Annotated in this window: 64 protein-coding genes (1 of these 64 cut by a window edge); 40 read left to right on the forward strand and 24 right to left on the reverse strand. The window is 70.0% G+C overall.

Features of this window, described 5'->3' with window-relative positions; genetic code table 11:
- The first annotated feature begins 169 nt into the window (after positions 1 to 169).
- The 10 genes from ACF08W_RS28930 to ACF08W_RS28975 all read left to right on the forward strand — a co-directional run bounded on the left by ACF08W_RS28930 (position 170) and on the right by ACF08W_RS28975 (position 7,061).
- Complete coding sequence (locus tag ACF08W_RS28930; protein ID WP_392281037.1) at positions 170 to 1,471, forward strand: phage major capsid protein; 1,302 nt, start codon at positions 170 to 172, stop codon at positions 1,469 to 1,471.
- Between the two features lie 78 nt (positions 1,472 to 1,549).
- Complete coding sequence (locus ACF08W_RS28935) at positions 1,550 to 1,822, forward strand: hypothetical protein (RefSeq protein ID WP_392281038.1); 273 nt, start codon at positions 1,550 to 1,552, stop codon at positions 1,820 to 1,822.
- Positions 1,822 to 3,066 (forward strand): hypothetical protein, encoded by a 1,245-nt coding sequence (locus ACF08W_RS28940; protein ID WP_392281039.1) that lies wholly within the window; start codon positions 1,822 to 1,824, stop codon positions 3,064 to 3,066. The genes ACF08W_RS28935 and ACF08W_RS28940 overlap by 1 nt, the downstream gene beginning before the upstream one ends.
- Positions 3,067 to 3,104: 38 nt before the next feature.
- Entirely contained in the window at positions 3,105 to 3,848 is a 744-nt protein-coding gene (locus tag ACF08W_RS28945) for a hypothetical protein (RefSeq protein ID WP_392281040.1), read from the forward strand.
- 8 nt (positions 3,849 to 3,856) lie between these two features.
- On the forward strand, positions 3,857 to 4,090 hold the full coding sequence (locus ACF08W_RS28950; RefSeq protein WP_392281041.1) for a hypothetical protein: 234 nt from the start codon (positions 3,857 to 3,859) through the stop codon (positions 4,088 to 4,090).
- A gap of 119 nt (positions 4,091 to 4,209) precedes the next feature.
- The gene (locus ACF08W_RS28955) at positions 4,210 to 4,671 is read left to right on the forward strand and encodes an IPT/TIG domain-containing protein (RefSeq protein WP_392281042.1); all 462 of its coding nucleotides are present in this window, start codon (positions 4,210 to 4,212) and stop codon (positions 4,669 to 4,671) included.
- Between the two features lie 143 nt (positions 4,672 to 4,814).
- Positions 4,815 to 5,315 carry a hypothetical protein gene (locus tag ACF08W_RS28960; protein WP_392281043.1) on the forward strand — a complete coding sequence of 167 codons (501 nt, stop codon included), beginning with the start codon at positions 4,815 to 4,817 and terminating at the stop codon, positions 5,313 to 5,315.
- Positions 5,316 to 5,326: 11 nt separating this feature from the next.
- On the forward strand, positions 5,327 to 6,178 hold the full coding sequence (locus ACF08W_RS28965; protein ID WP_392281044.1) for a hypothetical protein: 852 nt from the start codon (positions 5,327 to 5,329) through the stop codon (positions 6,176 to 6,178).
- Between the two features lie 14 nt (positions 6,179 to 6,192).
- Positions 6,193 to 6,525, forward strand: coding sequence for a hypothetical protein (locus ACF08W_RS28970; protein ID WP_392281045.1), 333 nt, complete (start codon positions 6,193 to 6,195; stop codon positions 6,523 to 6,525).
- The gene (locus ACF08W_RS28975; protein ID WP_392281046.1) at positions 6,525 to 7,061 is read left to right on the forward strand and encodes a hypothetical protein; all 537 of its coding nucleotides are present in this window, start codon (positions 6,525 to 6,527) and stop codon (positions 7,059 to 7,061) included. Before ACF08W_RS28970 ends, ACF08W_RS28975 begins: the two co-directional genes overlap by 1 nt.
- Before the next feature lie 2 nt (positions 7,062 to 7,063).
- Here the strand turns inward: ACF08W_RS28975 and ACF08W_RS28980 are convergent, their stop codons facing one another.
- A complete protein-coding gene (locus ACF08W_RS28980; RefSeq protein ID WP_392281047.1) occupies positions 7,064 to 7,834 on the reverse strand; it encodes a hypothetical protein in 771 nt (256 codons plus the stop codon).
- 127 nt (positions 7,835 to 7,961) lie between these two features.
- Here ACF08W_RS28980 and ACF08W_RS28985 point away from each other — a divergent pair, with 127 nt between their 5' ends.
- From ACF08W_RS28985 to ACF08W_RS29045, 13 genes are all read left to right on the forward strand, one after another.
- Positions 7,962 to 8,237 carry a hypothetical protein gene (locus ACF08W_RS28985; RefSeq protein WP_392281048.1) on the forward strand — a complete coding sequence of 92 codons (276 nt, stop codon included), beginning with the start codon at positions 7,962 to 7,964 and terminating at the stop codon, positions 8,235 to 8,237.
- Entirely contained in the window at positions 8,237 to 8,662 is a 426-nt protein-coding gene (locus ACF08W_RS28990; protein ID WP_392281049.1) for a hypothetical protein, read from the forward strand. Before ACF08W_RS28985 ends, ACF08W_RS28990 begins: the two co-directional genes overlap by 1 nt.
- Before the next feature lie 73 nt (positions 8,663 to 8,735).
- Positions 8,736 to 9,569 (forward strand): IPT/TIG domain-containing protein, encoded by an 834-nt coding sequence (locus tag ACF08W_RS28995; RefSeq protein WP_392281050.1) that lies wholly within the window; start codon positions 8,736 to 8,738, stop codon positions 9,567 to 9,569.
- 137 nt (positions 9,570 to 9,706) lie between these two features.
- Positions 9,707 to 10,237 carry a hypothetical protein gene (locus ACF08W_RS29000; protein WP_392281051.1) on the forward strand — a complete coding sequence of 177 codons (531 nt, stop codon included), beginning with the start codon at positions 9,707 to 9,709 and terminating at the stop codon, positions 10,235 to 10,237.
- A gap of 297 nt (positions 10,238 to 10,534) precedes the next feature.
- Entirely contained in the window at positions 10,535 to 14,578 is a 4,044-nt protein-coding gene (locus tag ACF08W_RS29005; RefSeq protein WP_392281052.1) for a hypothetical protein, read from the forward strand.
- Complete coding sequence (locus tag ACF08W_RS29010; protein ID WP_392281053.1) at positions 14,575 to 15,627, forward strand: hypothetical protein; 1,053 nt, start codon at positions 14,575 to 14,577, stop codon at positions 15,625 to 15,627. Before ACF08W_RS29005 ends, ACF08W_RS29010 begins: the two co-directional genes overlap by 4 nt.
- Before the next feature lie 69 nt (positions 15,628 to 15,696).
- Positions 15,697 to 16,662, forward strand: a complete 966-nt coding sequence (locus ACF08W_RS29015) for a hypothetical protein (RefSeq protein WP_392281054.1) — start codon at positions 15,697 to 15,699, stop codon at positions 16,660 to 16,662.
- Positions 16,662 to 17,861 carry a hypothetical protein gene (locus ACF08W_RS29020; RefSeq protein WP_392281055.1) on the forward strand — a complete coding sequence of 400 codons (1,200 nt, stop codon included), beginning with the start codon at positions 16,662 to 16,664 and terminating at the stop codon, positions 17,859 to 17,861. Before ACF08W_RS29015 ends, ACF08W_RS29020 begins: the two co-directional genes overlap by 1 nt.
- 72 nt (positions 17,862 to 17,933) lie before the next feature.
- Positions 17,934 to 20,267, forward strand: a complete 2,334-nt coding sequence (locus tag ACF08W_RS29025; RefSeq protein WP_392281056.1) for a hypothetical protein — start codon at positions 17,934 to 17,936, stop codon at positions 20,265 to 20,267.
- Between the two features lie 3 nt (positions 20,268 to 20,270).
- The gene (locus tag ACF08W_RS29030; RefSeq protein WP_392281057.1) at positions 20,271 to 20,450 is read left to right on the forward strand and encodes a hypothetical protein; all 180 of its coding nucleotides are present in this window, start codon (positions 20,271 to 20,273) and stop codon (positions 20,448 to 20,450) included.
- Between the two features lie 89 nt (positions 20,451 to 20,539).
- Entirely contained in the window at positions 20,540 to 20,968 is a 429-nt protein-coding gene (locus tag ACF08W_RS29035; RefSeq protein ID WP_392281058.1) for a hypothetical protein, read from the forward strand.
- Positions 20,969 to 21,043: 75 nt separating this feature from the next.
- Positions 21,044 to 21,364 carry a hypothetical protein gene (locus tag ACF08W_RS29040; protein ID WP_392281059.1) on the forward strand — a complete coding sequence of 107 codons (321 nt, stop codon included), beginning with the start codon at positions 21,044 to 21,046 and terminating at the stop codon, positions 21,362 to 21,364.
- Positions 21,365 to 21,716: 352 nt separating this feature from the next.
- Positions 21,717 to 22,538 carry a hypothetical protein gene (locus ACF08W_RS29045; RefSeq protein WP_392281060.1) on the forward strand — a complete coding sequence of 274 codons (822 nt, stop codon included), beginning with the start codon at positions 21,717 to 21,719 and terminating at the stop codon, positions 22,536 to 22,538.
- 745 nt (positions 22,539 to 23,283) lie between these two features.
- On the opposite strand, the gene ACF08W_RS29050 is transcribed toward ACF08W_RS29045, so the two are convergent.
- From ACF08W_RS29050 to ACF08W_RS29080, 7 genes are all read right to left on the reverse strand, one after another.
- Positions 23,284 to 24,921, reverse strand: a complete 1,638-nt coding sequence (locus ACF08W_RS29050) for a hypothetical protein (protein WP_392281061.1) — start codon at positions 24,919 to 24,921, stop codon at positions 23,284 to 23,286.
- A 189-nt stretch (positions 24,922 to 25,110) separates the two neighbouring features.
- Positions 25,111 to 25,524 carry a hypothetical protein gene (locus tag ACF08W_RS29055; protein ID WP_392281062.1) on the reverse strand — a complete coding sequence of 138 codons (414 nt, stop codon included), beginning with the start codon at positions 25,522 to 25,524 and terminating at the stop codon, positions 25,111 to 25,113.
- A gap of 77 nt (positions 25,525 to 25,601) precedes the next feature.
- Positions 25,602 to 26,846 (reverse strand): DUF2637 domain-containing protein, encoded by a 1,245-nt coding sequence (locus tag ACF08W_RS29060; protein ID WP_392281063.1) that lies wholly within the window; start codon positions 26,844 to 26,846, stop codon positions 25,602 to 25,604.
- 153 nt (positions 26,847 to 26,999) lie between these two features.
- The gene (locus ACF08W_RS29065) at positions 27,000 to 27,806 is read right to left on the reverse strand and encodes a hypothetical protein (RefSeq protein ID WP_392281064.1); all 807 of its coding nucleotides are present in this window, start codon (positions 27,804 to 27,806) and stop codon (positions 27,000 to 27,002) included.
- Between the two features lie 12 nt (positions 27,807 to 27,818).
- The gene (locus ACF08W_RS29070) at positions 27,819 to 28,793 is read right to left on the reverse strand and encodes a hypothetical protein (RefSeq protein ID WP_392281065.1); all 975 of its coding nucleotides are present in this window, start codon (positions 28,791 to 28,793) and stop codon (positions 27,819 to 27,821) included.
- Positions 28,794 to 28,846: 53 nt separating this feature from the next.
- A complete protein-coding gene (locus ACF08W_RS29075; RefSeq protein ID WP_392281066.1) occupies positions 28,847 to 29,125 on the reverse strand; it encodes a hypothetical protein in 279 nt (92 codons plus the stop codon).
- A 59-nt stretch (positions 29,126 to 29,184) separates the two neighbouring features.
- Positions 29,185 to 29,790, reverse strand: a complete 606-nt coding sequence (locus tag ACF08W_RS29080; protein ID WP_392281067.1) for a hypothetical protein — start codon at positions 29,788 to 29,790, stop codon at positions 29,185 to 29,187.
- Positions 29,791 to 30,220: 430 nt separating this feature from the next.
- Here ACF08W_RS29080 and ACF08W_RS29085 point away from each other — a divergent pair, with 430 nt between their 5' ends.
- The 4 genes from ACF08W_RS29085 to ACF08W_RS29100 all read left to right on the forward strand — a co-directional run bounded on the left by ACF08W_RS29085 (position 30,221) and on the right by ACF08W_RS29100 (position 33,161).
- Positions 30,221 to 30,856 (forward strand): hypothetical protein, encoded by a 636-nt coding sequence (locus ACF08W_RS29085; RefSeq protein WP_392281068.1) that lies wholly within the window; start codon positions 30,221 to 30,223, stop codon positions 30,854 to 30,856.
- A 20-nt stretch (positions 30,857 to 30,876) separates the two neighbouring features.
- The gene (locus tag ACF08W_RS29090; protein ID WP_392281069.1) at positions 30,877 to 31,521 is read left to right on the forward strand and encodes a hypothetical protein; all 645 of its coding nucleotides are present in this window, start codon (positions 30,877 to 30,879) and stop codon (positions 31,519 to 31,521) included.
- 81 nt (positions 31,522 to 31,602) lie between these two features.
- Positions 31,603 to 32,655 carry a peptidoglycan-binding protein gene (locus tag ACF08W_RS29095; protein WP_392281070.1) on the forward strand — a complete coding sequence of 351 codons (1,053 nt, stop codon included), beginning with the start codon at positions 31,603 to 31,605 and terminating at the stop codon, positions 32,653 to 32,655.
- A gap of 56 nt (positions 32,656 to 32,711) precedes the next feature.
- A complete protein-coding gene (locus ACF08W_RS29100) occupies positions 32,712 to 33,161 on the forward strand; it encodes a single-stranded DNA-binding protein (protein WP_392281071.1) in 450 nt (149 codons plus the stop codon).
- Positions 33,162 to 33,213: 52 nt separating this feature from the next.
- Here the strand turns inward: ACF08W_RS29100 and ACF08W_RS29105 are convergent, their stop codons facing one another.
- Genes ACF08W_RS29105 through ACF08W_RS29115 form a run of 3 tightly spaced genes read right to left on the reverse strand, consistent with a single transcriptional unit; the run spans position 33,214 to position 35,856 of the window.
- Entirely contained in the window at positions 33,214 to 34,800 is a 1,587-nt protein-coding gene (locus tag ACF08W_RS29105) for a hypothetical protein (RefSeq protein WP_392281072.1), read from the reverse strand.
- On the reverse strand, positions 34,797 to 35,186 hold the full coding sequence (locus ACF08W_RS29110; RefSeq protein ID WP_392281073.1) for a hypothetical protein: 390 nt from the start codon (positions 35,184 to 35,186) through the stop codon (positions 34,797 to 34,799). Before ACF08W_RS29110 ends, ACF08W_RS29105 begins: the two co-directional genes overlap by 4 nt.
- A complete protein-coding gene (locus tag ACF08W_RS29115) occupies positions 35,170 to 35,856 on the reverse strand; it encodes an RNA polymerase sigma factor (RefSeq protein WP_392281074.1) in 687 nt (228 codons plus the stop codon). The genes ACF08W_RS29110 and ACF08W_RS29115 overlap by 17 nt, the downstream gene beginning before the upstream one ends.
- A 184-nt stretch (positions 35,857 to 36,040) precedes the next feature.
- On the opposite strand from ACF08W_RS29115, the gene ACF08W_RS29120 reads away from it, so the two are divergent.
- The 3 genes from ACF08W_RS29120 to ACF08W_RS29130 all read left to right on the forward strand — a co-directional run bounded on the left by ACF08W_RS29120 (position 36,041) and on the right by ACF08W_RS29130 (position 37,907).
- The gene (locus ACF08W_RS29120) at positions 36,041 to 36,652 is read left to right on the forward strand and encodes a hypothetical protein (RefSeq protein WP_392281075.1); all 612 of its coding nucleotides are present in this window, start codon (positions 36,041 to 36,043) and stop codon (positions 36,650 to 36,652) included.
- A gap of 275 nt (positions 36,653 to 36,927) precedes the next feature.
- The gene (locus tag ACF08W_RS29125) at positions 36,928 to 37,200 is read left to right on the forward strand and encodes a hypothetical protein (protein WP_392281076.1); all 273 of its coding nucleotides are present in this window, start codon (positions 36,928 to 36,930) and stop codon (positions 37,198 to 37,200) included.
- A gap of 182 nt (positions 37,201 to 37,382) precedes the next feature.
- Positions 37,383 to 37,907, forward strand: coding sequence for a hypothetical protein (locus tag ACF08W_RS29130; protein ID WP_392281077.1), 525 nt, complete (start codon positions 37,383 to 37,385; stop codon positions 37,905 to 37,907).
- A gap of 31 nt (positions 37,908 to 37,938) precedes the next feature.
- Here ACF08W_RS29130 and ACF08W_RS29135 read toward each other — a convergent pair whose 3' ends face one another.
- The 3 genes from ACF08W_RS29135 to ACF08W_RS29145 all read right to left on the reverse strand — a co-directional run bounded on the left by ACF08W_RS29135 (position 37,939) and on the right by ACF08W_RS29145 (position 40,268).
- Positions 37,939 to 38,733 (reverse strand): hypothetical protein, encoded by a 795-nt coding sequence (locus ACF08W_RS29135; protein WP_392281078.1) that lies wholly within the window; start codon positions 38,731 to 38,733, stop codon positions 37,939 to 37,941.
- Positions 38,734 to 38,859: 126 nt separating this feature from the next.
- Entirely contained in the window at positions 38,860 to 39,993 is a 1,134-nt protein-coding gene (locus tag ACF08W_RS29140; protein WP_392281079.1) for a helix-turn-helix domain-containing protein, read from the reverse strand.
- Complete coding sequence (locus tag ACF08W_RS29145) at positions 39,990 to 40,268, reverse strand: helix-turn-helix domain-containing protein (protein WP_392281080.1); 279 nt, start codon at positions 40,266 to 40,268, stop codon at positions 39,990 to 39,992. The genes ACF08W_RS29140 and ACF08W_RS29145 overlap by 4 nt, the downstream gene beginning before the upstream one ends.
- A gap of 258 nt (positions 40,269 to 40,526) precedes the next feature.
- On the opposite strand from ACF08W_RS29145, the gene ACF08W_RS29150 reads away from it, so the two are divergent.
- The 3 genes from ACF08W_RS29150 (at position 40,527) to ACF08W_RS29160 (ending at position 42,182) form a co-directional block, all read left to right on the forward strand.
- Positions 40,527 to 40,766 (forward strand): hypothetical protein, encoded by a 240-nt coding sequence (locus tag ACF08W_RS29150; RefSeq protein WP_392281081.1) that lies wholly within the window; start codon positions 40,527 to 40,529, stop codon positions 40,764 to 40,766.
- Positions 40,763 to 41,074, forward strand: a complete 312-nt coding sequence (locus ACF08W_RS29155) for a type II toxin-antitoxin system PemK/MazF family toxin (protein ID WP_392281082.1) — start codon at positions 40,763 to 40,765, stop codon at positions 41,072 to 41,074. Before ACF08W_RS29150 ends, ACF08W_RS29155 begins: the two co-directional genes overlap by 4 nt.
- A 319-nt stretch (positions 41,075 to 41,393) precedes the next feature.
- Positions 41,394 to 42,182 (forward strand): hypothetical protein, encoded by a 789-nt coding sequence (locus ACF08W_RS29160; RefSeq protein ID WP_392281083.1) that lies wholly within the window; start codon positions 41,394 to 41,396, stop codon positions 42,180 to 42,182.
- Positions 42,183 to 42,250: 68 nt separating this feature from the next.
- On the opposite strand, the gene ACF08W_RS29165 is transcribed toward ACF08W_RS29160, so the two are convergent.
- Positions 42,251 to 42,709 (reverse strand): hypothetical protein, encoded by a 459-nt coding sequence (locus ACF08W_RS29165; protein WP_392281084.1) that lies wholly within the window; start codon positions 42,707 to 42,709, stop codon positions 42,251 to 42,253.
- Positions 42,710 to 43,014: 305 nt separating this feature from the next.
- Here ACF08W_RS29165 and ACF08W_RS29170 point away from each other — a divergent pair, with 305 nt between their 5' ends.
- The 7 genes from ACF08W_RS29170 (at position 43,015) to ACF08W_RS29200 (ending at position 48,810) form a co-directional block, all read left to right on the forward strand.
- Positions 43,015 to 43,590, forward strand: a complete 576-nt coding sequence (locus tag ACF08W_RS29170) for a hypothetical protein (RefSeq protein WP_392281085.1) — start codon at positions 43,015 to 43,017, stop codon at positions 43,588 to 43,590.
- A gap of 24 nt (positions 43,591 to 43,614) precedes the next feature.
- Positions 43,615 to 44,148, forward strand: a complete 534-nt coding sequence (locus ACF08W_RS29175; protein WP_392281086.1) for a hypothetical protein — start codon at positions 43,615 to 43,617, stop codon at positions 44,146 to 44,148.
- 28 nt (positions 44,149 to 44,176) lie between these two features.
- Positions 44,177 to 45,463: an MAB_1171c family putative transporter gene (locus tag ACF08W_RS29180; RefSeq protein ID WP_392281087.1), complete on the forward strand. Its 1,287-nt coding sequence runs from the start codon at positions 44,177 to 44,179 to the stop codon at positions 45,461 to 45,463.
- On the forward strand, positions 45,460 to 46,074 hold the full coding sequence (locus ACF08W_RS29185; RefSeq protein ID WP_392281088.1) for a phosphatase PAP2 family protein: 615 nt from the start codon (positions 45,460 to 45,462) through the stop codon (positions 46,072 to 46,074). Before ACF08W_RS29180 ends, ACF08W_RS29185 begins: the two co-directional genes overlap by 4 nt.
- Positions 46,075 to 46,107: 33 nt before the next feature.
- On the forward strand, positions 46,108 to 46,833 hold the full coding sequence (uppS, locus tag ACF08W_RS29190; protein ID WP_392281089.1) for a polyprenyl diphosphate synthase: 726 nt from the start codon (positions 46,108 to 46,110) through the stop codon (positions 46,831 to 46,833).
- Between the two features lie 139 nt (positions 46,834 to 46,972).
- Complete coding sequence (locus ACF08W_RS29195; protein ID WP_392281090.1) at positions 46,973 to 47,884, forward strand: ParA family protein; 912 nt, start codon at positions 46,973 to 46,975, stop codon at positions 47,882 to 47,884.
- Positions 47,881 to 48,810 (forward strand): hypothetical protein, encoded by a 930-nt coding sequence (locus ACF08W_RS29200; protein WP_392281091.1) that lies wholly within the window; start codon positions 47,881 to 47,883, stop codon positions 48,808 to 48,810. The genes ACF08W_RS29195 and ACF08W_RS29200 overlap by 4 nt, the downstream gene beginning before the upstream one ends.
- A 109-nt stretch (positions 48,811 to 48,919) precedes the next feature.
- On the opposite strand, the gene ACF08W_RS29205 is transcribed toward ACF08W_RS29200, so the two are convergent.
- The 9 genes from ACF08W_RS29205 to ACF08W_RS29245 form a co-directional block, all read right to left on the reverse strand.
- Positions 48,920 to 50,251 carry a hypothetical protein gene (locus ACF08W_RS29205; RefSeq protein WP_392281092.1) on the reverse strand — a complete coding sequence of 444 codons (1,332 nt, stop codon included), beginning with the start codon at positions 50,249 to 50,251 and terminating at the stop codon, positions 48,920 to 48,922.
- 64 nt (positions 50,252 to 50,315) lie between these two features.
- Entirely contained in the window at positions 50,316 to 50,843 is a 528-nt protein-coding gene (locus ACF08W_RS29210) for a hypothetical protein (protein ID WP_392281093.1), read from the reverse strand.
- The gene (locus tag ACF08W_RS29215; protein ID WP_392281094.1) at positions 50,836 to 51,156 is read right to left on the reverse strand and encodes a hypothetical protein; all 321 of its coding nucleotides are present in this window, start codon (positions 51,154 to 51,156) and stop codon (positions 50,836 to 50,838) included. The genes ACF08W_RS29210 and ACF08W_RS29215 overlap by 8 nt, the downstream gene beginning before the upstream one ends.
- Positions 51,146 to 51,793 carry a hypothetical protein gene (locus ACF08W_RS29220; protein WP_392281095.1) on the reverse strand — a complete coding sequence of 216 codons (648 nt, stop codon included), beginning with the start codon at positions 51,791 to 51,793 and terminating at the stop codon, positions 51,146 to 51,148. The genes ACF08W_RS29215 and ACF08W_RS29220 overlap by 11 nt, the downstream gene beginning before the upstream one ends.
- Positions 51,794 to 51,983: 190 nt before the next feature.
- Positions 51,984 to 52,286, reverse strand: coding sequence for a hypothetical protein (locus ACF08W_RS29225; protein ID WP_392281096.1), 303 nt, complete (start codon positions 52,284 to 52,286; stop codon positions 51,984 to 51,986).
- A gap of 67 nt (positions 52,287 to 52,353) precedes the next feature.
- On the reverse strand, positions 52,354 to 52,866 hold the full coding sequence (locus ACF08W_RS29230; RefSeq protein WP_392281097.1) for a hypothetical protein: 513 nt from the start codon (positions 52,864 to 52,866) through the stop codon (positions 52,354 to 52,356).
- A 116-nt stretch (positions 52,867 to 52,982) separates the two neighbouring features.
- Positions 52,983 to 53,339 carry a hypothetical protein gene (locus ACF08W_RS29235; RefSeq protein ID WP_392281098.1) on the reverse strand — a complete coding sequence of 119 codons (357 nt, stop codon included), beginning with the start codon at positions 53,337 to 53,339 and terminating at the stop codon, positions 52,983 to 52,985.
- A 93-nt stretch (positions 53,340 to 53,432) separates the two neighbouring features.
- The gene (locus ACF08W_RS29240) at positions 53,433 to 54,326 is read right to left on the reverse strand and encodes a hypothetical protein (RefSeq protein ID WP_392281099.1); all 894 of its coding nucleotides are present in this window, start codon (positions 54,324 to 54,326) and stop codon (positions 53,433 to 53,435) included.
- A gap of 145 nt (positions 54,327 to 54,471) precedes the next feature.
- Positions 54,472 to 54,523: the 3' portion of a hypothetical protein gene (locus ACF08W_RS29245; RefSeq protein ID WP_392281100.1), read on the reverse strand. 527 nt of this gene lie beyond the right edge of the window; only the last 52 of its 579 coding nucleotides appear in the window; its start codon lies beyond the right edge, outside the window; its stop codon occupies positions 54,472 to 54,474.

Below are 54,523 nucleotides of genomic sequence, written 5' to 3' on the forward strand. Positions count from 1 at the left end.
AAACACCAGGTCAACCCCCCTGTGCTGCCTGCTCTTGACGTCCCGAGCGGGCAGCACGCGACGTTAACCCCGCTTCTTCTCTTTCATCACGCCTCGCGTTGAGGCGTCCCGGTGCTGGCCGGGCGAGCGACGCACGTCAACCGCACCCAGCACAGGGAGAGCACCCCAAATGCCTACCGCCACCACCAGCCGTATCGAGGAGCTGCAGAAGGCCCTCCAGGTCAAGTCCGCCGAAGCCGAGCGGATCAGCCAGACCTTCAAGGTCGAGGACGGTGGCAAGTTCATCGTCTCCACCGAGCAGGCCCGGGAGTTCCGCAAGGTCTCCGGCGAGGCGCAGGAGATCAAGGCCCTCATCGACGCCGAGCAGGGCCTGACCGAGATCAAGCAGTACCTCGAGGCCCCGGCGTCCGCGCCGGCCGCAGCCATCCACTACGGCCAGCGCCCCATGGGCGTCGAGGAGAAGTCCCTCGGCGACCTCTTCGTCGAGTCCGGCTCCTTCCAGAGCGCCACCGCCCAGCACTTCCGTGACCGGCCGTACATCCGCGCCGACATCGAGGGGAAGTCGATTTTCTCCCTGTCCGCGGGCACCGTGACCCACCAGACCCTGGGCTCCGCGCAGAACCTCGGCATCGCGGAGCGTCCGTTCCGGAAGTTCCACATCCGGGACCTGTTCCCGAAGTCGACCACCAAGAACAGCGTCCTGTACGGCGCGCGTGAGACCGGCTGGACGAACAACGCCCGCCAGGTCAAGGAGCGCTACGCCGCGGACGGCACGTCGCCGGCGACCGGTGCGGAGACCGACACCTGGGGCCGCGCCCCGCGGTCGAAGCTCACGCTGACCCCGGTGATGTACCCGGTCGCCGAGGTCGCCCACCTGCTCGACGCGCACAAGAACATCCTGTCCGACGAGCCCAGGCTCAAGACCTTCATCAACACCCGCATGGTGGAGGGCGTCAAGTACGCCGAGGACTGGGATCTCCTGCACAGCGTCGGCGACGGCCAGTCCCTGACCGGCATCTACAACACCCCGGGCGTCCAGCAGTACCAGGGTCTCGCGACCGACCAGTACAGCGTCCAGATCCGGCGCAGCATCACGAAGGCCCTGCTCGCCGAGTACGACCCCACCGGCATCGTCCTGTCGCCCACGATGTGGGAGCACGTCGAGGTCGAGGAGGACAAGAACGGCGCCTTCCGCGTTGCCATCGCCGTCGCCATCGGCGCCGAGAAGAAGGTGTGGCGCCTGAATGTGGTCGAGACGACCGCGATGGCCGACACCGACTTCCTCATCGGTGCGTTCGGTCTCGGCGCGCAGCTCCACGACCGCGAGAACGTGTCCGTCACCGTCTCCTCGGAGAACGCGGAGAACTACGAGAAGGGCCTGATCACCTTCCGCGCCGACGAGCGCCTGGCGCTTGAGGTCCCGCGGCCGGAGTCCTTCGTCATCGGCACCTGGACCCAGCCGACCGGCTGATCCGTGCCGCAGTGAGGGGGTGCACCCGCACGGGTGCGCCCCCTCCCACGTACCACCACAGAACGACGGAGGACGCTGGTGATCGAGAAACAACCCACAGGCCTCGCCCAGGAGCTGGAAGCCCTCACGGGCGCCCCCGCCGCTCACCGGGGCCCCCGCTGCAGCGTCGGTGCCCTCCTGGAGGCCGCAGACGCCGACGTTGCCGCATCGCTCCGCGCGGTGCTGGACACGACCAGCGTCTCCGCCACGGCCATCGCCGAGGCGCTCAGCCGCTACGGCGACCCCGTGACGGCCTACACGGTCAACCGGCACAGGCGCCGCGGGAAGCCGAACGGATGCCGGTGCGAGTGATGACCCTGAACAACGAGCTGCAGGCGCTCCTCGAGCCTGTCTCCCACGGGCAGAGCCAGGCCCCGCAGGCGGAACGCGTTTACCCGGCCGCGCCGCGCGGCTGGGAGTCCGGGGTGCGGTACGAGGGCGGCACGATGATTGTCACCGCCCCGCCCGCGGACAAGCCGCCCGCTGGAGAGGCCGACTGGCGCGAGCGCGTCGAGGAGATGGGGCTCGTCGTTCCCGAGGGCTTCCGGGTCCGCCTGGTCGAGGCGAAGCACGACCCGGCGGCCTGGCACCGCGACAACCAGGGCGACGACGCCGTCACCCGAGCCGTGTGGCGCTGCCGGTACGTCATCGAGCCGGCCGCCCCCGCGTGGCAGTCGGCGGGCGACATTGACGCGCTCGTCCGCGACGCGATGCGCCGCCGCCGCAAGCCCCGCGCGGCCGTTGACACCGCGGAGCGCGCCCTGGTCGTGGTCTACGCCGACGCCCAGGCCGGGAAGGTCGGCCGCGACGGCGGCACCCCGGAGCTCATCGCCCGGGTCGCCGACCGGTTCGACCGGCTCGACGACCACATCCGCGACCTCAAGGCCGTCGGCAGGGCCCCGTCCGTCGCCTATTGGGCCGACGCCGGAGACTGCGTCGAGGGCTTCGAGAACACGACGCAGCAGGCGTTCACCAACGACCTGACCCTGACCGAGATGGTCCGCGTCCACCGGCGCGTCACCTTCGAGGGCCTGGACCGCCTCGCCGGGAAGTTCGGCCGCGTCGTCGCCGCGACCTGCGGCAGCAACCACGGCCGCGTACGCCGCGGGAAGGATGCCGTCGGGCCGCCCGTCGACGACTGGGGCATCGAGGTCATGTCCCAGATCGCCGACGCCTACGCCCGCAACGAGGACGCGTACGGGCACGTCTCGTTCGTACTGCCGGAGCGGTGGCGGGACACTGTCTCGCTCGACGTCGCCGGGAAAGTCGTGGGCCTGGGGCACGGCCACCAGTACCCGCGCCCCGACAAGGCCGGTGATTGGTGGAGAGGCCAGACCTTCGGGCGCCAGCCCGTCGCGGACGCCGACATTCTCATCACAGGCCACTTCCACCACTTCCGGGCCCAGCAGATGGGCAACGGCAGGCTGTGGATCCAGGCCCCGACCCTGGACAACGGCAGCGACTGGTACGCGGTCCGCAGCGGCGAGGTGTCGACGTCCGGTCTGCTCGTGTTCAGCGTCGGCCCCGAGGGCTGGGACGACCTCCGGATTTTGTGAAGAAGACGTAAAGGTGACCGGAGGGCCACCGTCCGCGGATGACTTCCACACGACGGTGGCTCCTGACCACCTACAAGGGCACCGGCCACGCCGACACCTACAAGTGGACCCTGCCCGCATGGGCAGGGACCCTCCCCGACGGCCGCAACTACAACACCTGCCCAGGCGCTTCTGCGTGCGCCCCCCTCTGCTACGCCCGTACGGGCACCTACCAGTTCCGCACCGTCAAGGCCGCCCACGAGGCGAACCTGATGATGGTCCTGGACGACCTGCCCGGCTGGGAGGCGGCGATGACCGCCGAGCTCCAGCACAAGCGCTACCGGGGCGGTAAGTACGTCCGCTGTCACGACGCCGGCGACTTCTTCAGCCCGGAGTACACGGCCGCCTGGATGCGTGTGATGCGCTCCGCCCCCGACGTCACGTTCTACGCATACACCAAGAGCGTTAGCCTCTTCCGCGAGTGCGTGGAACCGGACCCGCCCGCCAACTTCAAGTGGGTGTACTCCCTCGGCGGCCGCGAGGACCACCTGATCGACCTCGAGACCGAGCGGCACGTCGACGTCTTCCCCGACGAGGAAGCCGTCGAGGCGGCTGGCTACACCTCCCGGGGCGACCTGGGGGACCTGATCTCGATTCTCGGCCCGCAGAAGGTGGGACTGCCCGCCAACGGCATCAAGCACCTGCAGAAGCGGCAGGGCACCAAGCGGTTCAGCGAGCTGCAGCGTGAGCGGAACGCCCGACGCCGTGGCCCCGGCAAGCAGTTCGGCAGCGGACAGCCGTAGGGAGCCCTGTGAAGACGATCATCCACGTCAATCAGCACGTCATCCGGCGGAACCGGCAGCACGGCGAGAACGAGCCCGTCCTGACACTCAAGACGTACAAGGACAACCGCTACGCCCATACGGCGATCATCCGAGACGCCAGCGGCAGCGAGGTTGCGCGCATCGTCTACCAGCCCGACCGGCCGTTGTCCTGCGGGGCGCGCGTGTGGATCGAGACCCACCACGCCGTGGAAGCGCAGTAACAGGGTTCAAGATCATTCTTGCCCAATTGGGCAAGCGCCCCTCCCCCGGCAGCACGCGACCCAAGACGGCCCCGTGCCCCATCCTTCGCCGCGCCACCGACCCAGAAGGGAACAACCCCATGCTGCACAAGGAAGACGGGACGCTGATCAAGAAGTCGGCGTTCCCCGCATCCGCCGTCCCGGACGTCCCCATGCGGATCACCGAGGACGTGTACGAGTCCAAGGCGTACGGGCCCGGCGACGGCCGCGCCGAAGGCTCCCGGTTCCACCTGCTCTACCAGGCCGGAACCATCGTCCCCCAGTCCGAGATCGACCGCCTCTACGCCCCGGCCGCGACCGTCGCGACCGTCAGCCCGACCACCGGCCCGGCCGCGGGCGGGACCACCGTCACGATCAAGGGCACCCGCCTCGCCGGCGTCACCGCGGTCAACTTCGGAGCCACCCCGGGCACCGAGCTCAAGCGCGTCTCCGACACGGAGCTGCGCGTGAAGACCCCGGCGGGCGCAGCGGGGGCCGTCAACGTCGTCGTCGCGGCCGACACCGGCAACGTCACCAAGTCCAACGGCTTCACCTACGCCTGATTCCCCTGACCCGGGCGCCCCTCCGCACCACTCGAGGGCCGCCCGGGTCACGCGCCGCCAGGCCGGGGCACGGCGCGACACAAGCAGCGTCCGGTGTGCAGGGTGCGCGTCGTCCGGACACGAACCCCGAGAGGGAGCCACCCATGGCAGGCACCACCCGTACCCGTAAGACCGCGGCCGCGAAGACCGAGGAGGTATCCGACTCCACCACCGAGGCCGCCGAGGAGACCGCGCCCGCCGTCGATGAGCAGGCCCCGGCCGACAGCGCCGCGAAGGCGCCCGAGGCCGCACCGCTCGAGCCCCCGGCCGTCCAGGAACCCCCGGCGGCCCCCGCGGCGCCCGTCTACGCCACTCCCACCGAAGTCATCCCCGACGAGGAGAACCTCGCCGAGGTCATCATCGACGACTCCACCAAGCAGCCCCCGGCCGACATTGACTCCGTGTTCGTCCCGCTCACCGAGTACGGCTCCGTCCTCGTGTGCACCGTCCGCCTGGTCGAGAAGACTTACCTCGGACCGCACCGCAACCCGGTTCACCGGCTCCTGCAGCCCGCGGGCGCCCACGTCTCCGAGGGCGTCGCCGCGCGCATCACGGAGCGCCTGCGGGAACAGGCCGCACGGCTCACCGCCCAGGCCGAGAAGTAAGGAGCCGTGGGGTGTTCGACTACAGGCCCATGTACGGCGGGGCGCACTACGACCCCGAACCAGCAGGTGGACAGGTCACCAGCGTGTCCCTGTACGCCGGTCCGGACCGCACCACCTCCGTGGCGGCCGCCGGACCGGCGACCCGGCTGCGCGCCGGCGTCTACCGGTTCATGCTGCCCGACGTGCCTCCCGGCCGATACTGGGCCACCGTCTCCTTCACCCCCAGCGAGGGGGCCCAGCCCGTCAAGGATGAGTCCGTACGCCTGGACTTGCCCCTCGGGCTGGGTCTCGTCGCCTCCCCCGAAGCGGTCGCCAAGGAACTCGGCGTCCCGCTCCCGCTCAGCGCGGAGCAGCGCGACGACCTGCTCACCGCTATTCGGAAGGCCCAGGCGGACGTTGTCGGATACCTAGGCCAGCCCGTCATCCCCCAGCTCGTCACCCGTACCGCTCTGACGCCGTACATCGGCGGGAACGACCGGCTCGAGGACGCCGCCTCGTGGCCGGTCGACGTCGACGACCTGGTCCAGGTCTCCACCTACCGCGTCCGCACAGATGGTGCCTACGACGTCGACTTCCTCGTCGGCCTCGACGGCGCCGCCGTCGATCCGATCGTCCGGTACGTGACCACGCACGCCGCCGAGTCCGAACGGCTGCGCCCTGGCGGTGTCGGATCCCAGGGGCGCCGCGTGTCCTCCGTCAGCGCGGAGGGCCAGTCGATCTCTTACGAGTCGGCGCCGACCACCGGTCAGGCCGGAGCTCTGCCCGAGCTCACCAGCCTCGCCCGCTGGAAGCGCCGCCTGTTCCAACCCCTTGGCCGGCCCGCCCGCCCGCCGTGGCCGTACTCCTCGGCCCGCGGCCGCTGACGAAGGGAGCTGTCATGGCCGTCGTGCTGCCGAACGCGATGCTCACGGCGTACGCGCTCGCTCACCCCTGGGCGCGCGACGCCAACGGCGTGCCCGTCCCGCCGAACCCGAACCAGAAGCCGGCCCCGCGCGGCACCTGGCCCGGGTCGGTCCTCGAGCAGCCCGACGGATCGTGGTCGGTACGGCTCGACCCGCAGGCCTGGCCGGTCAAGGACGGCGACACCATCTCCGACGAGACCGGCCGGTCCTGGACCCTGTCGAGCACCCGCAACCACGCCGTCGCCGGCTGCCCGGATGTCGACTACGTCCAGGCCGTCGGCACACTCAACCCGCCCGAGGTGGCGTGATGGCCGGAGCAAAGTTCACACCCGCGCAGGGCCTCGAGGCACAGCTCGCCCGCATGCTGGCCCCCGCGGTGCAGCGCATCGCCCACCAGGTCGAGACCGAAGCGAAGCGCCTGGCCCCGCCCACCAAGCGCTGGGTAACCCTGGGCGACGACAAGGTCCGCCCGACACACGTCTCCGCCAACGGGCAGGAAGTCCCGGGGAACCTGCGGTTCGCCATCGACTCCATGCGCTGGGACATGGAGCACCGCGGCGTCGGCCCCACGACGTACATGCTCAAGCCGCTCGACGAGAGCTCCCGGGCCGTCGCCAACCTCAAGAACTGCCGGTGCCGCGCACACAAGGACCCACAGGGCATCGCCCGGCACATCAACACCGGACAGCCGGTCGTGGCCGGGAAACGGGTCACGGTCACCGTCTCCGTCCAGGCCCCCATGGTCGTCGAGGCCGAGGTGGGCACCGTCTACCCGGGCAACCTGCGGGCCGACGGCACACACTTCATGTCCCGCGCGGCCGCCATCGTTGCGGCTCGCCGGTAGTTCTACCTGGCGATGTGCTCGATGTCGTGAAGGATCCTCTCGAGGCTCACGACGAACAAAGTCCAACCTTGAAAAGCCGTGCAGTCGGCGCCCAACCTCCGCACTGCGCTTCGACGCTGAGGAAGGGAGCCGGTGGATAGATTGCGCACATACTCATTCAACGTGTTGACCTCTCGAATCACGGCGGACCGATCGATAGACGCAAGACGCTCGTGGTGGACTCGAAGTTCGCGATAGCGATCAAGGGGCATCCACCTCAAGCCAGCGCCCTCAATCAGAGGACGAATCTCGCTGTCCATCTGCTCCCACAGCAGGAGCATCGATTCGATCCACTCGACCAACTCGCGCCCCTCTCCCGTGAATGTTCCGCGGAAGTCGGCGACCCGCTTCTCGTACAGCTCATGCAGCTTCCCCGGAAGTGGAGGATTGCGTTCGAGCCCCTGTCGAATCTCGTCGCCAGTGACGAGAAAACCAGCTACGACCACGCCGTAGTTGGTTCGCGCCTCCGGGCGAACGAGCTGTAGCGCAAGCTCCCGATAGGCCTGTTTGGCGGCCTCAGCCCTGTTTTTGACGGCCCGCCGCTCCATAGCCTCAGCCTGCTTTCCCTGCAAGTGTGAGAGCACAACAAGTGCAGTTGGGACGCCGAAGAGCAAGCTGGTGAAACTGGACACCAGATTGGTCAGGAACCCCCGGTTGTCCCACCAGCCCCGGGTGTCCCCGTAGACCCCCAACGCCGTTGCCAACAGGCCCACCGGAACTGATACGTAAGCCACCCACCGAATTGCCCTCGGTGTATCGCGCCACCAGGCCCGAACAGCCCCGCTCATTTTCCACGCCCCCTAGTCGTTGATCAGCTCGTGACAGTAGCGTGCCCTCTGCTCCAAAGTGCGCACTATGGCTATGAACTCCACTCCCAAGAAGCCCGCCGCGGACACCGCGGCGGAGGAATCCACCGAGGCCGTCACCGAGACCGCCCCGGCCCGCCCCGCCCACAAGGCGACCCTCGTCCCGGACGTTGTCGGCCCCGCCCTCCCCACCGGCGCCGACCCCGTTGCCGTCACCCTGGCGCACCACCACACCATCGACGGCACCGACTACCCGCCGGGCGCCAAGCTCCTCGTCTCCCCGGACTACGCCCACCGGCTGCGCGGCCAGGGCTACGCCACCCCGGCCTGATGAGCGACCCCACCCTGGCGGACGCCGACCCGGTCTCCGCACTCCTTGCCTGGCTGCAGGAACACCCGGCGGTCGCCGACGCGCTCGGCGGCCCCGGCCGGGTGTCCGGGATCGAAGAAGCGCCCTGGCCGCACCTGCGCATCGACCACGGCCCCGGCGGAGACCTGCGGGACATGAACTGGGCCATCTCCCCGGAGGTGACGCTCGAGGTGTACGGCGACCCCGGCGGGTGGCCGGGCAAGGCCGAACTGCGGAAGATCCTGATGCGCTGCGCCCAGGCTGCCCAGGAGCTCGGGGAGGCGCCCCACGTCCCCGGCCAGCCGGTCCTCAGCGGCATCAAGCCGTCCGGACTGCTCGTGTGGTCGCCGCTGGTCGACGGCCAACCCAGGTGGGTCATGAACCTCTCCGTCACCGTCCATCCGTGACGGCGCGACGTTAAGCACCCCGGCTCTCCAAGGTGTCCGCGCCCCACCACCGGACACCAAGGAGAAGCCCGCCATGGCTGGCGAGACCACGAACAACAACGAGATTCTCATCCCCCAGCTCAGCCGCATGTGGCTGGCTCCCGTCGGTACGACCGCCCCGGCCGACGCCACCGTGGAAATGCCCGAAGGCTGGTACACGGTTGGCCTGTTCACCGAGGACTCCCTGAAGTTCAACTCCGAACCGAACTTCGAGCAGGTCCGCAGCGCCCAGTCCTCGTACCCGACCCGCACGTTCCAGACGACCGACGCGGCAACCGTCGAAGTCGACCTGCAGCAGTGGTCCGTCCGCAACTTCAAGGCGGTGTACGGCGGCGGCAGCATCTCGGCCGTCACCCCGGCCGCGGGGGGCGGGAAGCACTACCGGTTCGCGCCACCGCGGATCGGCGGCCGCACGGAGATCGCCGGGTGCATCGAGGTGATCGACGGCGGTAAGCACTACCGGTACGTCATCCCTCGCACGATGCAGATGGAGGGTGTCTCCAAGGAGCTCGCCAAGACCAAGGAGAGCGTCCTGCCGCTGCGCCTGGCCATCCAGGGCGGCGACGACACGGATGCCTGGTACGTCCTGACCGACGACCCGGCGTTCCAGCCCCCGGCGCCGACGATCGCGTCGGTCTCGCCGTCGGGCGGCCCGGCCGCGGGTGGCACCGCCGTGACGATCACCGGTACCGACCTCGGCAGCGTGGCCTCCGTCAAGTTCGGCGACACGGCGGGCACCGGTCTGACCCTCAAGACCGACACCGAGCTGTCCGTGATCTCTCCCGTCGGTACGACCGGCGTGAAGGACATCGTCGTCGTCTCCGCGGGCGGCAACGTCACCAAGGTCGGCGGCTTCACCTACGCGTGACCCAGCCCTGCGGCCGCCCCCCTCTGCCCTGATCCGGCGGGGCGGCCGTACGGCGCGACACAAGCCGCGCAGCGCTGCCACTGTCCGCGCGCTGCCACATCCGGCACCCAGCTACGCACCCCGAAGAGGTCACGCACATGGACACGTCGTTCGCCATCGACCTGGACGCCCCGCGCCGCGAGGTCCAGTTTCCCGACGGCATCCCGGTCAAGTTCCGCGGAGAGCAGTTCCTTTTCCCGGCGGAACTCCCCGTCGACGCCCTCGACCCGATCCTGTCGGACGAGCTCGGCCTGGTCGAACTCCTCGGCGAGGTCATCGAGTCCGCCGACGGCGACGCCGGCGTCGGCGAAGTGGTCACCGCGCTGTTCCGGCGCCCGACCCTGCCGCGGCAGCTTCTCGCCGCGATCCGGGAGACCTACGCGATCCTCCTGGACGACCAGCACGAGGAGTTCAAGAAGAAGCGCCCGTCGGTTCCTGACTACGTGCGCCTGACGATCGGCCTGGTCAAGGTCTACGGGGTTGAGCTGGGAAAGCTCTTTCGGTCGGGCGCCTCGTCCGCGAGCGATTCGCAGACGTCGAGTCTGACCTCTCCCGCTTCCACGGAGTCGATGCACGACGTATCTGGCTTCGTCCCGGACAACCCGGATTCCTTGGACTCCGACGGCTGATCTCTTACGTCGACGGCCTGCCAGACGACTCACGGGTCCGTTCAGCCCCTCTCGGCGGCTGGACCAAGGTCCTCGAGCTCCTGGCGCTCGCTGTCGAGGAGATCGGGCTCCTGGCCGCAGACAAGCGGCGCGAGGAGCCAACCACCATCGTTCGCCCGCCGCGCTCCAACGCCGCGACGCAGAACGGCCCCGGCACACCGCCCCGGCCGTCCCCGTCCGCCCCGGAACCGCAGGCACCCCGCATGAGCGGCCACCGCCAGATGCTCGCCGCCGCCATGCAGAGAGGAATGATCCGAAGTGGCTGAGGGCCTGCAGGCCGGCCGCCTCGACGTGCCGGTCGTCGCCGACCTTTCGGGGTTCGCTGGACGGCTGCGTACGGCCGTCGAGACGGCCGCCGAGGGCCTGGCCGCCAAGATCAAGGTCGAGGTCGACTCCAAGGGCCTGAAACAACGCCTCAAGGAAGCGGTCAAGGAGGCGTCGAAGGGCGTCACCGCGAAAATCCGCGTCGAGATCGACGAGCAGCGGTTCCGCACCACCCTCGACGGCATCCGGCGCCGCATCGACGACACCGACCTGAACATCCCGATCCGCCCCGACGGCGACGGAGACGGCGACAACAGGGGCGGCCTCCTCGCCCGGCTCCGCACACTCCTCACCGGCGCCCAGGACGAGGCCGACCGTAACCCGGTCAACGTCCCCGTGAACATGCGGATGCCGGGCGGCCGCCGCAGTCTGCGGACGCTCGGCATCGGCGCCATCGTCTCCTTGCTCGAGCCCGCGGTCGCCCTCATTGGCCAGTACGGCGCCGGGCTGACCGCGCTCGTCTCCGCGGCCGCGCCCGCGGTCGGTGTGCTCGGCGCGATACCCGGCCTGATCGCCGCGGCGGGCTCCGCAGCGATCGGCACGAAGATCGCGTTCTCCGGCTTCGGGGAGGCGCTCAAGCAGTCGACCGCCGCGGCGCAGATGCTGGCCGCCGACGGCAAGGTCACCGAGGCGCAGCAGAAGAAGCTCAAGCAGGCGCTGGACAAGCTCTCACCGTCGGCCCGTGACGCGGTCAAGGCCGTCTCCTCCCTGCAAGGGGCGTGGAGCAAGGTCCGCATGTCGGTCAGTGACCGGTTCTTCTCCAAGGTCGCCGACGACATCAAGCCCCTGGCGAAAACGGTCTTCCCGCTCCTGAAGGACGCCCTCGGCGACTCCGCGGCGCAGATGGGCAACCTGGCGCAGCGCGGCGCCAAGGCGATGCAGACCGGCCCGTTCCGCAAAGACTTCAAGGCGATAGCGGGCACGAACTCCCGAGTCGTCGGCAACCTGACCGATGGCCTGGCCAACATGGGCCGGGCGAGCATGGACTTCCTGGTGGCCAGCGGACCGTTCGTTGAGCGGGTCGGCCAGGCCACCGAAAGGGCCACCCGGTGGGCTCGGGCCTCCATCCAGGCAGGCCGCGAGACCGGCAGCCTCGCCACGTTCCTCGACCACGCAGGGGACAAGGCGGCCCAGCTCGGCCGCACCACCGGCAGCCTGATCAGAGGATTCGGCGGTGTCGGCCGCGCGGCCATGGACACCGGCAATGCGCTGCTCAACGGGCTCGAGGGCAGCATGCTGCGGTTCGAGCGCTGGGCGAACTCGGGTGCCGGCCAGAAGTCCATGGAGCAGTTCTTTTCGGACGCTGCGCCCGTGTTTCACGAGGTCAACATGATGTTCGGCGACCTCATGCGCGGGATGGGCCGGTCCATGAAGGATGGCGGGATCCTCGACCTGGTCCGGCAGATCCGAACCGAGCTGGGGCCCGCCCTGGGCACCTTCTTCAGCTCCCTCGGAGAGACCGTCGGCCCGGCGGTCATCTCTGTGATCTCGAACATCGCCACGGCGATCGGAGACCTGTCGGCGGCCGGTTCCGGGCTCGGTGTGCTGCTCCTGGCGTTCAGTGGCCTGCTCGAGGTCTTCAACACGCTGATGGGCGTCATTCCCGGCGCGAATACTGTCCTGGCTACTTTCCTGGGCACGATGCTCGCCCTCAAGGTCGTCAGCGGCATTTCGGGCATGCTCCGGTCTTTCGGTACCTCCGTCACTGCTGCGGGTACCTCCGTGCGCACCCTGGGCACCACGATGCGCGGCACCATGGGCCCCGGCGTCCTCGGTCCGCAGATCAACATGTGGCAGCGGATGGGGCTCGCCTATCAGGGCGCCGCCACGCAGGGCAATCGCTTCACCGGAGCGATGCGCGGGATGCGCGCGGCCAACCGGGTTGCCTCCACCGCTATCGGTGGCATCACCTCCGCTCTGGGCGGACCACTCGGTATCGCGCTCGCCGGCGTCACCATCGGCCTCGGCCTCCTTGCCTCCCGCCAGGAAGAAGCCGCCCGCGCCACCCAGGCTCACCAGGAGCGGGTGAAGGCGCTCACGGACGCCCTGGTTGCGTCCGGCGGCGCGATCGACGCCAATGTCCGCGCCCAGGCCGCGCAGTTGCTGCAGGACACCGAACTGGCCGACGGCAAGGGGAAGCTGGTCGATGTGATGCGGAAGGCCGGTGTCAGCCTCGGTGACCTGACGAACGCCTACCTCGGCCAGGGAACGTCCCTCGGCGAGCTGCAGAAGGAGCTCAAGGCCACGGAGGACGCCCACACCCGAGCAACAATCACCGCCGGCAACAGCATCCAGAAGACCGATGACGAGGGCATGGCGGCCATGCGCGCGAAGGACGCCCTCGGCCAACTGAGGGGCGAGCTCGAAGAGGGTCAGAGGAACCACAAGGAACTCGCCGAAGTGCTCAAGCAGTCGGGCACCACCGGCACGACCTCCTACACCCGCCTGCAGGCCGCGGTGCTGGAGTTCAGCAACAAGACCAAGACGGCCGACGAACGGACCAACGCCCTCAAGCGCGCGCTGGACGCCCTCAACGGCAACACCCAGAGCTTCCACGACGCTGAGGCTCAGCTCAATGCCGTGATGCTCCAGATCGACGACACCATGAAGGGAACCACCAAGCGGGCGGAAGGCTGGGGCAAGGCCCTCATCGACAACGACGGACTGGTCAACACCTCCACCAAGAACGGTCAGAATCTCAACACGCAGCTCCAAGAACTCCGCGACGGCATGCTGGGCGTGGCCACCCGGGCAATGGAAGCCGGGGAGCAGGGCCTCATGCCGATGTCGAAGGCGATGGACGAGAGCCAGGGAGCGATGGAGCGGGCCCGCGCGAAAGCCATCGAGCTCGCCAGGAGCATCGGCATCCCCAAGGACGAGGCCAAGGCGCTGGCCGACCAGATGGGGTTCGTCCCCGACACCATCAACACCCTGGTCGTGGCTCAGGGCATTCCGGAGGCGACTGCCGAGATCATCGGACTGCGGGGCAAGCTGGAGAGCATCAAGCCAGGCAAGGCCATCCAGATCACGGCACCCACGGCCGCGGCCCGCGAACAGCTCGAGGCGCTCGGCTTCACCGTGCAGAAGGTCCCCGGCAGCAAGAAGGTCTCCGTTACCGCCCCGACCGGCGGCGCGCGCGTGAACATCGCCGCCCTGGCGCAGGACATCGCGAACGCGCCGGACAAGAAGAACGTGACGGTCAGCGCGATCGTGAAGAGGGCTGCCGGTGAGCTCAAGGGCGTGCAGGACAAGGTGGCTGCCCTCCCGAAGGGTGCGTCGATCGACGTCAAGGCGCCGACGAAGACGGCCCAGGCCGCGCTCAAGGACCTTGGGTACAAGATCAAGAACGTGGACGGCGGCGGGAAGGTCGTGCGGATCACCGCCCCGAACAAGGGGGCGATCCAGCAGGTTCAGGCGATCCAGAGCAAGATCAATTCCCTCACGGGGAAGACCGTCCAGGTCACGGTCCAGTACCACTCGGTGGGCAAGCCCTCCGTGGTCACGCAGAAGGCCGACGGCGGAATCGTCCAGTTCGCCAACGGCGGCATTCACCGCATGGCCGGCCGCGTGAAGGCCTTCGCGAACGGCGCCGAGAAGCACATCGCGCAGATCGCCAAGGCTGGCGAGATGCGGCTGTGGGCGGAGCCGGAGACGTACCCCGGCGAGGCCTACATCCCGCTGGCCCCCTCCAAGCGGAAGCGCTCTGAGGAAATCCTGGACACCGTCGCCAAGTTCTTCGGCGGCTCCGTCGTCTACCCGGAGCGCGCGCTTTCCACGTTCGCCAATGGCGGTGTGAGCAGCAGCAGCCGCGGCCGCGGAGTCTCTGCCGCATCTCGCGCCAGGGCCGTGCAGGGCGGCGCGGCACTCGTCGGCGGCGACCTGAACCTGAACATCGGTGCCGTGGGCACCACGGCCAATGCGCTGGAGGACGCCATGTATCAACTGCGGCTGATCCGGCTGGGAGGTGCACGAGCGTGAAAGACGGGGACTGGTACCTGGGATACGGCACCTACGAGGACTTGCCCGGTGCCGCGCTCACGTTCGGACGTGAGCCGTCCGGGATCTACTGCCTGAAAGAGCCCGAGGTGAAATTCAGCGACCCGGAGGTGGGAGATCAACCGCTGCCCGGTGAGGACGGCATCCGGCTCGGCAGGGACTACCAGCGCTCGGCCACGGTGACGTTCGAGCTCGGAATCGATGCCGTGGACGCACCGGTCGAGCGGTACTACCCAGCGAACTGGCCTGTGGCGGGTCGGCGTACTGGCGACTGGCCGGACAATGCCTTGACGCTCGAACTGCTCAAGAAGCAGGGCGGGCCGTGGCAGTGGAATGAGGACGGGGTCGGCATGATGCGCCAGGTATGGCGTGCCGACGCGCTCCGGCTCAAGCCGGGCCGGGTGGCCTGGCTCCTGCATCGCACGGCGGGTCGGACACGTCGGCTCATCGGCCGGCCGAGGAAGTTCGACGTCGCGGACAGCCGGTTCACGAAACACGGCTACACCCCGGTCGTGTGCGAATTCGTGGCCATCAACGACCAGTTTTACGACGAGGTCGAGAAGACGGCGGAGCTGTGGGACTACTACGTACCGGCCGGGCTGCCGCCGCGTCCGGGCCGGCCCGGCTGGGTACCGCCCAGGCCGGGTGAGCCGAAGCCGCCGCAGAAGACAGCGACGCTGAAGGTGCAGGGCCGCTTGCCCGTGCACCCCGTGATCAAGGTCTACGGTCCGTGCAAGGACCCCAAGGTCACGCTGGGGGGCCTGTGGGCCGTTCAGTTGGCGCTGACGCTCAAGGATGGCGAGTACGTGCAGATCGATGCCCGGCCCTGGGCCCGGACGGTCATGAAGACCTCGGGCAGCAGTAGCGCGTCGGTGGCGGACAAGCTGACCCGGGCCAGTCCGAGGCTGGCCGCGATGACTCTTCCGCCGGGCGTCTGGCTGGCGTCGCTGTCGTACGTACGGGCCACGACGGTGCCGAAGAAGGGGCCTCGGATCGAGATCATCTGGCGCGACGCATACGCATGGTGGTGACCGCAGGACGGTAACCGGGCCGGTGCCTCACCCTACCCAGATCATCCGGTCTGATCTTGGGAGAGAAGCATGGCGTGGGACGGCATCCCCTGGTTCGTGGAGAACACCGCGGCGTCGGAGGAGACGCTGCGGCTGATCGTGGAGACGGCCGCGGGCGGCGGCGACGGAATCGTCGCCCCGGCCGATCTGCGGGTGAGTGCTCTCGACCTCCCGTCCGCCGGCGTCCAGGTAGGAACCGGAGCGATGGTCGCCCGGCGCCGCGGTGCGGGTGGGGCGTCGCAGGCGTACGCGGCACGGATGCCCACCCCCGAGTCGGTGGACATCGAACCGACGGCGGCCGACGGGCCGCGCAGCGACCTGATCGTCGCCCGGGTCGAGGACCCGTACGGCGGTGAGGTGTGGCCGGAGCCCGAGGACCCGTCCGTCGGCCCGTACGTCTTCACCCGGGTGATCCCCGACGTGCCGATCGGCACCACGAGCATCCAGGACATCGACCCGGACGCAACCGCGGTCACCCTCGCCCGGATCGACATCCCCGCAGGCACCGCCGCGATCACTCCGGGCATGGTCGTCGACCTGCGCCGGCTGGTTCGGCCCCGCCAGGAGTCCCACCGCCGGTACCTGTACGCGGCATGGGCGACCGCGGACGACCTGGGCGCGATCACGGACGTGTGGGAGCAGTTTCCGCTCGGCGCCCGTTGGTCGGAGACCGTGCCTGAATGGGCCACGCACGTCAGTGTCCACACGGCCATCACTGGGTTGCTGCACCCTGACGCGGTGCTCGCCCGGGGGGAGCTGCGGGTCACCTGCGGCACGCAGACCGGGCCGGGCATTCAGCACCTGGTCGCGCAGGCCGGACGGGTCGCGGTCCAGGCCGGGTACACGTTCACGCTGGCGCCCGAGGACCGGGGCGCGGTCCTGCCGATCGGCGTCGAAGGCATCGGCAGCGCCGGGGCCACGGGTGTGCTGCGCGCGGATGCCGGCACGGTCCTGTCCGTGGACATCGTCTACTCGCAGGCCCCGGTGGCGTCCTGATGTCGTGGCGGTACATCGCTCAGCGCACCACGACCGGCGACTTCCTCGACTGGGACGTGCCTTTCGTGGCCACCAGCGTCCCGAAGCGGGAGCTGAACGGGCCGGGGCAGATGCAGGGCACGATCGGGCCGGAGTACATGCGGCTGATGGCCAAGCCGGACGGGCTGCCGGTGATCACCGAGTGGGCGACCACCCTGTACGCGGAGTACGAGGGGAAGATCCGGTGGGGCGGGATCGTCACCCGCGTCGCGTACGAGGGCCAGGCGATGAAGATCGAATGCGCCGGGTACACCGCCTACCCCAACGGGATGCCGTACCTGGGATCGGTCATCCAGTCCGGCGTGAAGGTCGCGCAGAAGTGGGCCTATGAGGGCAAGGACAAGAACCGTGACGGGTACATCGACGGGTCGAAGCCGCGGCGGAAGATGCCCCCGAAGCCGAAGGACAAGATCAGCGGCCGGTGGGACGCGTACGACGTCGTCCGGCACATCTGGGATCACCTGCAGTCCTACCAGCGGGGCAACCTCGGCGTCACGCTCGACAAACACGACTCCGGGTACCTCCTCGGTGCGTCCACCGGCGAGGACCCATGGAATTTGCTGTGGTGGGAAAGCCCGGACTGCGGGGCGACGATCACCGACGTGATGAACCTGGCGAAAGCCGACTTCGTCGAGAGCCACCGGTGGGACGGGTCGAAGGAGAAGATGATCCACCACATCGACCTGGGCACCCGTCGCCTGGGTCGAACCCGCAACGACCTCCGGTTCGCGTCCGGGGAGAACATCGTCGAAATCGCCACCCCGCAGGGCCAAGGCGACTACTTCGCGAACAACATCTACGTCTTGGGCAAGGGCTCCGGGAAGAAGACCGCCCGGGTCCGGGTCGTCGTGGACGACAAGCGGGTCCGGCGGGCCCGGATGATCTCGCGGAAGTCGACCGCGAACGTGAAGACGCTGACGGAGGCCGGGCAGAAGGAACGGGCCCGGCACAACGCCCAGCTCACCATCCCGTCCATCGCGATCCGCCACCACCCCAACGCCCCGCTCGGGTCCTGGACGCTCGGCGACCGCATCCTCGTCCAGGTCGACGTCCCCTGGGTCGGCGAACTCGCGATCTGGCACCGCGTCACGGCCGAGGAGATCGACCCGGCCGCCGGCGTCGCGATCCTCACCCTCACCCGCGCCGACTACTACGGCTGAGGCCGCGACACTAACCATCCGTCCCCTCCACTCTGCCGCTCCAGCTCACCGGAGCAGCAGACAGGAGGGGACGTGTCGTTCCGGCTCGACGAGCGCGAGACCAACAAGCAATTCGCGACGTACCTCAAGCAGCTTGAAGACCGCATCACGGCGCTGGAGAGCGCCAACCCCCTCACGCACGCGTCCATCGAGGGCGGGGCCCTGGACGTCTACGACGACGACGGCAACCTTCGCGGCCACCTCGGAGTTCAGCCGGACGGCACATTCGCCGCCCGGCCGGTGAACTCGACCCCGCCGCCGACCCCGGCCGGCCCGACGGTCGAACCGGCACTGTCCGGGCTCATCGTCGCGTGGGACGGGCTGTGGGCCGACGCCGACGAGGCCCCCGCCGACTTCGCCACCGTCCAGATCCACGTTGGCCCCGACCTCGGTTTCGAGCCTGACGAGACCACCCTCGCGGGCACGATCAGCACCCCCCTCGGCGGGTCCGCCACGATCGCCGTCGCCGGATACGAGGAGGTATGGGTGCGTCTGCGCGCCGTGAACACCGCGGCGCTCACCGGCGAACCCGGAGAAGCCGCCCCCGGCACGCCCCGCCAGGCCGTCCCCCAAGACCTGATCGACGAGATCATCGACGAGACGAAGCTGGCCCAGGACGCGGTCACCGAGGCGAAGATCGCGCTCGGCGCGGTCGGGTCCGCGGCCCTGGCCGACGCCGCTGTCACCCTCGGCAAGATCGGCGAAGGGGCGGTCACCCTCAACGCGCTCGGCGGCGCCCTGGCCGACGGCATCACCCAGCACTACACGGACACGATGTCCGACCCCGCCGCCTGGACCCCCGTACAGATCCCGGCCGGCGCCCGGTGGGAGCACCTGGCCGACATCGCCGACGCCCCCACCGGGCGCACCGTCGGCCAGGCCCGCGGCTACGCCGCTCTGCGCGGCAGCACCCCGATCCCGTACGACCCTGCGGTCCTGTACCGGATCTCCGCCCGGGTCCGCACCACCGCCCCGTCCAGCGCGGGGAGGGACACCCTGTACGTCGGCGTGATGGGGTTCGGCGCGGACGGCGTCACCATGGTCAACCGCACCGGGGCGAACTCCACCGGGTCGCAGTTCTACTGCGCCGCCTCGCGCCCGGTCCTGGCGGCCGCGGACGGGTGGACCGTCTACACCGGCTACCTGCGCGGGCGCGCGGCGCCGGACGCCACCGGCCTTGGCGGCGTCGCGGCCGATCCCCGGGCCCCCGGGCAGCTCCACGACCAGGTCCGCTACATCGCCCCGTATCTGCTCCTCAACTACGACTCCGGCGTCACCGGGCCGAATACGCCCACCGGTGTGATGCAGGTCGACGCCGTCACCGTCGAAGTCCTCAAGACGGGCATTGTCGACTCCACCAACCTGGTCGTCGGGTCGGTGACCACCGCGGCGCTGGCCACCGACGCGGTCACCGCCGGGAAGATCGCGGCCGACGCCATCGGCGCCCGCGAGCTCCAGGCGAATTCCGTCACCGCGTCCGAGCTCACGGCCGGCTCCGTCACCGCCCTGGCCATCGAAGCCGGGGCCGTCACTGCGGAGAAGATCCTTGCCGGGGCCGTGACCACGGACAAACTCGTCGGGCTCAGTGTGACGGCCGAGAAGATCGCGTCCCTCGCCATCACGACCGACAAGCTGAGCGCCCTGTCGGTGACGACGGACAAGCTCGCCGTCAACTCCGTCACCGCGTCGCAGATCGCGGCCGGCGCCATCGAGGCGACGCACATCAAGGCCGGGGCGATCACCGCGGAGAAGATCTCAGCGGACGCCCTGAATGGTAGGACCATCACCGGCGCGACCGTTCAGACCGCGGACACCGGCGACCGGGTGATCGTCACCAACGACGCCAACGGGCGCGGCCTGCTGCGCTTCTACAACACGGCGAACAAGCTGTCCGCCGAACTCAGCTCAGGTACCGACGACACCGGCATGCAAGCCGTGGTCCTCAAGGGCCCGGACCCCGTAGGGGGATGGAACGGCCGGCCCTCCCTGACCATTGCCGCGGACGGCGGCCGCAGCACCGCAACTGTCAAGGCCAACGCCTTCGAAATCCGCTCTCCCAGCCCGCTCATCGCGGACCGATACGTGAAGGCGAGCATCACTGGCTACCTGACCGCCTCGAACATCGAGGTCGGTCACGTCACCATCACGCCGACACCCAACGTCGCCACGTCCATGACGGTGACCGGGCTCCAGCTCCCCCTCGACGCCACCACGATCCGTGGTGTCGCAACCGCCAACACCACCGTTCCCGGGACGACGGTCCGCGGTATCGGCCTGACCGACGCCACCCCGCGGACGGTGACGATCTCGATCAATCGCACCGACAACACACCCACCGGTATCGACTTCATCCTGATTGCGAGCTGACCAATGTCTGAGCCCACGCCCACCCTGATGATCGTCACTTGCCGGACCGCGGGGTGTCCCAACGCCGACGAGTCGTTCACCGTCCGCATGTACCCCAACGTCGAAGAACCGGTGTGGGCAGCCATGTGTGCCGGGTGCGACCAGATGGTGCAGGACATCGTGCCGGCGACGCCGAGCGCATGACGCTAAGGCGCCGGGCCGTGCATCGTGCCGGATGCGGGGAGCTGCGGGCCTTCGGGCCCCGGCTCCCGCGCACCCCAATCTGACAACCGATGACCGAGGAGGCGCTCGTGGAGTGGCTCGTCTCTCTGGCGCCTGTCCTCAGCCCCCTGTTCGGCATGACTGGTGTGCTGGGCGGGGCCTGGATGGTGTACCGCCAGAACCTGCGCAGGAACGAGACCGAGGCGGGGACGGCGGAGGCCACCACGTTCGTGACGTCCGTCCAGACCGTGACGAACGGCTTTACCCAGCTTCTCGAGCAGCAGCGCGAGACAAATGCGGCGACGCTCGAGCGAGTGACCACGTTGGAGAACCGCGTCGAGCGTCTGGAGGAGGAGCAACGGCAGTGGCGGCGCTGGAAGGCGGCCGCGGTCGAGTACATCCACCAGCTCCGCGCCCTGGTCGTCGGGCTCTATGAACGCCCGGCGCCCCTTCCGCCGCAGGAGATCGCCGAGGACCTGGTCGACGGGCCCGGCGGCTGAACCAGGACGCGACGCAAGACGTCGACGCCGCACACAGTCCGCCGACACGCAACCTCGCATGAAGGGCAGAACCTCATGACCACGCTCAACGCTCTTACCACCGGTGTCCAGGTCGGTGCCGTCCTCCCGCTGCTGACCGCGGTTGTCCAGCGACCCGCCTGGTCGGCGAAGGCCAAGAAGGTCGTAGCCGTCCTGGCGGCGCTGCTCGCCGGCGTCGCCACCGTCGCCACGGACGGCGGCTGGGACCAGTTCCAGCACGGGAAGCTCACGGCCGCGACCTTCTTCGGCGTGCTGGCGGCCTCCCAGACGAGCTACGACCTCCTTTGGAAGCCGACCAAGCTTGCCCCGTGGATCGAGGCCCTGACGACCAAGAAGACGCCCCAGCAGGCCGAATAGGGCTGACGGCGCACGTCCGGCCTACGGCCGGCGGGTACCATCTGCAACGAGGTGGCCGTACCGCTGCCGCGAAGAATGCGTTTGAGATTCCGGTCCAGGGTTCATGGGCTTCAAGACCACGCCGCTCGCAAGAGCTGGGGTGTTCCTCTCGCCCGTTGGTTACCTGGCCATAGCGAATCGAGTAACCGGGTGCGTGTAGAGCACTCGGGGCCGGGGAGTGGATGCTCCTACGAAGATCCGGCACACGCATCTCCGCGTACGCGCCAGTGCGGCCACCTCGTCCTGTTTCAGCAGGCAGTACGACACCAGGGCCCGAGAGCACGGGTTACACCCGAAGCGGAGGAACACGTACATGGCCGATGCCCGGCAGGTTGCGGCGGAGATCAAGCGTCTGTCCGAGATGAGCCCCGAGGCCTTCATGGACACCGTCGTCCAGTACGTCACCGGCGCCACCGACAAGCGCGCGCCGCGGGATACCCAGGGCGCCGCCCTTCACGATCCCCGTCTCGCCCCTCGCGCCCTCCAGGCGCTCAGGACCGCCGTCCAGCGGGCGAAGTCCTACAACCCCCTGCGGGAGGGTGAGACCCGGAAGCAGCAGGCGGCCCGCATCGCGCCGTGGCGCGAGGGGATCAAGGACGCGATGCCGCCGCTCGAGGACGTCGTCGACGACCTGGCCCACGAGCACGCGAAGGAACTGGCGGCCCTGGACGACGACTCGTTCGCTGACCGGTGGACGGGGTTCATCCTCGACGAGCCGGTCCCCGCCCCGACGTCCCCGCACGTCGAGGCCCTCGCGTTCCGCTCACCGAGAGTAGCCAGGAGAGCGGTGCGCCTGTGCCGCCTCATGTCCGAGGAGCCGGCCCGCTTCATGCCCGAACCGCCCGCAGGCGAGAGCGGCAACGCGCGGGAGCGGCGCGTTGAGACCTTCCGCCGGCGCGTGGAGTCCGAGGCCGCGTTCCTGCGCTACGCCGTCCAGTACGGGGAAGCGCGCCAGGGCCGGATGCCGAGCGAGCCGAACGTCCGGCTGCAGGCGCTCAAGGTCCTTGGCGAGCGGCACCCCGAGGAACTGGTGGAGCTGCTGCGGCAGGAGCGCGGCGGCGCGCTCGAGAAGGCGGCCGAGGAGCGCAGGGCGCGGCGCGCGATCAGGCGCGCGGCCCGGCAGGGCGCGCGGTAAGGCGCGCCACCGACTGATCGTCCCTCCTCCAGGGCGCGCCTGAGGGCGCGCCCTTCGTCATGCCCGGGGCGCGCCCTCAGGCGCGGCCGCGCGCGCTCACGGGCGCGGCCACCGGCGCGGGGCTGGCCGGTCGGCGCGCACTCGCCTGATCATCCGCGCCGTTGGGCGCGCGCCGTTGAGGAGCGATCACCGCGCCGCTCGGCGCGCTCCGCGAGGCCGGCGTGCGTGGTCGACAACGTCCAGGAGGCCGCGCCCACCGTGGAGCGCGGCGGCCGGGCGCGGGGCGCGCCGCGAGAAAGGGCAGGTCAAAGGCGCGCGCCATGGCGCGCTGTCCCGGGCGCGCCTGAGCGCGGGGCCTCGGCGCGGGCGCGCGATCCACCCGATCCGGGCGCGCGATCCACGGTGGGCGCGCCCGGATCGGCGCGGGCACGGCGCGCGCGCCTGGCGATCGGCGCGCCTGAGCGCGCGCGTGGAGGCGCGCTCGAGTCGGCGCGCGGCGCGGCCGGGGTGGTCGCGCTCGGCCTCGAGGCGCGCCTGGGCGCGCGCGGATCGGCGCGGTCGGGGGAGGCAACGGCGCGCCGATCGGCGCGGCTCCGGATCGGGTGCGCGATCACGTGGGCGCGCGTGAGTGGGGTCCGAGGCGCGCGGGCGCGCCGTGCTGAGGTGATGTGAGGTGATGAGATCGCAGAGGCGCGGAGCGGCGGAGGAGCGCGCCCGAAGGGGGCCGGGCGCGCATCACCTCACGTCACTTCCCGGCGGGCGCGCCCTCGAAGTACGGGGCGAACTTCTGCTGAATCTGAGGGTCGACGGTCGGCGCCTTCCGGTAGTAGGCGGCGAGCTCCGTCTGCCCCTCCTGCTCGAGCTGGGCGATGACCGCGGGCCGGTGCTGCTGCAGGTAGTCCCGGAGCACCGTCATCTGGGGGTCGCCCGTCTCGGAGATCGGTCCGAGGTGTTCACCCACCGTCATCATCTTGATCCGGGCCTGGACGACTGCCTCGGCGTTGAGCGCCTTGAGTGCCAGTCCTTCGTTGCGGGTCTGGCGGGTCGCCCTGGGCGCCGCGGCGGCCGCCGGGGCGGAGGGAGCTGCCTGGGGCTCCTCGGCCTCGCTGACCTCTTCCGGGCGCTCGTCCACGGGGGCCTCGCCGAACTCGGGGTCCGGCGGCGGGGGTGCGTCGTCGTCGGTCGGCGGCTCGAGGTCCTCGTGCGCCTGGTGCTCGTGGGCGCCCGGCTGGCCCTGCCCCGGGGGCGGACTCGGGGCGGTGCTCGGCGGCGTGGACGGAGCCTGCGCGGTCCCCTCGGCGGCCTTCTTCCGCTTCTCCTCGGCGCGGCCCTTGGCGTACGCGAGGGAGCGGGTGATCAAGTCGTCCGCGCTCATGGTGCCCCACGTCTTGGTGCGGGTCTGGATCTTCTGCAGAGTGACCATGCCCCACTGCTCGCGGATGTTCTGCAGCGCGGCCTCCGGGTTGTTCTCGTCGGCGAGCGCGGCCCGGATCAGCTCCACGGCCTGGTCGCCGGTCAGCTTCGGACCGTCCTGCTGGGCGGGCGCCTGCTCGTACCGTTCCTGCCGCTGCCGCTGCTGCCGCTGGTCGGCACGTTCCTGCTGTCGCTGTGCCTGCTGCTCGTCCAGGTACGCCTCCGGCCGGGCCTCGGTGACCTGGCGGGCGGCCGCGGCGTCCTGGAATCCCATGCGGCGGAGCAAGGCGTCGACGCTGAAATTCTCGAACCGCTCGCTCTGTCCGGGGGTGACCTCCCAGTGCAGGGTCCGCACGCCGGTCAGGTACGCCTCTCCCAGCGCGTGGAGCTCGACGATGGCGTCGACGGAGGCCGGGAGGTTCTTCTCCGCCTTGGTTTTGCGGGTCTTGTCCCGGGTCGGCTTGTCGTTCTCGAACGCTGTGACGAGTTCCTGGCGGGCGAGCAGGACCGTGGGGCCGGAGTGCCGCCGCAGCAGCCAAAGGATCTCGCCCCACCGGTCCTTCGCCCGGTTCCACAGGTCCGGGTCGACCGTGACCGGGAGGTCCGGGTTCGGGCCGCGGCGGCGCTGCTCCTGCGCCTTCCTCTCCGCACGCCGCCGGGCGTAGAGGGCTTGCTCGTCGCTGAGCATGTCCCACAGCACGGACACGTTGTCGACCACGATCATGTTCCGCTTGCCCTCGACGGCGGGCGGTTGGGCGACGGCCCATCGGACGGCGTCGAGGATGTCCTGGTAGCTGCCATCGTGCTCGACGATCTCGTACCGGGCGCCTTCGATGCGGCCGTAGTAGTCGGCGGTGCCCTCGGATCCGCCGATCTCGATCCAGTACGTCATTCCGACCAGCTCGGAGGCGGTTCCCTCGGCCGCGACGCGGCTCTTGCCGGTCTTCTCCGGGCCCGCGATGAGGATCATCGGAGGGTTCGGAAGGCCGGTCGGTCGGCGGGACGTGCGGGCGCGCTGAGGCGTGGTGATACCAGGCATCTGGTTGTTCCTCTACTTCGTGGTTCCCCGGGTTGCTCTCCCGCGGAGGATGCAACGGCAGAGGGGTTAGCCTCTCGCCGTTGCCATCGGCTTACTATTCTACCTGCCCGGCGGGATAGCTCAATGCCGGTTGAGCAGATCGGCGACGGGAGTTGAACCCTCGGGGTCCTGGTCCTCCCGGTGCCGCGCGTACCACTGGTCAAGCGCCTCGTACCCCTCGGCCGCGCGCTCGAGCTCCTCCTCGGACTTCCCACCCCACTCGGCGACGTCGGCGGCGAACTCCCGCCGCACGGTGCCCGGGTCGCGCCGGCCGAGTGCTGCCGTGATCTCCTCCCACGACGCGCCCCCGAAGGATTCGGCGAGCACGACCAGGTCGACGATCTGGTTGGTCAGCTCGCGCAGCTCGCGCGCACGGCGGATGCGCTCGGCCGGGCTGGTGGTCTCGGCGGTGGTGGCGACTGCCTGCCGGGCGAGGTCGGACAGGTCGCGGGCGGCGCGAGCGGTGGCGATCCGGGCCAGGATCTCCGGTGTCATGAAGGGGTCCGATCATGCAGGCGGCGGGCACCCCGGGTGGGGGCCCGCCGCTTTGGTACGGGTAAGGGCAGGATGCCTTACGAGCCGGTTGCCGTCAGCGCCTGGTCGAACGCGGCGAAGACGTCGTCGACGGTCGCGCGCGCCGGGATCTGGACACCCCGCTGCGCGGCGTACTCCTTGATGATGCGGCTGCGGACCTTACGGCCGTTGCCATCGCTCTGCCCGAGGACCTCGGCAATCGCTGCTCCGGTCAGGGGGCCGTCGAAGACGTCGCGGTGCTTGCCGTCGATGACCTGCACGAGGATTTCGCGCAGCTCCCTCTCGGTGCTCCACGGCGGGACCACGTACGGCTGCAGCTCGCCCGACTCCTCCGCGGTAGCGGTCGCGGGCTCCTCCGGCTTCGGCGTCGGCTCAATGACCTTCGCCGGCTGCGAGGGGACGGTGGCCGTGACCCGGCGCGGCTTCGGGGCCGCCGCGGGTACGGCGGGTGCCGGCACGGGTGCGGGGAGGGCCGGAAGCTCCTCAACGGGGGCGACCTGCGGGGCGAAGATGCCCAGCTCGAGGCCCGCAGCGCGCAGCCCGTCCGCGGCGGTCTCCTGCAGCGGGATCCCGGTACGGGCGAGACGGAGCGGCATCAGGGACTCGACGGGCGCCTTCCTGCGCCAGGCCCGACCGAACCGGGCGCGGAGCTTCGCCTGGTAGAGGAGCCGTTCCTGCTCGAGCTCGAGGACCGTGTCGTACGACGTGAGCTCCCACAACTTCATGCGGCGCCACAGCAGGAAGGTGGGCAGCGGGGCCAGGAACCAGCGGGCCCACCGGACCTTGTCCATGCGGCGGCGTCGGCCGGTGGCCGCGCCGATCCTCACGGCGTAGGTGTGTGCAGCGATCTCGGAGACGGCGACCCACAGCAGGGACATGGCGCCGTGCGCGACCTTGGACCAGAGCGAGGTACCGGCCGCGACGTTCAGGGCGCAGGTGATCAGGCTCAGCGCCCAGGGGACGAGCCGCGCCCACCACAGCCGCATATCCATGCGGATCAGGAAGAGGTACGCGCCCGTGAACACGGGGATGGAGGAGTCGATGGCGGTGGGGAGAACCCACGGCTCGTCAAAGCCCCAGTCCAGGGCCTTGGCGGACACGGCGTCGAACGACGCGTAGAAGCCAAGGCCGCCGACGCCGGCGCCGCCCAGGGCGGTCAGCTTGATGCCGCGGCGCTCCCAGAGGCTGAGCGGAGGGACACCGGAGTCGGTGGAGCTCGGCTCGTGGTCGGCGGGGGTCTGCGGTTCTTCGCCCTTGCGGACACGGGTAAACGGCAGCTTCAAGACACCTTTCCTCTCATTCGGGTCTCCCCGGTCGGCTTATGCTCATGGCCTTCCGGGTCGACCAAACGATATAGCGTCCTCCGTCTCCTGTGCCTTTACCGACACTCACCCCCGTCAGCAACAGCGACATACAGGGCATTTGGGTGCCATGGGTTACCAGTCGAGAGGCTGCGCCGGCTTCCGCCGATCGGGGCCCACGATCTTCGCGAGGTGCGCCGAGGACTCGAGCCGAGACAGCAGCCGCTCCCCCAGGATGTCCACCACGCCCAGACCGCCGCCGGGCTGGCTGCGGCTGCGCACGTTGGTCGTGTACGCCGTCGGCCGGCCGGAGCTGATCCGCGCGTCGATCAGGTCGACGGTCTCCTTCTTCACGAAGGGGGTGGCGATCTGGTCCATGTCGCCGCAGAACTCGTCCAGGATGAGCAGATCGCAGGTAGCGAACCGGTGGCGGACCTGGTGCTTGGTCAGGTTGTGCGGGGCGGAGTCCGGCTGCAGCCACGTCAGGTACTTGGAGTGCTTGACGAGCAGTGTCCACATGCCGCGTTCGGATGCCTCGCCGCCCAGGGCGAGCGCGGCGGTCGTCTTCCCGCTGCCGATGTTCCCCGGAATGATCATGTTGAGGGTCGCCGGGCGGACCCCCGACCGCTTCCCCTCCACCAGGGAGTCGAGCCAGTTCCTCAACGTGTTCGGCTTCTGGTTCGCGTCGAGGTCACCGAAGCGGAAACGCAGGTACTCGTCATAGCTGGCGTCGATGACGCTGTTGCGCCAACTGTTGCGGCGCGCCCGAGCCTGCGGCACCGCCACGTCCTCCCAGAGCCCGTCTTCCGGCTCGGGCTGGGGCGGAACGCCGAGCTGCGCCATGTCCGCGCCGTTGTTCTGCAGCACCTTGATGATGTGCGTGCTCAGGCCGCCGAGGGCGTTCATGCCGCGCGCGGGTGCGGCGTGCGTGGTGACCGACATCGGGTGCGCTCCTTACGATCGTGCGATGACGCCGAACGTGGCGTCGTCGGAGTCGTCGGCGGCCGAGCTGGGGTTCTCGCCGGGCTCGTACGTCGGGGCGTCGCTCTGGTCGCCCCACGTGGCCTTGTCGCTGTAGGGGATCCGCCCGGTGGGCTGATTCGGGATGATGTGGTTCGAGACGACGCCGAGGGCTGTCTGCCACTGCTGCGCGCTGGGCAGGTGCTTACGCGCGTGCCGCAGGGCATCGGCGCACTGCCGTTGGGTGTAGCCCGCCTCGAGTGCCTTCTTCACCATGCCGCGCATGGCCACGAAGCCGTTGGTCTTCCCGACGTACTTGCCCAGGTGCTTCTCGGCGTCCTCCCACCACCACTTCGCGACCGCTTCGGCGGCCGCGTCCAGGGCGGCCTTCTCCTCGTTCTTCCGCTTCTTCTCGGCGGCCTTCTCCTTGTCGTCGGCCGCCTTCTGCGCCGAGGTGCGTCGGGTGCGCCGGGGGCGGGCCGCGGGCTTCTCCGGCGCGGCCGGGGGCTCCTCCGCATCCGCGGGCGCCTCCTCGTCGTCCTCCGGTTCGGGGCCAGCGGGCGGCTCCTGGTCGTCGAGCGGGTCGGGCTCGAACCCGTCGCTGCCGAAGGTGCCGTCGGGGTACTTCACCAGGAACGAGCCGTCCTCCTGCTCGTGCACAGGAACCGAAGGGTCCTTCTTCGTGCTGAACGTCTTGTGGTCTTCGACCCACTGCTTGACGGGGGACTCCGAAACCGCGGTGCCCATGGCGCACTTCCCGTTGAGGAAGTGCCGCCGCTCGAGGCGGTAGTAGCCGCGCTGGGCGAGCTCGCCCAGCGCGGTGCGGACGGCCCCGCGTCCCTCGCGCCCTTCCCCCCGGGAGAGCTGGTCGGACCGGACCTGCCACCCGTCCTTCTGGTCCAGGATGTAGGTCAGCAGGCCAAGGGCACGGAAGCTGATGTCGTCGTCCCGGGCGGTCGTCGACGGCACGTTCACCGTGTAGCGACGGTTAATCCGAACCCCCGTGGGGCTGGACAGGCGGCTCATGCGGGGGCCTCGCTCGGGGTTTCGTCGGTCAAACGGAAGTACGTCCGGTGCGTGCGACGGCATCCGGTCTCGGAGGCCGCCGGGCGCCGCTCCCTCGCGGCCATCTCCGCGGATATCAGTTCGTTCAGGGCGCTGCGCACCTGGTGCGAGGTCAGCCCGAGACTGGTGTAGATGTCGGCGACGTCGACCCACTGGCCGTCGTGCAGAGCGAGCTCGAAGACGATGCGGTGCGCGCGGTCGGAGAGTCTCCGGGTGGCGGTCGCGGTGGCGGTCATGGTGCTGGTCCCCAGGGAGTGGGGCCCGGCCGCAGGGGGCCGGGCCGAGACGATCGGTGTCACTCGTCGCGCGCGCCGGGCTGCGCCTTGGGCAACAGCTCCGGCGCCTCCCGCAGTAGTTCGTCGAGTTCACCGCGCCGCAGGGCGGCCATCAGCACGGCCTTGCCGATCGGCTGCTTCTTGAAGGTCTTCCAGGTCCAGGTGACCGTGCCGGTCGGCTTCCCGCCCGGCACGAACTTGAGGCCGGGGATGATCTCACCGGACCGCGAGTCGAAGATGGCGCCCGTCTCAGGGTCACGCTGAGCGTGCGCCAGGACGGCCTTCTCGAACGAGGGCTTCCGGACGATGATGACGTCGTACTCGCCCTTGTCCTCCGCGTACGCGTCGAACGCCTTCTCGTCGGCGACCTCGAACCGGTCCTTCGTGAGGTTGACCTTGTAGTGGCCGACCTCCTCGCCCCCGATCTCGATGACGAGATCCGACTGCTTCCGCTCCAGGAACTCCGCCACCAGAGACTTCTTGGGGGCGCTCACTTTCGGCGCGATGACCGCCGTCTGGTGTTCGGTCATGGCCTTTGCGACTGCCCCGATGAGTCCGAGCGTGGTCAGGGGCAGCGCGGCGACCTTCTCGTCGCCCTGGGCGCTGTCGGTGACGTCGTTCGTCATCTCGGTGTTCCTCTCTTCCCCGGACGCCGTGGCCCAGGATTCGGGTTGTCCCGGGCGGGGTGTCTTCGGGGCGTCGTAGGGAGGTACGTCACCGGCCGAAATTTGTTACACCTAGGCCCAGGTAGCTGGGTTGCTCTCCCAGCCGCTTCGAATAGTACACCCAGGGAAATGCCTTGTGGAGCACGCGACACAAGCGGCGCGTCCACTTACCTTCCTCGCGGTTCTGCAGCATCCGGCGACGTCACTGGAAGCGGCGGAGCCCCGGCTCCGCCCCAACCGGAACGAGGGCGGAGGCGGCCCGGTAGCGGGTGAGGGTCGGCCATGACGGCATCGCCCTGCTTGCGAGGCAGGGCGCCGCGGTTGAAGTCCGCGGGCTCGCAGCCCTCTCCCGCTGCCGGACACCGACGCATGGGAGAGGACCGCACCAGCCGTGACCGAGACGATCGCCAGGCCGCCGCGCTTCACCGCCTACGTGCCGCTCACCGACCTGACGCCGGCGGACCGTAACCCGAAGCGTCACGAGCTCGAGCTCATGATCGCGTCCATCGACATGCACGGCCTGGTCGAGATTCCGGTCGTTGACGAGCGCACCCGCAAGACCCTCCACGGCCACGGCCGCCGGGAGTCCCTGATCGAGATGCAGTCCCGTGGGATGCGCGCACCCAGCGGCATCGTCATCGACGAGGACGGCGGCTGGCTCGTCCCCGTGCTGCGCGGCTGGTCCTCGAAGCACGACGCCGAGGCCGAGGCCCTGGCCATCAAGCTGAACCGGCTCCCCGGCGAGGGCGGATGGGATCCGCGCGAGCTCGCCGAGGTCCTCGAGGACCTGGCCACCGGCGACGCGGAATTGTTCGACTCCCTGGCCATCCCCCACGACGAGATCGACAAGCTACTTGGCCAGGTCGACCCCGAGACCCTGCCCGGCGGCGGCCGCGAGGACGAGACATCCCTGCTGCACCTTCCCGACGACGGCGAACGCGACGGTGATCTCAGCCCCGACGACGAGGGCCGCGCCCCGCATACGACGTGCCCGGCCTGCGGGCACATGTTCACGTCCAGCCGCTGACCCGTCCTCCGAGGAACACCATGTCCACCCGACGCAAGGCACGCCGGCCCGCAGGCCGCAGCGGTCGCCCACGCCTGCTCTCCGACGAGGTCGAGGCGCGTCTCGTCGGCGCGTCGCGCACCGGCGTGGCCGTCGAGCTGGCTGCCGAGATGGCCGGGGTCTCCCGCTCAAGCTTCCTGGCGTGGATGGCCCGCGGCCGCGCCGAGGTCGAGGCCCGCGAGGCAGGCGAGAAGCCGGACGCGGCCGAGGAGGAGTACGCGGCCCTGTACGAGAAGGTCCGCACCGCCCGCGCCACGGCGGCCGCGCGCGCCATGATGAACATCCGCAGGGTCGCCGACGGCGGCATCGTCACCAAGGTCACCACCCGCAAGTTCCGCGACTCCGTGACCGGCGACATCGTCGAGGAGACCGTGGAGGACCGCACGTCGCCCGACTGGCGCGCCGATGCCTGGTATTTGGAGCGGCAGCACCGCGAGCACTACGGCAAGGACGCGATCGTCGCCGTCGAGATCACCGGCCTGGGCGACCTCCCGTCCGGCGCCGACGACCAGGCCGTCGACCTGTCCGCGCTCGCCGAGCGCCTGGACCGTTCGCTGTTCTCCATCGAGTACCCGCCGGAGCTCGAGGACGGCTCCGTCGTCGACGCCGAGGTCGTCGACGAGTAGCCCTCCCGGCAGCACGCGACGTTAACCGGCCGCGCCCTGCACGGTGCCCTCCACCGATCACCAAGTGGAGGGCACCACCCCATGACCGTCAAGATCATCTCCCGCGCCACCTGGGGCGCGAAGCCGTGGAACGGCACCCCGGCGTCCGTCCCGCTGTCCAAGCGCACCGAGTTCTACGTCCACTACGACGGAGCCCACCACATCACCCGCACCGGGTACGCGATCATGCGCGCCATCGAGGCGGAGCACCTTGGGCAGGGTTGGAGCGGCGTCGGCTACCACTTCGTCGTCGACCAGGCCGGGAACATCTACGAGGGCCGCGGCTGGGGCCTGCAGGGCGCCCACTGCCCCGACCACAACACCACCGGCATCGGCGTCCAGATCGCCATCGGCGGCGACCAGGAGCCCAGCGCGAAGGCCCTGGCCGCATGCCGCGCGCTGTACGAGGAGGCGTGCAAAAAGACCGGCCGCACCCTGGCCAAGCGCGGCCACCGGGACGGCTTCGCGACCGCCTGCCCCGGCACCAAGCTCTACGCCTGGGTCAAGGCGGGCATGCCGGCCGGAGGCTACGCGCCCGCTCCGAACCCGGGTGGCTCCCTGCCGGGCGGCGGCTCCGAGGTCTCCCGCGCACAGGTCACCATCAACGGCCTGACGTACGGCTACGGCGCCAAGGGCGACCACGTGACCAAGGTCGGCCGGGCCCTGGTGAAGAAGGGGTTCGGCAAGCACTACACGTCGGGCCCGGGTCCGACGTGGACCGACGCGGACACGAAGAACTACCAGGACTACCAGGAGTCCCTCGACTACAACGGTGCGGCCGCGGACGGCGTCCCGGGCAAGACCTCCCTCAAGGAGCTGCTCGGCGCCCTGCCCGGCAAGGTCTCGGCGAAGCCGGCCCCGCCGTTCCCCGGCGCCGACAAGTTCGGCCCCGGCAAGAGCAACGCGTCCGTCACCCTGCTCGGACAGCAGCTCGTCCGGAAGGGCTACGGCAAGCACTACACCTCGGGCCCGGGGCCGCGCTGGTCGGACGCGGACCGCAAGAACGTGCGCGACTTCCAGCTCGCGCACGCCTCCTTGAAGGGTGACGCCGACGGTTTCCCCGGGCCGCTGACCTGGAAGTTTTTGTTCTCCTGACCCTCTCCCGGCTGGCCCGACCCGCGGGCCCGCCCCTCTCCTCGAAAGGCCCGTCCGTGGCAGGCGAGACCGTCATTACCGTCGTAGGCAACCTGGTCGACGACCCCGAACTCCGCTTCACTCCCTCCGGCGCCGCGGTGGCCAAGTTCCGCGTCGCCTCGACTCCGCGCACTCTCGACCGTCAGGCCAACGAGTGGAAGGACGGCGAGAGCCTGTTCCTGACCTGCGCCGTGTGGCGCCAGTCGGCCGAGAACGTCGCCGAGTCCCTCCAGCGGGGCATGCGGGTCATCGTCCAGGGGCGCCTCAAGCAGCGCTCCTATGAGGATCGCGAGGGCGTCAAGCGCACCGTGTACGAACTGGACGTCGAGGAGGTCGGGGCGAGCCTGCGCAACGCCACGGCCCGGGTCACCAAGACGACGGGGGGCGGTGGGCAGCGTCCGGCCGCGGCCGCCGCGCAGGGACCGGCCGTCGACGCCCCGTGGGCGACCCAGGAACCGCCGTTCTGACCCCAGGCACGAGGAAGGGCCCCGGACCGATGTCCGGGGCCCTTTGTCTGTCTCACGCGGCCGAGACGGTCCAGGCCGAGTCCAGGATCAGCAGGTCGTCCCCGTTCGGCCCGGCCGAAGCGGTTCCGTCCTGCCCGGGAGGCATGGCCCCCTCGGCGGGGGTCTCCACCGGGGCCGGGGTCTCCTCCACCGGGGCCGGGGTCTCCTCCACCGGGGCCGGGGTCTCCTCCACCGGGGCCGGGGTCTCCTCCACCGGAGGCGGCGTCTCCTCCACCGGCGGGGGAGGCATCTCGGTGGCTGGCGGAGTCGGCTTGGGGTCGGTCGGCGTTGGGTCGGTCACCGGAGGCGGCGTCGGGGAGGTCGGCGGCGTCGGGGAGGTCGGCGACGTCGGGGAGGTCGGCGACGTCGGGGAGGTCGGCGACGTCGGAGACGTCCCTGTCCCCCCGCCGGACGGCGCGGCCGTGCCCGAACCGCTTGTCGGCGGCGTGGGTGTGACGGTTTCCTCCGGCGCGGTAACCGGCACCACCGCAAGCGTGCTGCTCCCAGAAGGGGACACGATTGGGGGGTTCGGCTCGATCCCGGCCGCGAGCGCCACGATGTCGTCGCCGCCCTGCTCGGGCCAAACGGGCGCCCCATCGAGCCCCAGCACCAGGCGGGCCGCAAGGAGGGTGGGCGCGTCGGTCGGTGCCGCCTGGGGGCGGGCGATGATCTGCTTCACCTCGTGGTCGTCTAGGCCGAGCGTGCCCAGGGTGAGCGCAACCAGGCGCGGCGGCAGCGGTCTGGCGCCGCCCGTCGTGGTCAGTCCGGACTTCTGCTCGTCCGCCTCCACAAGGAGGTCGTTGTACTCCTTGATCCGCCCGGGGTCAGTGCCCCACAGGATGTAACGGTCGTGGACGCGCATGTGCGGGTACAGCTCCTGGGAACCGGCCTGCTTCGCCCAGGTCTTTGCATACTCGGCGTCGTAGAAGATCCGCAGGCCGATGCGCTCACTGCCGTACGAGAACGTGAAAATCGTCGAGTCCGGCCCGGTCGCGGCCTTGCTGGACATCACCATGCCGTCGGAGTCGGTGCACTCGGCCTCGAGCGTGCTTATCGGATCGCACACGACCTCGCTCGAGCCGGAGAACCACTTGAACTTCGGGTCGGTGAACGGGGCCTTCACCACACCGACGCCGGCGTCAGCGGTATCCGGCAACGCGTCCGGCGCGCTGGCTTTCACCGTGGCCGTATCGTCGGCGACCGTTGTGTACCGGCCCAGGGCCCAGCTCGCGGCGAGGGCGGGGAGCAGCGCGGCGACAAGGACGGCCTTCCGGCGGCGCTTGGCCCCCGCGTGCGGGAACTGCTCCTTGACGACGTCGTCCACCAGGGCGGCCGCGGGGCCTTCCACCCTGGGCGGGACGGGATCGGTGCGCCCGAGCAGCTCGTCGAAGTCCCTCAGCTCGGGAGCCTGCTCCCGGACCATCCGCTCGGCGGCCTCGACGGTGATGCCCGGCAGCACGTTGCGCACGTTGCTGACTGCCCGGCCGAACGTCTGGTCCAGCCCGAGGAACAGGGTGCGCACCCCGTTGATGTTGCACAGCATCGCATCGGTGGGGAACGCCCCCACGACGATGTCGAGCTTGTCGGTGGGGCTGCTCAACTGTGGTGGTCCTTCGCCCTACGTGCGAGTATCTCGGCGGCCATCTGGGTGGCCTCCTCCAGACGCTCGGGGGTGATCTTCTCGAGGTCGGAGACGACGATCTGCCCGCCGTCGGGGAGGGAGACCTCGGTGCGGTGGAGGTCGATCTCCTCCAGGCCGTCGTCGGTGCCGGCGTCGTCGCGGGACTCAGACGGGTTCAAGGTCCGCATGAACGCCGCCATCATGATGTTGTGCGTCTCCTGAACGCGGGCGGGGTTACGGCCGTGGCCCGGCGTCAGGGCCCCGGCGGCTGCCAGTGCGCGGCGCGTGTCGGAGTCGTGCGGGGTCGGGCCGCCCTCGAGCGCCCGCTCGAGGCGCTCGGCCGCCCTGTCAGCGCGTCGCAACATGAGGCGCCCTCTCCTGCTGCTGTGAAGTCTGGACCCGAACACCGTGAACTTTCCCTCTGCCTGCTGCGAGCTTCAACAGCTCCTCCACCAGTTCGGCGGAAGAGTCCCCCTCCGGAAGCACCTCGGCCAGTCGGTGCAACGACCGTGACGTCAAGGTACGCACCGCTCCCTCAGTCTTGCCCATAAGCTCCGCAGTATGCGCCGGACTGAGCCCGTCGAAGAAACGTAGCCGCAGGCAGGTGCGCTGACTCGGCTTGAGCTGGCCCATGCGTTCGGCCATCGCCGCGGCGAGCTGCCGGCGCTCGGCCTGCTGGTGCACGGAGAGCCCCGGCCGGGGCCGGTCGAGCTGCAAGTGATCGGGCTGGAGAACTTCGGTGGGGCGGCGCTGCTCCTTGCGCAGGTGATCGACCGCGGTGTTGCGGGTGATGGTCATCAGCCAGCCGAGAAGGTTGGTCCCCGGGCGGTAGCGGCCCACGTTTTGCGCCACTTTGATCCAGACCTCTTGCGCGAGGTCCTCGGCCTTGTGCGGGTCGCGCACGTACTGGCGGACCCAGTTGTAGACCGTGCCGTTGAGACGTGCGTAGAACGCGCTCATGGCGTCCGGCGCGTCCGGTCCCCCGGCGGCTGCACGTGCGATGAGCTGGTCAATGGTTGCAGTGCTGTCGGTCACGGCGTGATGTCCCCCCATGTGCCGTCTGAGCGCCCCCCTGGCGGGTCGATGGACCAGAACACCCAACCGGGGTAAAGGAGGATCGTCTTCCGCGTGGCGCGAGGGAAGCATAACCGGCCAAAGTTACGCCGGTCATCGATGCATCAGCGACTACGGCTGGAACCGCGGCACCCACCGCGCCCTGGTGACGCTCCACCCCCGCTCCGGCCTGCTCCAGGGCGCAGAGCCGTACCTGCGCTCCCTTGCCACGCGCAGGGGGGTCAATCCCGAGATCGCCGCCATGCTGCGCACGGTGATCCAGGAGTGGGAGGAGCAGCACAGCCACCCCGGCACCCCCGCGCTCTTTCCGGCGACGGCTCACCGGCGCCTTGGGCGCGTCGGCGCCGACGCGCGGGCGGCCGCAGCCGGGTGCGCGGATGTCCCCGGGCCCGGGGCCGCGCGGGCGGGGCCCCGGGCGAGCGACGCTGGAGGCGTGGCCCGCGTTCGCTTCTGTGCCTCCTGCGGGGCCCGGCTGCCGAGGAGCGCGTCGGCCAGGCGCCGGTACTGCGACGACGTGTGCCGGGCCCAGGCGTACCGGGACCGGCGCACGTGCGACCGGATCATGGGCCTCGCGATGATGTTGGCCGACGCGGAGTGGAACGGCGACACCGGCATGATCCGGCTGCTGACCTGCCCCGAATGCGGCCGGATCACGCTCGCCGGCGCACGCCGCCGCCAGGACGCGGTCTACTGCTCCGGCCGCTGCCGGTCCAGAGCGTGGCGCCGACGCGCGGCCCGCCGCGCCCGGCGAGCGTGACGTACAACCGTCACGGAATCGAGCCGTACGGGCCGGTATGACGGCTCGACGTCACACTTGCCGCCCCCGGGTTCCCAGCTTGGGGCGGATCCGCCCCAAGCTGGGCCCTTGTGTGCCGGTCAGTCGCGCGGGGCCGGCGCAGCGCGGCGGCGTGGGAGGCGTCGTCCCGGGGATCCATGGCGGATTTCCCTGGGCTTACTGTAATCTCCGCACTGCAGGCGAGCGTCGGGAGAGCAACTCGACGGACGCCCAACCCGAAGAGAAGGAGCACCCCGATGTCCTCGCACGCCTCGCCCGCGCGCGCCCTGCTCTCGCCGGCGCAGATCGACGCGGCCCTGATGCGGCTCCCTTACGAGGAGTGGATCGTCATGCCGGCCGCGGCCGCGCATGTGCAGGAGCTGGGCCTCCCCCGTGAAAGCCTGACGCAGGTCATCCGTACCGGCCGGCGCCGTGGTGTCCTACGGACGAAGAAGGAACCCGACCTGCGCCTCTTCTGGGTGATGCGGATCGCCGAGGAGCCGTACCGGCGGGTCCCCGCGATCGTCTGACCTGATCACTTGGATAACGGGCCAGGGCGCCCCTCCCTCCTTGCCAGCCGCGCCGCGAGGCGCGTGGGCTGCGCACGCGAAAAGCACCTAGGAGAGGGGGGCGCCCTGGCCCGTTATCCAGAACCATCGTTGGGTAGTAGCGTGGCATGTCCGTACCGCCCGACGTGGGTAGGAGCCACCTCGTGTCTGACCCGTTCGCCGCTGTCACCGGCCTGCTGACCGAGCAGATCCGTACGGCCCGCGCCAGGGGCAACACGCCCGCCGCGGCCGCGGCCCTCGAGAAGCTGCTCACCATGTACGTCCGCCTGGGCACCCGCGAGCTCGGGACGCTCCAGGAGCAGAACGACTACATCGTCGCCCGGCACCTCGGCTACCTCCCCCAGGCTCTGCAGGACCTGGGCGTCACGGCCGAGGACCTGCCAGAGCCCCCGGGCCGCCGGCGTCCGCTCCCCCCTCCTCCGGCCGGAGTGAACGTGTCCCGGATCGTCGAGCGCCTGGCGCACCTCGGCGGCCGAGACAACGACGAGCCGGCCGAGCGTTTCGGCGTCGAGTACCGGCCCCACGACAACGTCGTCCTCCACGGCCGCCTGCAGCCGTTCGCCGTCGTCGACACCGAGGAGCACAACCTCCCGGTCTCCTGGTACGAAAACCGGGACGACGCCGAGACCGTCGCAGGAACGGCAAGCCGCCTGCGCCGCGCCGGTTGACCGGCCCTGCGCGTCGGGGTGGCGGCGATGATCACGATGCCTCTTCGCCTGCGGCCAGAACGCGGTCAATCGTGGTGCGTGCGATGCCGGTTCCGCGGTGAACGGCGCTCTTGCTGATGTTGGCGTCCGTCACCCGTCGGATTAGGTCATCCCGGGCCCGTGTGTCGCCCGTGCCGCTCGCCCTCCAGCGCTCGAACAGGGTCTCTGCGATCGCGTCGGTCCACGTGCCCTCGCTCTTGGGCCACCAGGGCTTCCAGCCGCGGGGCAGTACGGGCAACGATTCCTCGGCGGCCGGCAGGGCGGCCAGGGCGGCCGACCGCTCCTCGCGCTCCAGACGTTCCAGACGTGCCCGGATCCGCGCCCCCAACTCCCGCGCGTCCGCGTCGGGGCGCGAGCGCCATGCCGGACGGTCGGCCGGCGGGGTGCGGTCCTCCGGCACGGCCAGACGTGCCAGGCGCTCGTACACGGCCGCGGGGTCGTCGTCCGGGCCGGGGTAATCCAGATCATCCAAGGTGCGCTCGACCTGTGACACCTGCCGGACATACCGCCGGGCACGGTCCAGATGCGTGACGGTCCGGGCCCACGGTGCCAGCTCGCGGGCCGCCTCCTCCTGCTCGCCCTCGAGGAAACGGCGATCGGTGCGGATCACCAGCCGGGCGGCCGTGGTCTCCCCGTCCATCAGCCACACGTAGCCGCCCGCGTCCACGTTGTAGCCGGTCCCGTACGGGGTCAGGATCTCCCCATGCGGGGAGGTGACGAAGTGAATCCCGTCGGTCTCGCCGCGGGGCGGGTAGCTGTCGTGGGAGTCACGCTCGATCGGGTACATCGGGGGAGTCCTTTCCTCCGGCGCGTGCGCGCTACAAGTGAACTGTCATAAATGTAGCGCCATGACGCTACATTTATCAATCTGAATTTGTAGCGCCCGCTCGGGCGGGGTGCAGGGGGTGGCGATTCACCACGCCGGATGCGGCTCGAGTGCGTGCTGAGGGCACCTGTCGCCCTCGATCGTCACGGGGAGGCCGCACAGGCCGTCGTTTCCGTCGCACTCATAGTGGCGGCGCCGGACAATGGGAGCACCGGCTGTGTACTGCGGCGGGGTCGGGGTTTTCCCGCCCTCCCAGCGGTCGGTGCTGCCTTCGCCCCGGGTGGGCCGAGGGCCGGGCGGGGGCGTGATCAGGAGCTCGCGCAGCCGCCCCGCGATCACGGCGCCCGCCGTCTTCTGCAGCGGGTTGGGCAGCGGGCGGGCCAGCCACTGCCGCAGCGTCTCCATGTCCCACCCGAGACGGAGCAGCTCGTCGACGACCATGCTCTGATCGGCCAGCACCTTGCCAGCAAGGAGCAGCTCCGGCAGCTCCTGCCCGAGGTCCTGGAGCAGCCGCACTCCCTCGGTCAGTTCGACTGTCTGGGGGGACCTCTTGCCGTCCGTCTTTCCCTCCGTCGCAGGGGCGTTCGTGGAACCTACGGAGGGATGGACGGTTCCCTGGTGGTTCTGTGGTGGATAACTGACGGTTAGGGGCTCATCTTGACCCGGGGTCGGGCTCAACTTGGGGGGGAGGTCGGTCTCATCTTGACCCGGGGTCGGTCTCATCTTGAGCTCAGGGCCGGGCTCATCTTGACCTATCAGCAGGTCAGATGGGGTGTGGGGGTTATCCACAGGGTCGGGCTCATCTTGAGCCCTCACCTGGTCAGCGCCCTGCCCCGACCCCTTCGGAGCCTTCCGCTTCTTCTGCGGCAGGGGCGCGTCGGCGGCGAAGGTGATCCGCTCGATGACGTTGTCGTCGTAGTCCGTCGGCTTGCGCTTCATGGCGGCCAGGAGCTCGAGGTTCACGCGCGTGAGGTTGGTGATCGGCTCGCCCGTCTTCGGGTCGAGGCGGCGCTGGGAGGCGATCAGCTTCTTTGCCACGAGCTTCTTCTTGACGCGCTTGACCGTCGCCGGGGACGTCCCGCAGTCGTCGGCGAGGCGCTGCTGGCCCGGCCAGCAGTAGCCGTGATCGTCGGTCCGGTTGCAGTAGGCGATCATGAGCAGCTTCTCGGGTCCGTCCAGCCCTTCGGCGTCAAGCACCATCGCGATGTGCTTGATGGTCACGCCTGGCCCCCGATCACGCGGTACGTCGTCGGCGCGCCCGCACCGGTCGCGGTGCGGCGGGCAGTACGCTCGATCAGCCCCAGTTCGGCCAGCCGGTCCAGCACGCGCGAGACGGTGGAGTCGGAAACGTTCGCGGCCGCGGCAAGTCGGCTGAGGGGCGGGAAGGCGAGGCCGTCCGGTCCGGCAAGGTTGCCGAGTTGGACCAGGACCAGGCGCTCAACGGGGCGAAGCACGGCGCGGGCGTTGAACGCCGCACGGATCCGGGTAGTGCTCATGTGAACTCTCTCTGTTGCGCAGAGAGCAGGAACTGCGCATCGCGAATATCACAGGCGGGCGCGGAATCGAGTGGTCCGCGCCGAGCAGCCTGTATGCTCGGTGCCCAGCAGTCCCTACCCCCTTTGGCGAGGACCGGGTAGGAAGTCGGGGCGTCGACCGGGCCAGGTTGGCGCCCCTTCTGCATGTCTGCCGCTACCGTCTTCGGTGTTGGCGATCACACCTTACACCGGTGTATGTCGAGCGGTAGGATGGATCGTATGACGACACGGAACACGTCGGGTGGAGCAACCCGAGAGCGCACCAGCATCACGCTGCCGCCGGACCTGATGCGTCGCGCGAAGGTCGCTGGCGGGAACAACCTGTCCGCCTACGTCGAGGCAGCGCTGAGGGAGAAGTTCCTGATCGACGGCATGGCCGAGGTTGTCCGCATCAAGTCCCAGGACCCGGCGGACGACCTGTTCGAGGCCGCCGAAGCTGATGCCGAGGCTGCCGCGTGACCGAGGTTCTGAGGGGGGCGGTGTGGCGCGTGCCCACCGTGGGCCGGGACCGCACGGTCCTGGTCATTCAGCACAACGCCGTGATCCGACACCACGCGGGCGGCATCGCCTGTGTTCTCGTCCAGGAAGTCGAGGACGCTCTCGACACGCTGCTGACGGTCCCGATCAAGGCCCCGGTGCGCGGCGTCGTCATGGCGTCTGACATCCACCAGGTGCTGCGGTTCGAACAGGGCAAGTGCCTCGGCTACCTGTCCGCCGAGGACATGGAGCGCGTGAACCAGGCGCTCCGCGCGGCCCTCGACCTGTAGACCTTCGTCGTCGGCCCCGACCTCCTAGCGCAGACACCGGGGAGCAAGTGACCTGCCGGTAGAAAGTGGTCGCCGGCCCGGACGGCAGGCCGCACACGGCCTGGGGCCAGCACACCATCTGGGTCGGGTACGAGACCGCCGGCCAGTCCCGCGCTGACCGCGACTCGATCGTGCAGCGCTCCACGGTTCCAGGGACGCCGCGGGAACCGCACCCCTTGCCTGGGTCAAGGACATCGCCCGTCACCTCACCGCCACGGGGCACCCGGTGGACGCAGCAGACCCCGGTCGTCAACGAGCACATCAAGGAGAAGTGACCGTCATGAAGCAACTCCCCCTGAAGGCGCACCTGTACCCCAGCGCGGACAGCGGCACCTGGATGATCGACGTCATCCGCGACCTGCCTCGGCTCAGCGACGACTACGAGGAGCCCGTCGAGCCCGATGACGAGGACGGGCACGTCGCCACGATGGACACGGGTGTCCCGGAACCGCGCGCCACCTCGGAGTCCGTTCCGCAGGAAGAGCTCGAGCGGAGTGCGATCGAGACGCTGCGGCGGAACTACTTCTATGCCCGGCCGGGGTGGCAGATCGGCAACGGCGAGTTGACCGCGGTCGTGAACCCGATCGAGCCCACCTATCTGGTGGCCTGGGAATTCTGGAGGGCGTACGGCGGCCGCGACGGCGAGACCCGTAAGCTCGGCAACAGCCCCGAGCTGCACGCCCTGGGAGCTCTTTTCACGCAGCACAGCGTCACGCCCGAAGCGGTGCACCGTGGCGCACTGCTGCTCCTGGCCGAGATCGCTGCTTTCCTGAGCGACGACGGGGAGGCGGAGCGGATCCTGCGCCTCTGGCAGGCATTTCAGGAGGTGCCCGTCGTGGCTGACACCGCCACGGCGCTGCTGGCGGCTGAGCCGATCGACGCCTGGCATGAAACCCGCATGGCGCTGGGCGTCAACCCCCTCGTCGACGTGATCGAGCTGTGGCGGCTGGCGTTCTCCCTGTCCGGGGCCTTCGACCTCATGTGCAATGCCGTCGGCACCGCCGCCCGCTTCTTCGTAGGCACAGAGGACGGCCTGCTGGACCCGTTCGAGCCCGCTCCCCCGATGTGAGCCCGGCCGCTCCCTGGACCCTGGGGCCTCGTCAGCCCGCCCCCGCCGAACTCCGGACGGGGGCATTGTTATGCCGGGACCGCGGCCCAGGTGACCCGGCCGCCGTGGTCGCCGACGTACTGCCCCACATCGGAGGCCAGGCGGTACACCAGGTACAGCCCCGGCTCGACCTCGGGCGCGGGCAAAGTGCCGTCCATGTCCCCCACCGACACCGTGACGTGCGCGCCGTCGTACGCGAGCCGCGCCACCAGGCCGGCCCCGGCGGAGTGCCGGGCGGTCACGTCCACCAGCTCCTGGAGCACGGCCTGGACGTTGTCGTGCGTCCGGTCGACGTAGGGCGCGCCCTCGAGGAGCCGGGGCAGGATCAGGGCCCCCGTGGCGTTCGCGCGTTCCATGGCCTCGAGCGGCGAGACGTCGGGGCCGATCACGAAATCGACGGAGTTCTCGACGCCGAGCAGGAGGGCGGCACCTCCCTCCCCGAGGGCGTGCGGGGGCCAGTTGTGTGGTGCGGCGTCAGAGATCGTCACGGTGGTCCGTTCCGTCGGGTAGCTCGTTCGAATGCTAGTTCGAAACCGGCTAGCGTATGCAGAGGGTCAAAACGGCGGGACCATGCGCCTGGTGAGGTGCACGGAGCGACACGGAGGGTGTGGTGGCACGAAGGGTCTTTCTGGCCATGGGCTGCGGTGATGCGTCGTATGGGCACATACGTCCGGTAACTGCGCGTGCCCGGAGCGTGCTGTTCCGCGACCCATCAAAGAGGGTCAAAGGGCAATCGTCAAACGATCTGTGGTTGAAGCCTTTCCAGCCGTCAAACGATCGGTGGAGGCCGGTTATGGTGAAGGCCTCACATCCCGCCAAGGAAGACCACCCCACCGTGACCGCAGATCCCCATGCCCAGGACCCTGCCGCCCAGAACGCGCAGGTCCGCACCTTCCAGGACGTGCTCGGCCTCCTCCTCAAGGCCCAGGCCAAAGAGGATCCGACCAGACCCGGCGTGTTCATCGAGCCGACGAACACGGAAATCGCCGACGCAATCAACAGCAGGTTCGGCGCCGGCACCATCACGAACGAGCACATCCGCCGGCTCCGGAACGGCACCGTGAAGAACCCCGGCCTCGAGGTGGCCTCCATCCTCGCCGACTTCTTCGATCTCCCCCTGGACGTCTTCAAGGCGACCGGAAGCGAGACGTCCCGAAGAGTTGTCGAGGAAGTACAACGGTTTGTGGACTCCAGACGTCGAACGACTAGTGAGGACCCAGAGCCGCCGACCGTTGCTGTCCTGGCCCGGACAACCCGCAGGCTGTCCCCCGCCGGACAGGCCCGTGTCGTTCGATATGCCGAGCGGGTCGCACAGCTCGAGGCGATGGAGAGCGAGACCGACCCGCATGCGCTCCCGTCCGACGACTAGCCCCCCTCAAGGTGCCCAACTCCGGTGATCCAGTCCTCCCGCGACCGCAAGCTCCGACAAGCGCTTGCCGCACTTCCCGTGCCGAACCCCCTGACGGTCGACACCCTGTTCGCGCTCATGCAGGCGCACTACCCGCGCCCGCTGGAACTGTGGCGGGGGGCCTCCCCCCTGCCCGGCCTCCACGCGAACGCCCTGTGGCTCACCCGACCGAGCCACGACAGTGATGTGGTCTGGCTCGACCCGGCGCTCACCGGCGCCGCCGCCACCCACAGCCTGGGCCACGAGTTCGGCCACCAGATGCTGGGGCACACGCCGCTCGTCCTTCCTGCGGCCCCTGCCCCGAAGCCAGAGTCGTACGAGTTCCTCAGCCCTGACTTCCTGGGCGGCTGCCTCTTCGGCCGGGCCCGTTCGCACGACGGGCCCCAGGATCCCGAGTACCGCCGGATCGAGGACGAGGCCGAGGGATTCGCCTACCTCCTACGCCGCGCCGCGGCTGACCAGGCCCGCGACACCCGGCACCACGACCCCCTGGTCGACCGGCTGCACCACAGCCTGTGACCGCCAACGCCCCGCGCTGAGAGCCACCGTGCCTACTGACGACGTCATCGACCTGTTCACCACCATTCCCCTCTGGCTGGTGGTGGCCGTCCGCTCCTACCAGGAGATCCGCGACCGCAAGAAGGACCGCGACAAGGCCAGGACGAGCGGGAAGCGGGCGATCCTCGCAACCTTCGCCGCCCTGGCCATCGGCGCGACGCTGCGCCTGTCGTATCTCGAGGAGTACCTGAACCGCGTCACCGGCATCCACGACGCCGCGGTGCTCCCCAAGCACCTGGCCGTGATGGTCGCCTGCACCCTTCTGGTGGGCTGGGTCGAGTCGGTGGTGCCGCCCAGCGAGAAGGAACCGGTCTGGCGCCGCTGGGTCGCCTTCAAGCCCCGCATGGCCCTCCTGATCGTGACCGGCATCGCGGCCTCCCTGGTGTTCCCGTTCTCCTCCGTCTCCATCGTCGCCCCCGACGGCTCCGCAGACTTCGCCTCCGCCCAGTACGGCAACGTCGCCGGCAGCGTGCACCTGTCGCTGTACCTGCTTTCGATGGGCACCGCCCTGGTCCCCTCGGCAATGCTGTGCCTCACCGTCGCCCGCCGCACCGACGACCGGCTTCTACGGCTGTGCATGCGCCTGATGGCCGCAGGCGCCGGAGCCGGAGCGGTCTACCCCGTCTACCGGATCGCCTTTCTGGTGTGCGGCTTCACCAACTGGACGTTCCCTCTCAGCGAGGGGCAGTTCCACCGCGGCGGCTCCCTGATCCAGATGGTGACGATCCTCCTGGTCCTCGCCGGGAGCTCCGTACGCGCCGCGGAGCTGCTCATCCGCGCGATCCGACTCCGCCGCGGCCTGCTCGCACTCCGCCCGCTGTGGGAGGAGCTCGTCACGATCCTCCCGCCGGACGTCATCCTGCGCCGCCTCCAGGAGGTCGACTCGCGCCGCGAGGAACGGCGCCGCGCCCGAGACCTCTACGACCGGCTCGACAAGCGCGTCGTCGACATCTCCGACGCCTGGTTCACCCTCCTGCCCTGGATCAGCGACGACGTACACCGCGAGGCCCTTAAGGTCGCCCACGACGCGGGCATGCGCGGCGCCGACGCCCACGCCGCCCGGGAAGCCATCACCCTGCGCGTCGCCCGCATGAAGGCAGTCGAGGGCGAGGACTACGCCGCGCGCGCGGCCGGCTCCCAGATGCCCATGCACAACGACCTGCTGGCGAACGCCGAGTGGCTCGCCCGGGTTGCCCACCACTACACCTCGCCCAGCCTCGCCGAAGCGGCCGCCGCGCTCTCCGGCCAGCAAGCCCCCCAGGAAGTCACCGCATGACCAGCACCACAACCGCCCCCGCTCCGGCCCGCGCGGAGACCCGCGCGGCCCGGCTGATCACCGATGGAATGGAGCCGCGCAACGTCATCGTCGCGGTGAGCCTCGGCGTCGGCCTGGCCCAGGACAACCCGCTTACCGGCGTGCTCTGGGCGCTCGAGGCCATCCTGTTCGCCGCCGTGCTGCCCATGGCGTTCATCAAGTACGGCATGCGCAAAGGCATGTGGGCCGACCGGCACATCGGCCAGCGACAGCGCCGCATGATCCTCATCCCCGTGATCATGACGTTGGTCGGCCTCGGCATCGGCGGCATGCTCTGGTTCGACGCCCCGACCGACATGGTCGCCCTGGTCGTCGCGATGCTCGCCACCCTCGCCGTCCTTCTGCCGGTCACCGCGTTCTGGAAGATCAGCGTGCACACCGCGGTCGCCGGCGGCGCCCTGGCGATGCTCGCCCTCACCTGGGGCCCGCTCGTCTGGCTCGCCTACCCGCTCGTCGCCGTCATCGCCTGGTCCCGCATCTCCCTGCGAGACCACACCCTCGCCCAGACGATCGCGGGGGCCGCCGCGGGCACCGCGACCGCCGGTCTGGTCTTCGCCGCGCTCACCACATGACGTAAGGGCCGCCGTGTCTGTACTCCTCCGGCCATGCAGACGCTTCCCGCTCCCGCGCCCGTCGTTGACCCCCTCGGCCTCGACGTCCCCCGCCACATCGGCTTCATCGCCGACGGCAACCGCCGCTGGGCCACCGCCCACGGCACCACCGTCGAAGAGGGCTTCCGGCAGGGCGCGGCCGTCGTCCACCAGGTCCTCGAGCACTGCCGCGCCCTCGGCGTCGAGACCGCCTCCGTCTTCCTGATGTCCGACCGGAACTTCGGCCGCTCCGAGGCCGAGGTCGAGATCCTCGCCGACGTCCTGGTCGACCTACTCGACATCGAGGCGGCCGCCTCCACCGGCCCGATCCGCGTCCTCTCCCAGGTCTCCGGGAAGTACCCGGTCCCCGCCCGCCTCCGACTCGCCATGGAGCGCGCGGAGATGGCCACGCTCGACCGCACGGGCATGACCGTCTGCCTCGGCATCGGCTACGACGGACGCGCCGACGTCCGCCGGGCCGTCGAGGACGCACAGCGTGCGGGAGCCCTCGACGAGGAGTGGGAGCTGCGCGTCGAGCCGTACCTGTCGACCGCCGGCCTGCCCGACCCCGAACTGATCATCCGCAGCAGCGGGGAGCGCCGCCTGTCCGGCTTTCTGCTTTACCAGGCCGCGGACGCCACGCTTCACTTCGAGGACCGGTACTGGCCCGACTACGACGGCCAGGCCCTCGAGGAGGCACTCGCCGTACATGCCGAGCAGCGCCGCACCTTCGGCAGGTGACCAAGATCATTCTTGCCCAATTGGGCAAGATCACAGGACCCCGTACGGGTGATGTACGGGGTCCTACCATGCGCCCCGCGCAGTACCGATAAGGGCTCGCTGCCCAAAACACGGCCGCGGTCTGACTATCGTCCCTCCCATGGCAGAAACCACAGCGGTGCCTACGATCGGCGCCCAGCCCACCGGCGACACCCCGCCGCCCAAGAAGGAAACGGAGCAGCAGCGACAGGACCGCGTCCGTGCGGTCCTTGAGCAGCACCGTCCCGAAACGTCCAGCGTCATCGCGATGTGCAACCAGAAGGGCGGTGTCGGCAAGACGACGACGACCATCCAACTGGCCGGCTCCCTCGCCGAGCACGGCCGCCGGGTCCTTGTCCTGGACGGCGACCCGCAGCGCAACGCGACCACAGGGTTCCGGGTCCGCCCACCCGGCCCCAACGACCTGACACAGGCGAAGGTCGTCCTTGACGTCCTGGACCCGCTGCGCCTGATCCGCGAGACGAACGTGCCCGGCATCTACGTTCTCCCGGCCAGCATCGACATGGCCGGCCTGTCGACTGCTCTGCGCGATACCGGCGCGGGCCTTTCCCTTTACCGAATCATGATCGACAAGCTGCGGCCCTTCTTCGACGACATCCTGCTCGACCAGCGCCCCGCCCTGGACATGGACACTGACTCGCAGTTGGTCGCGTGCGACAGAGCCATCATCATGACGGACGTCGACCAGTGGTCCATGGAGGGGCTCAAGATGCAGCTCGCCCAGCAGACCCGGGCCATGAAGCGCGCCGAACGCGACGACTTCGACGTCATCGGTCTGATCATCGGCCGCGTGCAGAAGCCCATGGGCAAGTTCGACGCCGAAGTCTACAAGCTGCTGCAGAACCACCCCCGGGTTCCCTGCCTCGGCGAGGTACCCGTCCGAGCGGCACACCTCAAGGAGGCCCGGAACAGAGGACTGCCCGTGACCCACTACAAGAAGACGGCCAGCTCCGACACCGCCGACTTTTTCCGCGGGATCGCTGCGAACGCAGGGTTGGTGAAGGCGGCATGAGCGACACGGAATTCGACCTCGGGTGGGGCGAAGACGACGAGCCGCAGCAGACCGCGGACACCCTCACCGCCGTAGACACCGACCGGGACAAGAAGCAGCAGCAGACCCAGGCCAAGCTCATCGCCGACCAGGTCGCGGCCGCGGTCGAGGAGGCCAAGCCCGGACTGCACAAGATCCCGGACCCCGTCGAGCCCGCCGGGGAGGGCGCGCTCACCAAGGAGGAAGAGGAGACCTTTCGGGCCTGCAACGAAGGCGTCGACCTGGGCAACCTCGGCTGGTTCATCCAGGCCAAGAGCCTCGACACCATCGCCGTTGGCCGCCTCTTCCGAAACACGCCGCACAGAATCGAGCCGCACCGCAACTACGAGACGATCGAGGAGTGGGCGCCGCTCGAGAAAGGCATCTCCGTCGGCCAGTGCAGCAAGCTGCGCGCGGCCTGGCGGATCGGCTGGGAGCTCGCCACCCTCGACTACAAGTCGAACCCGGGCCAGGTCCGCGAACTCGTCCCGGTGAAGAACGCGTTCGGCCTCAAGGCAGCCGTCGCCGTGTTCGTCCTGGTCGTCGAGGCTGTCGGAGCGGCCAAGGTCACGGCCGAGCGGATCCGCGACACCGTCAAGCTGCTGCCGGGCGACCTCAAGCTCAACGAGGAAGACGACGTCGACGCCCTGGCGAAGGTCATCAAGGGCGTGCTCGTCGAGGAGCTGCAGCCGTCGGTCTCCCGCGCGATCCCGCCCGCGGTGACCCGGGCCGTCGACAAGACCGCCATCAAGATCGCGGACGCCCTCAACCGTCCCCGGATCCCCCGCTCGGAGGTCACCCTCAGGCTCATGGAGGCGTTCGCCGACCCGGAGGACTCCACCGTCTACAACGCGGTCCTCGAGCGGATGCAGGAGGCGGAGAAGGCCGCCAGGAAGGCGCTCAAGTAGGCGTCTGCGCCCGCACAACACGGAGGCCCGGCCAATGCTGGTGGCCGGGCCTCCGTGCGCGTGAAACTGGTGTGCAGCATACGGCAGTTCACCGGCTGGCAAACTGTCCTCAGCGGTCCGCGTGATACCGCCGGGCGTGCGCACCGATGTCGTCGGACATCGCGGTGTAGCAATCCACGTCGTCGCACGACAGCCCCAGAGACGCGACCATCCAGCCAGCCGGCGCCGACGTCGTCCCGCAGTGGTCGCAGTGCTTCGCCCCGTCGTCAGGGCACGGCACGTCACCGACCCGCGGCCGCCACCGCGCCAGCCGGGGCGGCGCGGCCTCGTACGTGTACCGCTGGTACTCGCTGCGCGCGTCCGCGAGGAGGAAGTACCGGCCGCCGCGGTCGTCGACGTCGCCCACGGGCCGCCCGCCGTACACCGCCACGTCCCACCACACGGCCGGCTCGCCGTCCTCCAGGACCACGGACACCTCCACCAGGTGCATCCGCTCCCCCGACGGGTTCAGCCTCTTGTTGTACAGCTCCTGGCGTCCGATCGTCTCGACGACGGCCAGGGACTCGACCCGGGCCCGCGTCGCCTCCGCGGCCGCGCGGGCGGCCCGCTCCTTCTCCTCCCGGGCCAGCCGCCGCTTCTCCGCCTGTTCCTCACGCCGCTTGGCGGCCTTCTCCTCGGCAGCCTTCGCCGCGGCGCGCTGCTCCTCCTCGGCGGCCCGCCGCTGCGCCGCCCGCTGCTCGTACTCCTCGAACGACGGGTGATCCTCGCACCGGCCCGTGTGCTGGACCTCCCGGCGGCCCACGCCCTCGCGGACGACGACCAGGCGGGCCGAGCGGGGCGCGACCGACCCGCCGCACCGTGCGCAGTACGTACCGGGCTCAGCGAGCACGGACGAGCACTCGCGGTTGTGCTCGACCTGGGCGGCCTCCCCGCGGCCGACGAGGACGCCCTGGCCCTTCTGCAGCACCGCCGCGCACCACCGGCACGGGCCGGGCCGGAAGTTCGGCCGCCCGGGGCCCGGGTCGACGACGTCCAGCGGCAGCTCCTCGGCCGGGGGGTGCGCGGCCAGATGCTTGCGGAGCTGCGTCAGGCCGGCGGAACCGAACGCCCCCTTCGCCCTCTTGAAGTGCCGGGTCCACAACGCCTTGAGCGCCCCGTCGTCCTGGACCAGGTGCAGCGTCACCGCGGCGTCCATCAGCGGGTACGGCTTGCCCGTGCGGTACGCCTCACCCCACCCGGTGACGTGCTGGTCCATGACCAGGAGCAGCGCGCCGGGCACCGTCTTCACGACGGCCCCGTGCCCCACCTCGGGCCCGAGCACCACGGCGTCCCCCTCGGCCCGCTCGTCCAGGCCGGTAAGGGCCCGCCTCCACGACCGGTGCACATCGGCACCGTCCGGCACGGCTGGGATCTCCACCCGCACCGTCGTCTGCTCGTTCACCACAGCGACCCTCCCCGGTCTACTTGGCACATGGTGCCGGGCGGCACTGGCACCGCCCGGCCGATCAGGCAATTTCCATCCCGGCGTGACACGCGGCGTGGTCCCATCCTTCGGCGACGGGGTAGCCGCAGAAGCACGACCCTTCGACCGCGGGCCATCCGTGCATTCGGCGCTGCAGGGCGACCATCAGGTTGGTGCGGTGAATCCACCCGTGCTTGCTGACCATGTCCAGGAGCTGCCCCTGGCCGCGGTCGTGCGCGTCGAACGCCACGTCCCCGCCGGGCACCGGCCCGCGGGTCGCCTCCCAGGCGAGGAGCGTGCCGGTCTCCTCCTCGTGCCGGGCAACGAACCCGTAGATCCGGCTGCACCGCATCTCGTCGAGCTCGTCCAGGCGCCAGACGTTCCGCTCGGCGTCCTGCCACCACGTCGACTGAAAGAGCAGGTCCGACCAGTGGTCCACGGGCTGTCTGCGGCCGTACTCGTCGAAGAAGAAGGTGAAGTCGTCCTCAGCGCACACGGGGCGCTCGATGAAGTGGTCGTCACCCGACGGGTCGAAGTAGTCGGTCAGGTCGACGCCGAACCAGTCACCCACGGCGTGCCCTCCTGCCGTACCCGCGCTCGGCCAGGTCGGCGGCGGCCTTCATGATGGCAATCCCGTCGGGGTGGTCGTAGACGGCCCGTACGATCGCGTCGTGCCACGCCTGTTGACCGCGCAGCGCCCGGCCCGTCGCCGCGGCGTTGCGGCGCGCGGCCTCGAGTTGCTGCTCGATCGTGGGGCAGTGGCAGACCTCGAGGTCGGGGTTCTCCACGCGGGCGTGGCACCCGGGGATGAGGTAGCGGCCGCCGTGCTCGTCCTCCCACCAGTGGCAGACCAGCGCGCGGCCCCCGTCCCGCTCACCGGCCACGGTGCGGCGCCCCGTCCTGCCTGCCCAGGCGGCTGTGCAGCTCCTCCCGGGCGGCCTGCCAGTCCTCGGCGCTGGGCGGCAGGATCCGCAGCGCGCCGAGGACGGCCCGCAGGATCGTGCCCGGGTCGGCCCCCGGCTCCCCCGCGGCGCCCTCGATCGCGTACCACGCCCGATCGTGCTCGGCCGGGGTGAGCACGACCGGCTTCCGCTCGCCTGCGGCTATGCGCTGCTGCGCGAACTGCGCGGTCATGGCGAGCGCCTCGCGCAGCTCCGGGAGCCGGCCGGTGAGGACGACGACGCGCACCGCGGCGGCCTCCTCCTCGTCGTTCGCCTGCCGGGATACCTCGAAGGTGGTCCACGTACTGCCCGGCAGCACATTCAGGGTGTCGCCCGTGTAGTCGGTGACCTGGTGCGCCTGGCCCTCGCCGAGGGCGGCGCGGAGGCCGGCGGCCTGCTCGAGCGACAGCCACACGGCTGCGGTACCGCCTCCGGCCGCAAGGTTCTCGGCCTCCGCCCACACGTACGGCTGCCCGGTCCCGTCGACCGCGGTGCGCAGGAGCAGACGGTGGTTCTGGCCGTCGACGTAGCCGTACGGGTAGGTCAGCCGGCCGGGCTCGGCCGGGGTGGAACTGGTCATGATCTTCTCCTGGTAAGGCGAGGACGGATGGTTAGGCGGGGCCGGGGAAGGGCAGGCTGGGGAGCTCGAGCGGCCACGTACGGCGGCGGGCGTACTCGGTGCGGTCGGTCCTCCAACGGCCGGAGTTCGGCTTGCTGCGGCGCGGCGTGATGTTCCAGCGCATGGCGGTGCCTCTCTGCGGGTGTGGTGGTCAAGCGGCCTGGGTGTCGTTCGGGTCGGGCACGATGCGCAGGTGCCGCGGGCGGGACTCCTCGCGCTCCCGGGCCCGCTCGGCGGACCGTTCGAGCGCCACCGCGGCGGACCGCGCGCGCTTGCGCTGGGAGGCGGTATCCGGCAGACGCCAGTCGGATTGCGCCTCGACCAGGGCGGCGCGGCGTGCGGCTTGCTGGTCCTGCCTCGTCATCAGGGGGCGTTGAGGGCGGGCCTCGTCGACGGGGTCACCGAACCTGCCGGTGGGGATGGCCTCGGCCATGAGGCGTTCGTACGGCGTCATCTCGCATCTCCTGCCGGTTGTGCGGGGGTGGAGCGGGCCGGGCGTGTGGGGCCGCCCGGCCGGTGGGCTACTTCTCGAGGACCTCGGGGACGCGACTGCACGTGCACGTGTGGCCGCACCGCTCGCAGTCCTCGCAGAGCTCGTGCGGGCAGCAGCCGCACGGCAGGCGGCGGGTGGGTGGCAGGTTGCAGCGGTGCGCCGCGTCGTCCTCGGCGGCCGCGTCGCCCTGGTCCAGGCGGGCCACGGCGGCGCGTACGGCCTCCGGGTCGGCGAGGACCTCGGCTCGCACGGCGGCCTCGTGCTCGTCGAGCATCGCCTTCGCCTGGACGTGGAACACGGGCCCGCCGGCCGCGGGGGCGACGAGGTGGTTGAAGATCGGGCGGCGCGTCTCCCTGGACGGGGGCTGCGGCGCGGCGACCAACTTGTCGGCCTGGTGGTCGAGCCACATCGCGGACGTGAGAACGCCCGTGTGCGTCATGTCGTGCGCGGTGGCCGGGAGCTGCAGTTCCATCGCGCGCAGGAACCGGGCGGCCTGGCGCAGGGTGCTGATGTCCTTCACGGTGAAGGTGACGCGTTCCATCGGTGTCCTTTCAGGGACGTTGCAGTGACGCCGGGCGCTTGGAGGAACGTCACGCCGCGGCAGGCTGTGTCAGAACGGGGGCGGGGCAGGCCCAGAGGGGCCCCGGCGGGGAGCTGCTACGCGTCCGGGTCGTGCCGGGTGACGATCGCGTCGAGGTCGATCCCCTCGACGGCGGCGGCGATGTCGAGGGCCCCGTACTCGTCGGTGGGGTAGCCGTTGAACTCGCCGGGCTCGGGCTCGGCCGGTCCGATGAACGTCTCGCCGCACAGGGCGACGTCGCCGGGGAGGGCCGCGTCGATGGCGGCGCGGTACTCGGCCTTGATGCGGGCGAGGGCGCCGGTGTCGGCGAGCATTGTCCGCCAGGCCGGGGCGCCGCCGCCGACCAGGTCGTCGACGTCGGCGTCGGGGCCGGTGGAGTGCACGTTCACGCGGTTGGCCCAGGTGCCGTATACGCGCGTGTTGAGGGAGGCCATCGGGTGTTCCTCGCTTCGTGGTTGGGGCCGGTGCTCTCCGGCCCGGAGGGGGCGGGGCGCCCGTGCGGGGCGCCCCGGAGGACTTCGGGAAGGTCAGGCGGCGAGCAGGAGCTGCGGGTCGTCCGGCAGGGAGTTGAGGAGCGCGTTACGCCAGGCGATGGCGTACTTCGGGCAGTTGCCGCAGTGGACGTGCTTGCCGACACAGCCGGGCATCGGGGCCCGGTTGACGGCGTTGTACGACCAGGCCATGGAGTCGCTGCTGTAGAGCTGGTGGGCGACCCGTCGCAGGCCGGTCTTCTTGAAGCCGAACCCGTGCAGGCGGATCCCCATCCCCCAGATCGTTTCGATGATCCGGGCGGCCTCGTCGGTCTGCTGCAGGCGGCACACGGAGCCGATGCCGACGACCGGTTCGAGCGTGAGGTTCACGCCGACCCGGTCGTACAGGTCAATGCACCGCAGGTAGTCGTCGAGGGTGCGGCCCTGGATCACGGGCATCCACGGGAGCTCGGCATCCAGCGTCATCAGGTTGAGGAACGACGCGACGGTCTTGAGCTGGTGGTCGGCGATCGTGAGGCCGGTTTTCGCTAGGATCTCGTCCTCACACATCCAGTCCTGGATCGCGCAGGCATCCATCAGGCCGGTCTCGTCGTAGTACCGGCGCGCCGCGTCCGCGTAGTAGTACGGCGACACCGTCCAGCGGCCGTACTTCGACAGCTCCGTGAAGCCGCCGGAGTCGAGCATCCAGGGGGTGACGGCGCGCGGCAGGGTCTTGCGGCCGTCGAGCCGCTGGTGAGCGACGCACAGCGGGATGCAGTCGGTGCCGAACTCCTCGCGGGCCAGCCACGACGGCTGATGCGTGCCCAGGTACGTCACCCGGTCGAGGTCGGCGAACCACCGACGCTCGGCGTACACCGGGGCGGGACGCTTTTCCTTGGGCTTAGCATTCGCCGTGATGGCGGGGACGTCGAAGAGAACGGCAGCAGACATGGTGTTCCTTGCTTCGTTGGTTCGTCGGCGGTTGCTCTCCACCAACACTCCGAATAGTACACCAAGGGAAATCCGCTGGGGTAGGGATCCGCGCAAAGAAGAAGGGGGCCGCCCACCAGGGCGACCCCCGCCGGTGCGGGCCGGCTTAGTCCTCGTCGGCCAGGACGACGCGCACCGACGACGTCAGGACCGCGGTC

The organism is Streptomyces sp. NPDC015144 (genome assembly GCF_043079735.1).
Classification (GTDB): domain Bacteria; phylum Actinomycetota; class Actinomycetes; order Streptomycetales; family Streptomycetaceae; genus Streptomyces.

Bases quoted from the DNA above. Each gene is read 5' to 3' on its own strand.
- ACF08W_RS28930 (WP_392281037.1), top strand. From the start codon at position 170: ATGCCTACCGCCACCACCAGCCGTATCGAGGAGCTGCAGAAGGCCCTC.
- ACF08W_RS28940 (WP_392281039.1), top strand. From the start codon at position 1,822: ATGACCCTGAACAACGAGCTGCAGGCGCTCCTCGAGCCTGTCTCCCAC.
- ACF08W_RS28945 (WP_392281040.1), top strand. From the start codon at position 3,105: ATGACTTCCACACGACGGTGGCTCCTGACCACCTACAAGGGCACCGGC.
- ACF08W_RS28955 (WP_392281042.1), top strand. From the start codon at position 4,210: ATGCTGCACAAGGAAGACGGGACGCTGATCAAGAAGTCGGCGTTCCCC.
- ACF08W_RS28960 (WP_392281043.1), top strand. From the start codon at position 4,815: ATGGCAGGCACCACCCGTACCCGTAAGACCGCGGCCGCGAAGACCGAG.
- ACF08W_RS28970 (WP_392281045.1), top strand. From the start codon at position 6,193: ATGGCCGTCGTGCTGCCGAACGCGATGCTCACGGCGTACGCGCTCGCT.
- ACF08W_RS28975 (WP_392281046.1), top strand. From the start codon at position 6,525: ATGGCCGGAGCAAAGTTCACACCCGCGCAGGGCCTCGAGGCACAGCTC.
- ACF08W_RS28985 (WP_392281048.1), top strand. From the start codon at position 7,962: ATGAACTCCACTCCCAAGAAGCCCGCCGCGGACACCGCGGCGGAGGAA.
- ACF08W_RS28990 (WP_392281049.1), top strand. From the start codon at position 8,237: ATGAGCGACCCCACCCTGGCGGACGCCGACCCGGTCTCCGCACTCCTT.
- ACF08W_RS28995 (WP_392281050.1), top strand. From the start codon at position 8,736: ATGGCTGGCGAGACCACGAACAACAACGAGATTCTCATCCCCCAGCTC.
- ACF08W_RS29000 (WP_392281051.1), top strand. From the start codon at position 9,707: ATGGACACGTCGTTCGCCATCGACCTGGACGCCCCGCGCCGCGAGGTC.
- ACF08W_RS29015 (WP_392281054.1), top strand. From the start codon at position 15,697: ATGGCGTGGGACGGCATCCCCTGGTTCGTGGAGAACACCGCGGCGTCG.
- ACF08W_RS29020 (WP_392281055.1), top strand. From the start codon at position 16,662: ATGTCGTGGCGGTACATCGCTCAGCGCACCACGACCGGCGACTTCCTC.
- ACF08W_RS29030 (WP_392281057.1), top strand. From the start codon at position 20,271: ATGTCTGAGCCCACGCCCACCCTGATGATCGTCACTTGCCGGACCGCG.
- ACF08W_RS29035 (WP_392281058.1), top strand. From the start codon at position 20,540: ATGACCGAGGAGGCGCTCGTGGAGTGGCTCGTCTCTCTGGCGCCTGTC.
- ACF08W_RS29040 (WP_392281059.1), top strand. From the start codon at position 21,044: ATGACCACGCTCAACGCTCTTACCACCGGTGTCCAGGTCGGTGCCGTC.
- ACF08W_RS29045 (WP_392281060.1), top strand. From the start codon at position 21,717: ATGGCCGATGCCCGGCAGGTTGCGGCGGAGATCAAGCGTCTGTCCGAG.
- ACF08W_RS29050 (WP_392281061.1), bottom strand. From the start codon at position 24,921: ATGATCCTCATCGCGGGCCCGGAGAAGACCGGCAAGAGCCGCGTCGCG.
- ACF08W_RS29055 (WP_392281062.1), bottom strand. From the start codon at position 25,524: ATGACACCGGAGATCCTGGCCCGGATCGCCACCGCTCGCGCCGCCCGC.
- ACF08W_RS29065 (WP_392281064.1), bottom strand. From the start codon at position 27,806: ATGTCGGTCACCACGCACGCCGCACCCGCGCGCGGCATGAACGCCCTC.
- ACF08W_RS29075 (WP_392281066.1), bottom strand. From the start codon at position 29,125: ATGACCGCCACCGCGACCGCCACCCGGAGACTCTCCGACCGCGCGCAC.
- ACF08W_RS29080 (WP_392281067.1), bottom strand. From the start codon at position 29,790: ATGACGAACGACGTCACCGACAGCGCCCAGGGCGACGAGAAGGTCGCC.
- ACF08W_RS29090 (WP_392281069.1), top strand. From the start codon at position 30,877: ATGTCCACCCGACGCAAGGCACGCCGGCCCGCAGGCCGCAGCGGTCGC.
- ACF08W_RS29095 (WP_392281070.1), top strand. From the start codon at position 31,603: ATGACCGTCAAGATCATCTCCCGCGCCACCTGGGGCGCGAAGCCGTGG.
- ACF08W_RS29110 (WP_392281073.1), bottom strand. From the start codon at position 35,186: ATGTTGCGACGCGCTGACAGGGCGGCCGAGCGCCTCGAGCGGGCGCTC.
- ACF08W_RS29125 (WP_392281076.1), top strand. From the start codon at position 36,928: ATGTCCTCGCACGCCTCGCCCGCGCGCGCCCTGCTCTCGCCGGCGCAG.
- ACF08W_RS29135 (WP_392281078.1), bottom strand. From the start codon at position 38,733: ATGTACCCGATCGAGCGTGACTCCCACGACAGCTACCCGCCCCGCGGC.
- ACF08W_RS29145 (WP_392281080.1), bottom strand. From the start codon at position 40,268: ATGAGCACTACCCGGATCCGTGCGGCGTTCAACGCCCGCGCCGTGCTT.
- ACF08W_RS29150 (WP_392281081.1), top strand. From the start codon at position 40,527: ATGACGACACGGAACACGTCGGGTGGAGCAACCCGAGAGCGCACCAGC.
- ACF08W_RS29160 (WP_392281083.1), top strand. From the start codon at position 41,394: ATGAAGCAACTCCCCCTGAAGGCGCACCTGTACCCCAGCGCGGACAGC.
- ACF08W_RS29170 (WP_392281085.1), top strand. From the start codon at position 43,015: ATGGTGAAGGCCTCACATCCCGCCAAGGAAGACCACCCCACCGTGACC.
- ACF08W_RS29185 (WP_392281088.1), top strand. From the start codon at position 45,460: ATGACCAGCACCACAACCGCCCCCGCTCCGGCCCGCGCGGAGACCCGC.
- uppS (WP_392281089.1), top strand. From the start codon at position 46,108: ATGCAGACGCTTCCCGCTCCCGCGCCCGTCGTTGACCCCCTCGGCCTC.
- ACF08W_RS29195 (WP_392281090.1), top strand. From the start codon at position 46,973: ATGGCAGAAACCACAGCGGTGCCTACGATCGGCGCCCAGCCCACCGGC.
- ACF08W_RS29200 (WP_392281091.1), top strand. From the start codon at position 47,881: ATGAGCGACACGGAATTCGACCTCGGGTGGGGCGAAGACGACGAGCCG.
- ACF08W_RS29220 (WP_392281095.1), bottom strand. From the start codon at position 51,793: ATGACCAGTTCCACCCCGGCCGAGCCCGGCCGGCTGACCTACCCGTAC.
- ACF08W_RS29225 (WP_392281096.1), bottom strand. From the start codon at position 52,286: ATGACGCCGTACGAACGCCTCATGGCCGAGGCCATCCCCACCGGCAGG.
- ACF08W_RS29230 (WP_392281097.1), bottom strand. From the start codon at position 52,866: ATGGAACGCGTCACCTTCACCGTGAAGGACATCAGCACCCTGCGCCAG.
- ACF08W_RS29235 (WP_392281098.1), bottom strand. From the start codon at position 53,339: ATGGCCTCCCTCAACACGCGCGTATACGGCACCTGGGCCAACCGCGTG.
- ACF08W_RS29240 (WP_392281099.1), bottom strand. From the start codon at position 54,326: ATGTCTGCTGCCGTTCTCTTCGACGTCCCCGCCATCACGGCGAATGCT.